Source organism: Streptomyces sp. 3N207, assembly GCF_052246355.1.
Taxonomy (GTDB): domain Bacteria; phylum Actinomycetota; class Actinomycetes; order Streptomycetales; family Streptomycetaceae; genus Streptomyces.
Genome location: NZ_JBQQBV010000001.1, coordinates 621,560 through 677,009 on the forward strand (window position 1 = coordinate 621,560; position 55,450 = coordinate 677,009).

At 70.3% G+C, this 55,450-nt stretch carries 53 protein-coding genes (2 of these 53 cut by a window edge); 19 read left to right on the forward strand and 34 right to left on the reverse strand.

Translation table 11 applies throughout. The annotated features are described in order from the left end of the window. Both mqnC and ACTWP9_RS02865 read right to left on the reverse strand, forming a co-directional pair. Window positions 1-456 carry the start of a cyclic dehypoxanthinyl futalosine synthase gene (gene mqnC / locus ACTWP9_RS02860; protein ID WP_443244299.1) on the reverse strand. 750 nt of this gene lie to the left of the window's left edge, so 456 of the gene's 1,206 nt are visible here — the first part of the coding sequence; it begins with the start codon at window positions 454-456; its stop codon lies beyond the left edge, outside the window. Window positions 457-621: 165 nt separating this feature from the next. Beyond that, complete coding sequence (locus tag ACTWP9_RS02865; protein WP_443244396.1) at window positions 622-1,473, reverse strand: menaquinone biosynthetic enzyme MqnA/MqnD family protein; 852 nt, start codon at window positions 1,471-1,473, stop codon at window positions 622-624. A 261-nt stretch (window positions 1,474-1,734) separates the two neighbouring features. Here ACTWP9_RS02865 and ACTWP9_RS02870 point away from each other — a divergent pair, with 261 nt between their 5' ends. Then, window positions 1,735-1,938 (forward strand): cold-shock protein, encoded by a 204-nt coding sequence (locus tag ACTWP9_RS02870; RefSeq protein ID WP_019354156.1) that lies wholly within the window; start codon window positions 1,735-1,737, stop codon window positions 1,936-1,938. A 156-nt stretch (window positions 1,939-2,094) separates the two neighbouring features. On the opposite strand, the gene ACTWP9_RS02875 is transcribed toward ACTWP9_RS02870, so the two are convergent. The 5 genes from ACTWP9_RS02875 to ACTWP9_RS02895 form a co-directional block, all read right to left on the reverse strand. Next, window positions 2,095-2,589 carry a ribose-5-phosphate isomerase gene (locus ACTWP9_RS02875; RefSeq protein WP_443244300.1) on the reverse strand — a complete coding sequence of 165 codons (495 nt, stop codon included), beginning with the start codon at window positions 2,587-2,589 and terminating at the stop codon, window positions 2,095-2,097. A 36-nt stretch (window positions 2,590-2,625) separates the two neighbouring features. After that, a complete protein-coding gene (locus ACTWP9_RS02880) occupies window positions 2,626-4,377 on the reverse strand; it encodes a dihydroxyacetone kinase family protein (protein ID WP_443244301.1) in 1,752 nt (583 codons plus the stop codon). 62 nt (window positions 4,378-4,439) lie between these two features. Further along, window positions 4,440-5,903 (reverse strand): FGGY family carbohydrate kinase, encoded by a 1,464-nt coding sequence (locus ACTWP9_RS02885; RefSeq protein ID WP_443244302.1) that lies wholly within the window; start codon window positions 5,901-5,903, stop codon window positions 4,440-4,442. Next, a complete protein-coding gene (locus tag ACTWP9_RS02890; RefSeq protein WP_443244303.1) occupies window positions 5,900-6,979 on the reverse strand; it encodes a 2-hydroxyacid dehydrogenase in 1,080 nt (359 codons plus the stop codon). Before ACTWP9_RS02890 ends, ACTWP9_RS02885 begins: the two co-directional genes overlap by 4 nt. Further along, window positions 6,976-7,683 carry an HAD family hydrolase gene (locus ACTWP9_RS02895; protein ID WP_443244304.1) on the reverse strand — a complete coding sequence of 236 codons (708 nt, stop codon included), beginning with the start codon at window positions 7,681-7,683 and terminating at the stop codon, window positions 6,976-6,978. Before ACTWP9_RS02895 ends, ACTWP9_RS02890 begins: the two co-directional genes overlap by 4 nt. Before the next feature lie 148 nt (window positions 7,684-7,831). Here ACTWP9_RS02895 and ACTWP9_RS02900 point away from each other — a divergent pair, with 148 nt between their 5' ends. Continuing rightward, window positions 7,832-8,626 carry a DeoR/GlpR family DNA-binding transcription regulator gene (locus ACTWP9_RS02900; RefSeq protein ID WP_443244305.1) on the forward strand — a complete coding sequence of 265 codons (795 nt, stop codon included), beginning with the start codon at window positions 7,832-7,834 and terminating at the stop codon, window positions 8,624-8,626. Between the two features lie 158 nt (window positions 8,627-8,784). Further along, window positions 8,785-10,107, forward strand: coding sequence for an MFS transporter (locus ACTWP9_RS02905; RefSeq protein WP_443244306.1), 1,323 nt, complete (start codon window positions 8,785-8,787; stop codon window positions 10,105-10,107). Window positions 10,108-10,214: 107 nt separating this feature from the next. Here the strand turns inward: ACTWP9_RS02905 and ACTWP9_RS02910 are convergent, their stop codons facing one another. Continuing rightward, window positions 10,215-10,628, reverse strand: coding sequence for a DUF3224 domain-containing protein (locus tag ACTWP9_RS02910; RefSeq protein ID WP_443244307.1), 414 nt, complete (start codon window positions 10,626-10,628; stop codon window positions 10,215-10,217). A 124-nt stretch (window positions 10,629-10,752) separates the two neighbouring features. Here ACTWP9_RS02910 and ACTWP9_RS02915 point away from each other — a divergent pair, with 124 nt between their 5' ends. The 7 genes from ACTWP9_RS02915 to ACTWP9_RS02945 all read left to right on the forward strand — a co-directional run bounded on the left by ACTWP9_RS02915 (window position 10,753) and on the right by ACTWP9_RS02945 (window position 18,020). Further along, window positions 10,753-11,838, forward strand: coding sequence for a helix-turn-helix transcriptional regulator (locus ACTWP9_RS02915; protein WP_443244308.1), 1,086 nt, complete (start codon window positions 10,753-10,755; stop codon window positions 11,836-11,838). Window positions 11,839-12,014: 176 nt separating this feature from the next. Further along, entirely contained in the window at window positions 12,015-13,316 is a 1,302-nt protein-coding gene (locus ACTWP9_RS02920; protein ID WP_443244309.1) for an MFS transporter, read from the forward strand. A 123-nt stretch (window positions 13,317-13,439) separates the two neighbouring features. Beyond that, the gene (locus ACTWP9_RS02925) at window positions 13,440-14,375 is read left to right on the forward strand and encodes a TetR family transcriptional regulator C-terminal domain-containing protein (RefSeq protein WP_443244310.1); all 936 of its coding nucleotides are present in this window, start codon (window positions 13,440-13,442) and stop codon (window positions 14,373-14,375) included. Window positions 14,376-14,460: 85 nt separating this feature from the next. After that, window positions 14,461-15,372: a 3-keto-5-aminohexanoate cleavage protein gene (locus tag ACTWP9_RS02930; RefSeq protein WP_443244311.1), complete on the forward strand. Its 912-nt coding sequence runs from the start codon at window positions 14,461-14,463 to the stop codon at window positions 15,370-15,372. A 52-nt stretch (window positions 15,373-15,424) separates the two neighbouring features. Beyond that, a complete protein-coding gene (locus tag ACTWP9_RS02935; protein WP_443244312.1) occupies window positions 15,425-16,411 on the forward strand; it encodes a 3-hydroxyacyl-CoA dehydrogenase NAD-binding domain-containing protein in 987 nt (328 codons plus the stop codon). After that, window positions 16,408-16,851, forward strand: a complete 444-nt coding sequence (locus ACTWP9_RS02940; protein WP_443244313.1) for a thioesterase family protein — start codon at window positions 16,408-16,410, stop codon at window positions 16,849-16,851. The genes ACTWP9_RS02935 and ACTWP9_RS02940 overlap by 4 nt, the downstream gene beginning before the upstream one ends. Window positions 16,852-17,072: 221 nt before the next feature. Further along, window positions 17,073-18,020, forward strand: coding sequence for a TauD/TfdA dioxygenase family protein (locus ACTWP9_RS02945; RefSeq protein WP_443244314.1), 948 nt, complete (start codon window positions 17,073-17,075; stop codon window positions 18,018-18,020). Window positions 18,021-18,129: 109 nt separating this feature from the next. On the opposite strand, the gene ACTWP9_RS02950 is transcribed toward ACTWP9_RS02945, so the two are convergent. The 10 genes from ACTWP9_RS02950 to ACTWP9_RS02995 all read right to left on the reverse strand — a co-directional run bounded on the left by ACTWP9_RS02950 (window position 18,130) and on the right by ACTWP9_RS02995 (window position 28,146). Further along, complete coding sequence (locus ACTWP9_RS02950) at window positions 18,130-19,119, reverse strand: zinc-binding dehydrogenase (RefSeq protein WP_443244315.1); 990 nt, start codon at window positions 19,117-19,119, stop codon at window positions 18,130-18,132. Between the two features lie 117 nt (window positions 19,120-19,236). After that, window positions 19,237-20,181, reverse strand: a complete 945-nt coding sequence (locus ACTWP9_RS02955; protein WP_443244316.1) for a hypothetical protein — start codon at window positions 20,179-20,181, stop codon at window positions 19,237-19,239. A 110-nt stretch (window positions 20,182-20,291) separates the two neighbouring features. Further along, window positions 20,292-22,271 (reverse strand): AMP-dependent synthetase/ligase, encoded by a 1,980-nt coding sequence (locus ACTWP9_RS02960; protein ID WP_443244317.1) that lies wholly within the window; start codon window positions 22,269-22,271, stop codon window positions 20,292-20,294. 28 nt (window positions 22,272-22,299) lie between these two features. Next, the gene (locus tag ACTWP9_RS02965; RefSeq protein ID WP_443244397.1) at window positions 22,300-22,947 is read right to left on the reverse strand and encodes a TetR/AcrR family transcriptional regulator; all 648 of its coding nucleotides are present in this window, start codon (window positions 22,945-22,947) and stop codon (window positions 22,300-22,302) included. Window positions 22,948-23,133: 186 nt separating this feature from the next. Continuing rightward, the gene (locus ACTWP9_RS02970) at window positions 23,134-24,501 is read right to left on the reverse strand and encodes a dicarboxylate/amino acid:cation symporter (RefSeq protein ID WP_443244318.1); all 1,368 of its coding nucleotides are present in this window, start codon (window positions 24,499-24,501) and stop codon (window positions 23,134-23,136) included. A 375-nt stretch (window positions 24,502-24,876) separates the two neighbouring features. Further along, window positions 24,877-25,188: a DUF4229 domain-containing protein gene (locus ACTWP9_RS02975; RefSeq protein WP_443244319.1), complete on the reverse strand. Its 312-nt coding sequence runs from the start codon at window positions 25,186-25,188 to the stop codon at window positions 24,877-24,879. An 87-nt stretch (window positions 25,189-25,275) separates the two neighbouring features. Beyond that, a complete protein-coding gene (locus tag ACTWP9_RS02980) occupies window positions 25,276-25,998 on the reverse strand; it encodes a UdgX family uracil-DNA binding protein (protein WP_443244320.1) in 723 nt (240 codons plus the stop codon). Between the two features lie 49 nt (window positions 25,999-26,047). After that, window positions 26,048-26,863: a hypothetical protein gene (locus tag ACTWP9_RS02985; protein ID WP_443244321.1), complete on the reverse strand. Its 816-nt coding sequence runs from the start codon at window positions 26,861-26,863 to the stop codon at window positions 26,048-26,050. Between the two features lie 92 nt (window positions 26,864-26,955). Next, complete coding sequence (locus ACTWP9_RS02990) at window positions 26,956-27,408, reverse strand: Lrp/AsnC family transcriptional regulator (protein ID WP_443244322.1); 453 nt, start codon at window positions 27,406-27,408, stop codon at window positions 26,956-26,958. 42 nt (window positions 27,409-27,450) lie between these two features. Next, window positions 27,451-28,146 (reverse strand): UbiX family flavin prenyltransferase, encoded by a 696-nt coding sequence (locus ACTWP9_RS02995; RefSeq protein WP_443244398.1) that lies wholly within the window; start codon window positions 28,144-28,146, stop codon window positions 27,451-27,453. Between the two features lie 240 nt (window positions 28,147-28,386). Between ACTWP9_RS02995 and ACTWP9_RS03000 the strand changes: the two genes are divergently transcribed. Together ACTWP9_RS03000 and ACTWP9_RS03005 are read left to right on the forward strand one after the other, a co-directional pair. Next, window positions 28,387-29,607, forward strand: a complete 1,221-nt coding sequence (locus tag ACTWP9_RS03000; protein WP_443244323.1) for a hypothetical protein — start codon at window positions 28,387-28,389, stop codon at window positions 29,605-29,607. Window positions 29,608-29,773: 166 nt separating this feature from the next. Next, window positions 29,774-30,379, forward strand: a complete 606-nt coding sequence (locus ACTWP9_RS03005) for a rhomboid family intramembrane serine protease (RefSeq protein ID WP_443244324.1) — start codon at window positions 29,774-29,776, stop codon at window positions 30,377-30,379. A gap of 36 nt (window positions 30,380-30,415) precedes the next feature. Here the strand turns inward: ACTWP9_RS03005 and mqnP are convergent, their stop codons facing one another. Both mqnP and ACTWP9_RS03015 read right to left on the reverse strand, forming a co-directional pair. Then, window positions 30,416-31,336 (reverse strand): menaquinone biosynthesis prenyltransferase MqnP, encoded by a 921-nt coding sequence (gene mqnP, locus ACTWP9_RS03010; RefSeq protein ID WP_443244325.1) that lies wholly within the window; start codon window positions 31,334-31,336, stop codon window positions 30,416-30,418. A gap of 85 nt (window positions 31,337-31,421) precedes the next feature. Continuing rightward, window positions 31,422-32,873: a menaquinone biosynthesis decarboxylase gene (locus tag ACTWP9_RS03015; protein ID WP_443244326.1), complete on the reverse strand. Its 1,452-nt coding sequence runs from the start codon at window positions 32,871-32,873 to the stop codon at window positions 31,422-31,424. 146 nt (window positions 32,874-33,019) lie between these two features. On the opposite strand from ACTWP9_RS03015, the gene ACTWP9_RS03020 reads away from it, so the two are divergent. Further along, a complete protein-coding gene (locus ACTWP9_RS03020; RefSeq protein WP_443244399.1) occupies window positions 33,020-33,418 on the forward strand; it encodes a PLD nuclease N-terminal domain-containing protein in 399 nt (132 codons plus the stop codon). Between the two features lie 41 nt (window positions 33,419-33,459). Here the strand turns inward: ACTWP9_RS03020 and ACTWP9_RS03025 are convergent, their stop codons facing one another. The 7 genes from ACTWP9_RS03025 to hemL form a co-directional block, all read right to left on the reverse strand. After that, complete coding sequence (locus ACTWP9_RS03025; protein ID WP_443244327.1) at window positions 33,460-34,050, reverse strand: hypothetical protein; 591 nt, start codon at window positions 34,048-34,050, stop codon at window positions 33,460-33,462. A 59-nt stretch (window positions 34,051-34,109) separates the two neighbouring features. Next, window positions 34,110-35,228 carry a c-type cytochrome biogenesis protein CcsB gene (gene ccsB / locus ACTWP9_RS03030; RefSeq protein ID WP_443244328.1) on the reverse strand — a complete coding sequence of 373 codons (1,119 nt, stop codon included), beginning with the start codon at window positions 35,226-35,228 and terminating at the stop codon, window positions 34,110-34,112. Next, window positions 35,225-36,961, reverse strand: a complete 1,737-nt coding sequence (resB, locus tag ACTWP9_RS03035; protein ID WP_443244329.1) for a cytochrome c biogenesis protein ResB — start codon at window positions 36,959-36,961, stop codon at window positions 35,225-35,227. The genes ccsB and resB overlap by 4 nt, the downstream gene beginning before the upstream one ends. A 3-nt stretch (window positions 36,962-36,964) precedes the next feature. Then, on the reverse strand, window positions 36,965-37,777 hold the full coding sequence (locus ACTWP9_RS03040; RefSeq protein ID WP_443244330.1) for a cytochrome c biogenesis CcdA family protein: 813 nt from the start codon (window positions 37,775-37,777) through the stop codon (window positions 36,965-36,967). Between the two features lie 7 nt (window positions 37,778-37,784). Then, window positions 37,785-38,387: a TlpA family protein disulfide reductase gene (locus ACTWP9_RS03045; RefSeq protein WP_443244331.1), complete on the reverse strand. Its 603-nt coding sequence runs from the start codon at window positions 38,385-38,387 to the stop codon at window positions 37,785-37,787. Between the two features lie 119 nt (window positions 38,388-38,506). Next, complete coding sequence (locus ACTWP9_RS03050; protein WP_443244400.1) at window positions 38,507-39,163, reverse strand: histidine phosphatase family protein; 657 nt, start codon at window positions 39,161-39,163, stop codon at window positions 38,507-38,509. An 86-nt stretch (window positions 39,164-39,249) separates the two neighbouring features. Beyond that, window positions 39,250-40,578, reverse strand: coding sequence for a glutamate-1-semialdehyde 2,1-aminomutase (gene hemL, locus ACTWP9_RS03055; RefSeq protein ID WP_443244332.1), 1,329 nt, complete (start codon window positions 40,576-40,578; stop codon window positions 39,250-39,252). 136 nt (window positions 40,579-40,714) lie between these two features. Here hemL and ACTWP9_RS03060 point away from each other — a divergent pair, with 136 nt between their 5' ends. Continuing rightward, entirely contained in the window at window positions 40,715-41,458 is a 744-nt protein-coding gene (locus ACTWP9_RS03060) for a hypothetical protein (RefSeq protein WP_443244333.1), read from the forward strand. A 36-nt stretch (window positions 41,459-41,494) separates the two neighbouring features. After that, window positions 41,495-42,430, forward strand: coding sequence for a DUF389 domain-containing protein (locus tag ACTWP9_RS03065; protein WP_443244334.1), 936 nt, complete (start codon window positions 41,495-41,497; stop codon window positions 42,428-42,430). A gap of 112 nt (window positions 42,431-42,542) precedes the next feature. Here ACTWP9_RS03065 and ACTWP9_RS03070 read toward each other — a convergent pair whose 3' ends face one another. Then, the gene (locus tag ACTWP9_RS03070; RefSeq protein WP_443244335.1) at window positions 42,543-44,321 is read right to left on the reverse strand and encodes a BCCT family transporter; all 1,779 of its coding nucleotides are present in this window, start codon (window positions 44,319-44,321) and stop codon (window positions 42,543-42,545) included. Window positions 44,322-44,823: 502 nt separating this feature from the next. Between ACTWP9_RS03070 and ACTWP9_RS03075 the strand changes: the two genes are divergently transcribed. From ACTWP9_RS03075 to ACTWP9_RS03085, 3 genes are all read left to right on the forward strand, one after another. Continuing rightward, window positions 44,824-45,738: a hypothetical protein gene (locus ACTWP9_RS03075; RefSeq protein WP_443244336.1), complete on the forward strand. Its 915-nt coding sequence runs from the start codon at window positions 44,824-44,826 to the stop codon at window positions 45,736-45,738. Between the two features lie 163 nt (window positions 45,739-45,901). Beyond that, complete coding sequence (locus ACTWP9_RS03080) at window positions 45,902-46,618, forward strand: DUF3558 domain-containing protein (RefSeq protein ID WP_443244337.1); 717 nt, start codon at window positions 45,902-45,904, stop codon at window positions 46,616-46,618. Window positions 46,619-46,769: 151 nt separating this feature from the next. Further along, complete coding sequence (locus ACTWP9_RS03085) at window positions 46,770-48,236, forward strand: DUF2637 domain-containing protein (RefSeq protein WP_443244338.1); 1,467 nt, start codon at window positions 46,770-46,772, stop codon at window positions 48,234-48,236. Window positions 48,237-48,248: 12 nt separating this feature from the next. Here ACTWP9_RS03085 and lysS read toward each other — a convergent pair whose 3' ends face one another. Further along, entirely contained in the window at window positions 48,249-49,985 is a 1,737-nt protein-coding gene (gene lysS / locus ACTWP9_RS03090) for a lysine--tRNA ligase (protein WP_443244339.1), read from the reverse strand. Between the two features lie 147 nt (window positions 49,986-50,132). Here lysS and argS point away from each other — a divergent pair, with 147 nt between their 5' ends. Then, entirely contained in the window at window positions 50,133-51,920 is a 1,788-nt protein-coding gene (gene argS, locus ACTWP9_RS03095) for an arginine--tRNA ligase (RefSeq protein ID WP_443244340.1), read from the forward strand. 18 nt (window positions 51,921-51,938) lie between these two features. Here the strand turns inward: argS and ACTWP9_RS03100 are convergent, their stop codons facing one another. The 5 genes in view from ACTWP9_RS03100 to ACTWP9_RS03120 are tightly spaced (at most 15 nt apart) and all read right to left on the reverse strand, a layout consistent with a single transcriptional unit that may run on beyond the window. Beyond that, a complete protein-coding gene (locus tag ACTWP9_RS03100; protein ID WP_443244341.1) occupies window positions 51,939-52,505 on the reverse strand; it encodes a GAF domain-containing protein in 567 nt (188 codons plus the stop codon). Next, window positions 52,486-53,112: a GTP-binding protein gene (locus ACTWP9_RS03105; RefSeq protein WP_443244342.1), complete on the reverse strand. Its 627-nt coding sequence runs from the start codon at window positions 53,110-53,112 to the stop codon at window positions 52,486-52,488. The genes ACTWP9_RS03100 and ACTWP9_RS03105 overlap by 20 nt, the downstream gene beginning before the upstream one ends. Beyond that, the gene (locus tag ACTWP9_RS03110; protein WP_443244343.1) at window positions 53,090-53,494 is read right to left on the reverse strand and encodes a DUF742 domain-containing protein; all 405 of its coding nucleotides are present in this window, start codon (window positions 53,492-53,494) and stop codon (window positions 53,090-53,092) included. Before ACTWP9_RS03110 ends, ACTWP9_RS03105 begins: the two co-directional genes overlap by 23 nt. Next, window positions 53,491-53,910, reverse strand: coding sequence for a roadblock/LC7 domain-containing protein (locus ACTWP9_RS03115; RefSeq protein ID WP_443244344.1), 420 nt, complete (start codon window positions 53,908-53,910; stop codon window positions 53,491-53,493). Before ACTWP9_RS03115 ends, ACTWP9_RS03110 begins: the two co-directional genes overlap by 4 nt. 15 nt (window positions 53,911-53,925) lie before the next feature. Further along, a protein-coding gene (locus ACTWP9_RS03120; RefSeq protein ID WP_443244345.1) for an ATP-binding protein crosses the window boundary here: on the reverse strand, window positions 53,926-55,450 show its 3' portion. It continues 539 nt past the right edge of the window; the window shows 1,525 of its 2,064 coding nt (coding positions 540-2,064); its start codon lies off the right edge, out of view — the gene reads right to left on this strand; the stop codon is at window positions 53,926-53,928.

Consider the following 55,450-nt stretch of genomic DNA (forward strand, 5'->3'; position numbering starts at 1 on the left):
CTCGCTGGCGCCCAGCGAGTGGATGACCAGCTGCGGGAACGCCTTCTTGATGGCGGCGAAGTGCTCCTCGTAGTACTCCACCCCGAAGTCCGGGTGGTGGCCGCCCTGGAACATGATCTGGGTGCCGCCCAGTTCCACCGTCTCCGCGCAGCGGCGCAGGATGTCGTCCAGGTCCCGGGTCCACACCTTGTCGCTCTTGGGCGAGGCGTAGAAGGCGCAGAACTTGCAGGCCGTCACGCACGAGTTGGTGTAGTTGATGTTGCGCTCGATGATGTACGTGGCGATGTGCTCGGTCCCGGCGTACCGGCGGCGGCGCGCCTTGTCCGCAGCGGCGCCCAGCGCGTGCAGGGGCGCGTACCGGTAGAGGTCGAGCGCCTCTTCGGGCGTGACGCGCCCTCCGGTGGCGGCGCGGTCGAGGGCGGAGAGCAGGTCGGCTTCCGACACGTGCGCTGTCACCGTGGCGTCCCTCCAAAGGTCGCACTTCGCACATTCACTGCATTTCAAAAATTCGCTGCATCTCGCCGCTTACCACAGCACAGCGGCGCCGGACCAGCCTACGCCAGGGGCTTTCGGCCGATCTTCGGAGTGTCCCCGAGGGTCGCCCGAGTGCCGCCGGGGGGCTCAGGTGCGGGGCTCGGGGCTGAGCATCTCCACCCGGACGTCGGGCGGGAAACCGGTCGTCGCGCCGGTACGGCGGGCGAACTCGGCGACGCCCTCCAGCTGCCGCTGACCGAACCGGAAGTCGAGGGTGGTGAAGTACCGCTCCAGCACCTTCGGCTCGAAGATCTCGTAGCGCGCGGCGTGCTCGGCGACCTGGTCGACCTGCTCCATGGCCAGGTCGCGGGAGGCCAGGAACGCCCGGTGCGTCTCGTGCACCGTCTCCGGAGCCTGCCGCAGGAAGTCGCGGCGTACGGCCCAGACGGCGAAGACGAACGGCAGTCCCGTCCACTCCTTCCACAACCGCCCCAAGTCGTGCACCTGGAGGTCCTCCTCGGGCAGCTGCCGCAGATAGGCGCGCAGCCCCACGTCACCGATGACGACGGCGGCGTCCGCCTCCTTCATCATCCGCTCCAGGTCGGGCGGGCAGCTGTAGAAGTCCGGCTGGACGCCATAGCGCTCCGTGAGCAGCAGTTCGGCGAGGCGTACGGAGGTTCGCGAGGTCGAGCCGAGGGCCACCCGGGCGCCGTCCAGCTGGTCGAGGGGGACGCGGGAGACGATCTCGCACGACATGACGTCGCCGTCGCAGCCCACCGCGATGTCCGGGAGGGCCACCAGGTCGTCCGCGTTGCGCAGGAACTCCACCAGGGTGACGGGCCCCATGTCGAGCCGCCCGTCGATGATCATCTCGCTGAGCTTCTCGGGGGTGTCCCTGGTCAGGTCCAGGTCCAGCAGGGTGTGGGTATGGACCAGACCCCAGTACAGCGGCAGACAGTTGAGGAACTGGATGTGCGCGACGCGGGGGCGGGTGCGCACATGCCTCGGTTTCGCAGTCACTCTCCGGAGAGTACGCCCCGGTCTGTACCCCGCCACGCGGGGTCCTCCGGGAGGGCTGTTGGACATGATCCGCAGCTCTTCCACCCCCGGCCCCACCGTGCTAGGCTCAGAGCCAAGTTGCAGTTTGGTTTCCCTTGCAGTACAGAGCCTGCGGAGCATGTGACCGCGGGCTCTCGTCGTTTTCAGGCTTCTTTGTGGGTTCTGGGAGCAGGGACACCCTTATAGGCCCAAGGAGGGCTTATGGCTACCGGAACCGTTAAGTGGTTCAACGCTGAAAAGGGCTTCGGTTTCATCGCCCAGGACGGCGGCGGTCCCGATGTCTTCGTCCACTACTCCGCGATCAACGCATCCGGTTTCCGCTCTCTTGAGGAGAACCAGATGGTGTCGTTCGATGTCACGCAGGGCCCCAAGGGTCCGCAGGCGGAGAATGTCACCGCGCAGTAGTCCCTGACTCTGCAGTATCCAAGGAGCCCCCGCTTCGGCGGGGGCTCCTGCCTTTTCCGGGGGCGCCGTTCGGTGCCTTTTCCTCGGTGCTGTTTCCCGTCCGTTTCCCGGTGCCGTTTGGTGCCGTTCCCAGGCGCTGTTTCCGGCCCGGCGGGGTCAGCAGTTGTGCTCGTAGCCCGTTATCGCGGCGACCTTGGCCGCCGAGGCGGAGCCCTCGTCGAAATGCTGGTCCAGCCACTCGTCCAGCAGGGTGCGGGCCAGCTCCAGACCGATGACGCGCTGGCCGAAGCAGAGGACCTGAGCGTTGTTGCTGAGTACGGAGCGCTGTACGGAGTAGCTGTCGTGTGCGGTGACGGCGCGGATGCCGGGGACCTTGTTCGCGCTGATGGCGACGCCCAGACCGGTGCCGCAGATCAGCAGCGCGCGGTCGGCCTCCCCGTCGGCGACGCAGCGGGCCGCCTCGACGGCTACGTGCGGATAGGCCCGGTCCTTGTCGGCCCCTCCGCTGTCGACGCCGACATCGGTGACCTCCGCGACCCGGGCGTCGCCGAGCAGGTCCTTCTTGAGGGCTTCCTTGTAGTCGAGACCCGCGTCGTCGCAGCCCACGACGATACGGAAGGGCTGCCGCGGCGCTGCGGGGGTGCTGCTCATGGTGCGTTCCTCCTGGTGGCGGGGGTGGAGAAGAGGTCAGTCCGCGGCACTCACGGTGTCCGCCACCGTGCTCAGGACCAGCGCCAGCGAGGTGGCGCCCGGGTCCGGGGTGCCGATGCTGCGTTCGGCGAGCGGCCGGGCGCGGCCCAGCTTGGGGCGCAGCTCCGCGGTGGCCTCGGCGGCGGTACGGGCCATATCGGCCGCGTCGGCCAGCGCTCGGGCTGGTGCACTGCCCGCCTCCAGCCGTTCTCCGAAAGCGGTCACGAACGGGGCGAGTGCGTCGACCAGGGTCTTGTCGCCGGGCTCCGCCTTGCCGAGCGCGGTGACGGCCTCCAGCGCGGCTTGGGCGCCGGCGGCCAGTTCCGCGGGCCCCGGGGCGCGGTCGGCGGGGAGCGCTGAGCCGAACGCGCGCAGTGCCGCACCCCACAGCGCTCCGGAGGTGCCTCCCGCCTCGGCGGCCCAGGCGTCCCCGGCAGCACCGAGCAGTGCGGCCGGCGCAGCGTCTGTGGCCTGCGCCTTCTCGGCGGCGGCCAGCGCCGCGTCCACGCCTTTGCACATGCCGCGGCCGTGATCCCCGTCCCCGGCGACGGCGTCGAGCCGGCCGAGGGCCTCTTCCTCCTGGTGGAGGAGGGTGCGGACGGTACGGAAGGCCCGTACGACGGTGGCCGTGGTGGCGATCGCCCCACCGGTGGCGGGACCGGCGGAAACGTCACCGGTCTGAGGGGTGATGACTGTGGCCGTACGGGGTGCGGCCACCGCCCCGCTCGCGGACGGATCTTGCGGGGCGACCTCGCCGCGGCGGTAGGCGGGGGTGTCGGCGGGGGCGAGCCAGAGCCGTTCCAGCTCGTCGTCCAGCCAGGTGACGGTCAGCGAGCAGCCCGCCATGTCCAGCGAGGTGACCAGCTCACCCACCTCGGGGCGCACCAGATCCAGTCCCGCCTCGTCGAGCAGTCGTGCCACGGACGCCCACAGGACGTACAGCTCCTCGTACTTGGTGGCGCCCAGGCCGTTGAGGAGGACCGCCACCCGGCGGCTGTCCGCGGCCTCCTCGGGCCGCTCGGCCAGCAGCTCCGCCACCAGGGTGCGGGCCAGGTCCTCGGCGGTCGTCAGCTCGCTCTCGCTCACGCCGGGCTCGCCGTGAATGCCCAGGCCGAGGCCCAGCTTGCCTTCCGGCACGGTGAACAGCGGCTCCCGCTGACCAGGCAGTGTGCACCCCGCGAAGGCCACGCCGAGCGAGCGGGTCCGGGCGTTGGTGTGCTCCGCGATCCTGACCACCTCGTCCAGGTCCGCGCCCTCCTCGGCGGCGGCGGAGGCCGTCTTGTAGACGGTGAAGCCGCCCGCGATGCCGCGCCGCCGGTCCGCCTCCGCTGTGGGGGCGCTGGCGATGTCGTCGGTGACGGCGAAGCAGCGGGCCGGTATGCCGTCGGCGGTCAGCCGCTGGGCTGCCTGGCCGAAGTTCATGACGTCGCCCGCGTAGTTGCCGAACATGAACAGCACGCCTGCCCCCGTCTCGGCTTCCGCCGCCACGGAGTACGCCTGCGCGGCGGACGGGGAGGTGAAGACGTTGCCGATGACCGAGCCGTCGGCGAACCCCTTGCCGACCACGCCGCAGAAGGCGGGATAGTGGCCGGAGCCGCCGCCCGTCAGCACGGCGACCTTCGCTGTGGTGGGGCGGTGGGCTCTGACCACGCCGCCGGGCACCGCGCGGACGTGTTCGGGGTGGGCCGCGGTGAAGCCTTGGACCATGTCCTCGGCAAAGCGGGCAGGGTCGTTGAATACGCGGGTCATAGGGGACTCCAGCAGTGTGTGTTGCCGGGACCGGACGGAGTCCGGAAAGGGACCGGGACGGGTCACCAGGACTGGCGGGCTCTTTCCAAGGTGTCGAGGTACCGGTGGTAGCCGTCCTCGTAGAAGGCGACCGCAACGTCGTCGGCGCGGGCGACACGGCCCCCTCCCAGGGAGCCGCCGACGGCGGAACCTTCAGCGTCCGCGCCCAGCGCGCGCCAGGCGATCCGCGCGGCGCCGCGGATGCCCACGGCGTCCTCCCGCACATGGACATCCCGTCCCAGGACGCCGGCGAAGATGCGCCCCCATTCTCCGGAACGCGCTCCCCCGCCGCAGGCGGTGACGGTCCCGGCGACGCCGAGGGTCTCCAGGCAGTGCCGGGCCGAGTAGGCGACGGCTTCGCACAGGGCACGCACCAGGTCGGCGCGGCCGGTCAGGGGCGAGAGCCCGTCGAGCCGGCCGCGGGCGCGGGCGTCCACGAAGGGGGCCCGCTCGCCGCTGGTGGACAGGAACGGCAGCGCAGTCACCCCGGCGGCGCCGTACGGGGACTGGGCCAGCAGCGCGTCGAGCTCCTCGATGCGTACGCCGAGCATGCCCAGCAGCCAGTCCAGCCCGGCCGTGCCGATCATGGCGGGCATGACCCGCAGATACCGGTCCTCGAACGGGGTGGCCAGGATCATGCCGGCCGCCTCGTCCCCGGCACCCGGCGCGGGGTCGTCGCTCAGCACCTGGCAGGCCAGCGTCGTACCGACGATGAGGTTGCCCTCGCCGACCTGTTCGAGGCCCGAGCCGAAGCCGCACGCCGGGATGTCGAAGGGACCGGCGCTGACGGGCAGTCCGACGGGCAGTCCCAGCTCGGCGGCGACCTTGGGCAGCAGTCCGAACAGCGCACCGGGCGGTGCGGGTTCGGCCAGCAGTCCGCGCCACCGGCCCAGCCCGCACAGCTGAAGTGCCTCGTCGTCGTACGTACGCCGGGCCACGTCCAAGAACGGCACCGATGCGTCCGAGGCGTCCACCGTGCGCTCACCGGTGAAGCGCTGGGCGATGGCGTCGACGCAGTACCCGGCCACATCGGCCGCGGCCAACCGCTCGGGCTCGTGTTCGGCCAGGTGGGCGAGGAGGGGTCCGGCGGCGCCCGGGAACATACCGGCTCCGGTGCGGCGGTAGACCTCCCGGGCCGTGCCGTCGGCGGCCCACCTGTCCAGGACGGGGGCCGCGCGGCCGTCCATCCAGGACAGCGCCCGGCCCACCGGACGGCCGCCGGCGTCCCGCAGCCACAGGCCGTCGCCCTGGCCGGTCAGTGCGAGGGCCTCGATGGGCTCGTTCGGGTCGAGTTGTGCGGCATCGGCGACGGCGGCCCGTACGACGGTGACGACGGTGCCGATGACCTCGTCCATGTCCTGCTCGACGCGGTTGCCCGGCAGCGTGTACAGCGTGCTGCGGGCCTCGTGCGCCGGGCTGGTGCGCCCGTCGCGCGCGATGAGCTGGGCCTTGGTGACCGAGGTGCCGACATCGACCCCGACGATCATGACTGCTGCCCTCCCCCGGCGGTCCCCGTGGTCTCGAACACCTCCGGGTTGACCACGAACTCGGGTCGCTCGCCGCGCAGATGGGCGGCTGCCTGGGCCGCCGTGATGGCCGCGGCGCGGTCGGCGGTCTGCCGGGTGGCGCCCGCCAGGTGCGGGGTGGTGATGACGTGCGGAGCGCGGTGCAGCGGCCAGTCGGCGGGCGGCGGCTCGACGTCGTACACATCCAGCGCCAGCGCGCCCAGATGGCCGGACTCCAGCATCGCGGGCAACGGACCGTAGTCCATCAGTTCGCCGCGCGCCGAGTTGACGAGCACCGCGCCCTTGGGGAGCAGCTTGAGGTTGTCGGCGTTCAGCATGTGCCGGGTCTCGGGCGTGACGCGGGCGTGCAGGCTGACGACCGAGCTGCGGCGCAGCAGCTCCTCCAGCGCCACCAACTCCACCCCGTCCGCGGCGGCCTTGGCCGGATCGGCGTAGGGGTCGGCGACCAGCACCCTGGAGCCGAAGGCACGCAGCACCCGCGCGACGATCGCGCCGATGGCGCCGTATCCGACGAGTCCGACGGTGGTGCCGTCCAGCTCGATGCCCGCGTTCTCGATGGCGTAGTAGTCGCCCCGCCAGGTGCCCTTCTTCAGTTCCGCGTCGGAGGCCGGGATACGGCGCAGCGCGGCGAGCATCAGTCCGAGGGCGAACTCGGCGGCGGCTGCCGCGTTGCGGCCGGGGGTGAAGGTGACGGGGATGCCGGCGCGGGTGGCGGCGGGCACATCGACGTTGACCGGGCCGCCGCGGGCCACGGCGATCAGCTTCAGGTTCGGGGCCTCGCGGATGACGCGGTCGGTGAACGGCGCCATCTGGATCAGCGCCACCTCCGCGTCGCCGAGCGCTGCGAGCAGCTCGTCCTCGGTGCCGCTGGCCTCCTTGACGTTGCCGACGGGGCCGAAGGGGGTGTGCGGCCAGGGGGTGGTCTGGGTACGGAAGTCCAGCGCGGTGCCGGGGGCCGCTTCCTTGAGCGCGTCGACGAAGAGCTGGGGGGCGATGAAGTGGTCGCCCGAGGCCAGCACCTTGATCGGGTCCGTCATGCCCGGTCACCTTCCTTGGACTGGGAGCTTTCGGTCAGCTGCGAGCTTTCCGCGAGCCGGGAGAGCAGGTAGCGGCGTACGTCGTCGTGGTCCGCCGCGCGGTGTGCGGCGCCCGCCAGCGCGTCGGCGGCCGGCGGGTAGCCGGGGTTGGGGATGGCGACGACCGTCATCCCGGCCGCCGCGGCGGCGCGCAGCCCATTGCTGGAATCCTCCACGGCAAGGCAGTCGGCCGCGGGGACGCCGAGCTTGTCGGCGGCCGCGAGGTAGACGTCCGGGCTGGGCTTGCCACGTGGGACCTCGGCGCTGGAGACGGTGGCCTTGAAGTGGTGGTCGACTCCATGGTGCGCGAGGACGGCGTCGATCACGCGGCGCGGCGCGGACGAGGCGAGCGCGATGGGCCCGCGTGCGGCGGCGTCGGTGATCATCTCCAGGGCGCCCGGCAGCAGTTCGATCTCACCGTCCTCCAGCGCCTTGATCATGCCGTCCACGACGGTGCGCTCGGTATCGGCGGCGCTGTCGCCGGCCCCGGCGAACTCGGTGAGGAAGGCGGCCCACTCCGGGGCACTCATGCCCTGGCAGCTCTTGGTCTGCTCGGGTCCCCACTGCTTGCCGCGCTCGGCGGCGAACGCGGTCCACAGCCGCTCCCAGAGATGCTCGCTCTCGACGAGCACTCCGTCCATGTCAAACACCACTGCATCGGCCACGGCCGGAACTCCTCACCTTCGGCTCCCTGCAAATTAACACCGGATCTGTTATCTGTCACTTGCGCATTGATACGCACACCAGGAGCGATGTGAGACTTCCCGTGATCCGGGGACCGGAAGAGACCGTCCGGGGTGCAGGATGGTCCGTATGACCGCCCATTCAGCAGCGCGCGCCTCGCGCCAGAAGCGTCAGCAGCAGATCGTCGACCATGTGCTGGCCAAGGGCGACGCCTCGGTGGCGGAGCTGACGGAGCTGACCGGCGTCAGCGTGATGACGGTGCACCGGGACATCGCCGAGCTCGCCGACCGCGGCATCCTGCGCAAGTACCACGGCGGCGTCTCGGCCCAGCCCTCCACCGTCTTCGAGTCCAGCTCCGACTTCCGGCTGCACGCGCACACCGGCGAGAAGGAAGCACTGGCCGGCGCCGCGCTGGAGTTCGTGACGCCGGGAATGTCGCTGATGCTGGACGACTCGACCACGGCGCTGGCCTTCGCCAAGCTGCTGCCGCAGGTGGGGCCGCTGACCGTGGTGACCAACTACCGGCTGATCACCGAGGAGCTGCGGCCCGTGGAGGACGTACGGCTCATCGGGATCGGTGGCGAGTACTCGCGCACCCACGACTCGTGGATCGGGCTCTCCGCGCTGGAGATGATCAAGAGTTTCTCGGTGGATCTGACCGTCGTCTCCACCTCCGCCATCACCGGCACCATGACCTACCACCAGGAACAGGAGATCGTCGCCCTCAAGCGCGCGATGCGGGAGGCAGGCTCGGTGAGCGTGCTGCTGATGGACCACAGCAAGGTCGGCCGCAGCGCGCTGCACCGGCTGGATCCAGTACGCGCCTTCGACCACGTGGTGCTCAGCGGGCCGGTGGACGAAGGGCTGGTGGCGGAGATGCGCAAGCTGACGGATGTGCGGGTGGTGTCGGCGGACTCGGCGTAGGTTCCGCCTGCCGGCCTCGGGGCGGCTACGCACGCGATCCGGCCTGTTACGCGCTAACGAACTTGACCGTTACTTTTAACATAGCCCTTGATATTTCTCGCAGGCGGGCTGAGTATCTGCGGTGCACCAACTGGTTACCTCAGAGCGGAGGCCCCCCGATGACGGATTCAGCGACCCGAGCTGCCGAGAGAGGGCTACTCGATCGCATAGGGCTGCCGAAACCCCTGGTCCTCGGGTATATCGGCGTACTGCTGTTCATGATCGGCGACGGTGTCGAGAGCGGATTCATCTCGCCGTACATGGCCGACCACGGAGCAGGCACCGATGTGAAGGCCGGCTACGTCATCACCGCGTACGGCGTCACCGTGATGCTGGCCTCCTGGTTCTCCGGCGCGCTCTCCGAGGTGTGGGGGCCGCGCAAGGTGATGTGGGTGGGCCTGGCGATCTGGGCGGTCTTCGACGCGCTCTATCTTGTCTTCGCACTCGGCACCGAGAACTACCCGATGATGCTGATCCTCTACGGCATCCGCGGCTTCGGCTATCCGCTCTTCGCCTTCGGCTTCCTCGTCTGGATCACCGGTACGGCGCCGAAAGCCCGACTGGGCACCGCCGTGGGCTGGTTCTACTTCGCCTTCACCGGCGGCCTGCCCACCCTCGGCTCCCTGTGGTCCAGCTTCACCATCCCCGCCATCGGCGAACTGGGCACCCTGTGGAGCGCACTCGCCCTCATCCTGGCCGGCGGCGCCATCGCACTGGTCGGCGCCAAGCGGCGGGAGGGCGGCGACCGGCTGGCTGAGCCCGGCGTCACCACGGGCGAGTCCCTCTTCAACAGCGTCTCGATCATCTGGACGCACCCGCGGGTGCTGGTCGGCTGCCTGGTGCGGATCATCAACACGGCGCCCGAGTTCGGCATGCTCGTCTACCTGCCGCGGATCTTCTCCGACGATGTCGGCTTCGGCACCGACAAGTGGCTCCAGCTGCTGGCGATCATCTACGGCACCAACATCTTCTTCAACCTGATCTTCGGGGCCGCCTCCGACAAGATCGGCTGGCGGACCACCATCGCCACCTTCGGCGCCCTCGGCTGTGCGATCAGCGTGACGGTGCTGTACTTCGTGCCGACCTGGCTCGGCCCCGACTACTACTGGGTCGCCGTGCTCGCCGGCATGCTGTACGGCGCCACGCTGGCCGGCTTCGTCCCCATCTCGGCGCTGATCCCGAGCATGGCCCCGGAGAACAAGGGCGGCGCGATGGCCCTCCTCAACCTCGGTGCGGGCGGCGCGGCCTTCGTGGGGCCCGCCATCGCGTCCATCTTCCTCCCGCTCGTGGGCGCGGGTGGCGTGACCATCGTCTTCCTGGCCCTGTACCTGGTCGCCATGGTGCTGACCTTCTTCCTCAAGATGCCGGAGGAGCAGGGCGGTTCCGGAGCCGCCGTCACCGCCTCGCCTCCCGGTAAGAACTCAGCCCCGACGCCCGCCTAGCTCGCTGACGGGCAGCGCCTCTTCTCGCGGAACACCCCCTTCTCGCCGTCGCAGCGGGAAGGGGGTGTTCCGTGTGAAGGGGGTGGGGCGGCGAGGAAAGCGGGGGCTCAGCCCTGGAGCTCGTAGGAGAAGCTCACCTTCACCTCCTGCTCCCCCTCGCGGACCTCGTACCCTCCCGTTCCGGTCAGACCGGTGAGCTCGCCCGTGCCCGAGCCCGGCACCACCTCGAACGAGCAACGGATGACGCCCTCCTCGTCGAAGGTGCCGGTCTGCTGGATGACGAACGTGCCCTCCCGGCCTGCGACGGAGCCGGTCAGCAGTTCCATCCCGCAGAAGGAGCCGCGGGTCTCGGCGGCGTACGCCAGCGCGTACTGGCATGCGGTGCCCTCCGCATCGATGCCCCCGCTGTAGTTGTTGACGACGGCAGCGTGCGCAAGGCGCGGGCTGCGCTCGGCGTCGGTGACGTTCTTCTCGTCCCAGGAGGAGAAGGTGAAGACGGCGGTGGTGGACTGCTGGGCCATGTCGGTGCCTTTCGCTGTGCTTGCTGCTCGACGCGACGCCTGCTGTTCGCCGCGTACGGGCATCCTTCCGGCCGTACCTGACACCTCCTGTCAGGTACGGCGGGCCAGGCGCGACAATGACGGCATGCGCGCCGACCGGCTCCTCTCGCTGCTCCTCCTGCTGCAGCACCGCGGCCGGATGACGGCGCCCGAACTCGCCGCCGAGCTGGGCATCTCCGTCCGCACCGTCTACCGCGACATCGAGGCGCTCAGCGGCTCCGGCGTCCCCGTCTACGCCGACCGCGGCCCGGCGGGCGGCTACCGCCTCATGGCCGGGTACCGCACCCGGCTGACCGGTCTGACCGATACCGAGGCAGGCTCCCTCTTCCTGTCCGGGCTCCCGGGCCCGGCCCAGGATCTGGGGCTCGGTGCCGTGCTGACCACCGCACAACTGAAGGTGCGCGCCGCGCTCCCGGCCCCGCTCGCCGAGCACAGCCGGCGCATCCAGGACCGGTTCCACCTGGACGCGCCGGGCTGGTTCCGCGACGCCGACCCGGTGCCGTACCTGCCGCAGGTCGCCCGCGCGGTGTGGGAACAGCGAGTGCTCCAGGTGCGTTACCAGCGCTGGCGCGGCGAGGTGCGGCGCGAACTGCGCCCGCTGGGCATCGTCCTCAAGGGCGGCATCTGGTACGCGGTGGCGGTGGCCGCCGACCCGGACGGCGACGGGGGCGCCGCAGGCCGGGAGGACGCCGTAGGTGGAGAGGCGTGCATACGCGGGGACGCAGGCATACGCGGCGATGCGGATGCCGCACGTCCGGGCGAGGGTGCCGTCCGTACCTTCCGGATCTCGCGGCTGGTGGGAGTCGACGCCGGTGAGGGGACCTTCGAGCGGCCTGCGGGTTTCGATCTGGCGGCGTACTGGGAGGCTTCGGCGCGGCGCCTGGAGGCGATGCTGCGCCAGGACGTGGCGCGGGTCCGGCTCTCGCCGAGCGGCCGGCGGCTGCTCCCGGCGAAGTTCGGCACATCGGGCGAGCGGGCGCTGGAGAGTGCAGGGCCGGCGGACGCGGCCGGGTGGGTCGAGGTGGAGCTGGCCGTCGAGTCGCAGCAGGTCGCCGTCTCCGACCTGCTCAGCCTGGGTGCGGAGGCAGAGGTCGTGGGGCCGCCCGCACTACGGGAGGCCGTGATCGACGCCGTCCATGCCCTTTCGGCCCGCTACCCGGCAGCGAACTGATCCCGTCCCTCCCGCTCGGATCTCTACCCGATGAAGAGCGTCCTGCCGGCTGGGCAGGGACACAACGAACGGTTGTGGCTTGTCGGCTGGTCGGTTGTTTGATCTCGCCATCCGCTACTCGCTTTGATGCCGGTGGTCATCGGTGGTTGTTCAGTTCGGCGAGAGATGCGTTGGGGATGCCAGGTAGACGGGCGCTGGGCAGGCGGTTCGGGTGGTTGTGGGCGTCGTATGCGGTCAGCGCGTACGGCACATCGCTCGGGTTCGGCACGTTTTCCTTGATCGCGGTCCTCGTGCTGCACTCCGGGCCGGCCCAGGTGGCGGCGCTGGCTGCCGCGGGGCGGGCAGTGGGGGCCTTGGTGGCGGTGCCGCTCGGTCCGTGGGTGGAGTTCCGCCGCAAGCGGCCGGTCATGGTGGCGATGGACCTGATCCGGTTCGCGGCGCTGATGAGCGTTCCCGCCGCGTTCGCGCTCGGCCGGCTCAGCTTCGCCCAACTCCTCGTTGTCTCCGTCGTCGTCGCCGCGGCCAACATCGCCTTCAACGCGGCCGGCGGTGCGTATCTGAAGGCGCTCGTGCCGGCGCAGGACCTGCTCGTCGCGAACGGCCGGTTCGAGTCCACGACCTGGAGCGCGACGATGGTCGGACCACCGCTCGGGGGAGCCGCGATCGGGATGTTCGGCCCGGTGACGGCCGTGATGGCCGATGCGGTCAGCTACCTGCTCTCAGCCCTGGGCATCCGTGCCATCGGCGGGAGTGAACCGCGCCCAGCGCGGACCGGTGCATCGCGGCTTCGCGCAGGCGATCTGCTCGAAGGATGGCGCTACATCCTCAGCAGGCCCGCACTGCGCGCGCTGCTCTTCAACTCGATCGTGGTGAACGGCCTGATCATGGCCTCCGAGCCGCTGCTCGCCGTACTCCTGCTGGGCCGCCTCGGGTTCACACCCTGGCAGTACGGTCTGATGTTCGCGGCCCCCTGCATCGGCGGCCTCGTCGGCGCACGCCTCGCGCGCCGGCTCGTGACACGGTTCGGGCAGCGCAAGGTGCTGCTCACCGCCGGGGCACTGCGGGCATACTGGCCGGTCGGTTTGGCGTTCGTGCAACCCGGCGTCTCCGGGATCGTGCTCGTCATCGCCGTCCAACTCGGTCTGGTGACCTGCTGCGGCGTGTTCAACCCGGTGCTGGCCACCTACCGGCTCGAGCACACCGATCCCGACCGGGTCGCCCGCACCCTGACCGCCTGGTCGGTCAGCAGCAGCATTGCCATCGCAACCCTGACCGCAGCGTGGGGCTTGCTCGCCACCGTCACCGGCCCCCGCACCGCGATCGCGATCGCCGGAGTCCTCCTGCTGGCCACCCCGCTGCTGCTCCCGCGCCGCGGGAACACGCCCCGGAGCGAGCCCACTGATGCCGCACCGCGCCTGGCTGCGAACGCGTCGGCTGAGCTGCACCGAGATACGGCGAGGCGTTGTGCTCCTGACTGATGCATCAGTCAGGAGCACAACGATGCTCCAGGCACCGGCTCTTACCTGGGAAAATATAGAACAATCGACTGTCGCCCTCACCCGCCCATTGCGGTTATCTCAACGTCGCCGTACGGTGGCCGCATGCCAAACACAGCGGGCGACAGGATTCAGGACGGCGCGGGCGAGATCGCCGAGCGCGTTCGTAAGGTCGTCGAGGCCGCCGGATGCAGCCAGCGGGAGTTCGCCCGGCGCATCGTGATGGACCCCTCGAAGCTCTCCCGCTCGCTCAGTGGCACCCGCCGCTTCACGGTCGCCGAACTGGCCCGGATCGCCGATGCGGGCCAGGTCGACGCGGGGTGGCTGCTCGGTTCCGGCAGCACAGTGCCGACAGGGTCGGGCCCCGAGGACGCCGAGCACCCGGATGCCGCGCCGTCGTCGGTGGCGGAGTCCCGGGCATCCGTACTCCCCGCCGCGGGGCGCCCGTTGCAGATCGTGCAGGAGACGGTGCGGCTGATCGCCGAGCACGGGTTCCACTCCGTACGGGTGGCCGACATCGCCGCCGCGTGCGACACCAGTACCGCCGCCATCCACTACCACTTCCCCGGCCGCGCCGAGCTGCTGGAGGCTGCCGTGCGCTGGTGCATGGACGAGGACACCGCCACCCGCGCGGCGCGGATCGCCGCGGCCGGTGCCGCCGAGGACGCCGTGGCCGAGTTGGGTGAGCTCCTCGCACTGCAGACACCGCGGACCGAGCAGCAGCGACGACAGTGGCTGGTGTGGCTCGATCTGTGGGCCGAGGCCGCGCGCTCGACCGCCATCGGGCAACTGCACGTCGAGTACTACCGGCAATGGCGCACCACCGTCGCCGACGTCATCCGGCGCGGTATCGCCCAGGGCGTCTTCCGCGAGGTCGACCCCGAGTTCAGCGCCCTGCGACTGACCGCACTCGTCGACGGACTGGCCTCCCAGGTGCTGGCCAGCGCCGCCGGAGCGGAGGACGGGACCAGTCCCGACGACATGTACGCGGCGCTGCTCGCATGTGTGCGGACCGAATTGCTCTCGACGGCCGCGGACTGAGCCTCGGCCGCCCTTTCTTCTCCCCGTTTTTGTCCCCGTTTTTCTTCCGGCCGGCACCTCGCCGTTCCTACTTGGAGGGATCGCCATGCCCATGAACGAGAACGTCATCATCACCTGCGCCCTCACCGGCGCCGGCGACACCGTCGGGCGCAGTCCGCATGTGCCCGTGACTCCCGAGCAGATAGCCGCCTCGGCTGTCGAGGCCGCGGAGGCGGGCGCGGCCGTCGTCCATATCCATGTGCGCGACCCGGAGACCGGCGCGCCCTCGCGGGACCCGAAGCTGTACCGCGAGGTCGTCGAGCGGGTCAAGGAGACGGGCACGGACGTCGTCATCAACCTGACCGCCGGCATGGGCGGTGACCTGGTGCTCGACGCCGATCAGCCGCTGGAGAAGGGCGCGCTGGAGGGTACGGATCTGGTCGGCGGCCTCGACCGGCTGCCGCACGTGGAGGATCTGCTGCCCGACATCTGCACCCTGGACTGCGGTTCGCTCAATTTCGGCGACCAGCTGTATGTCTCCACCACGGAAATGCTGCGGAAGGGGGCTCGGCGGATTCAGGAACTCGGCGTCAAGCCGGAATTGGAGATCTTCGACACCGGCCAGCTGTGGTTCGCCAAGCAGTTGCTGGATGAAGGGCTGCTGGATCAGCCGACGCTTTTCCAGCTGTGCATGGGTATTCCGTGGGGTGCTCCGGCCGATCCCGGTGTGCTTCAGTCGATGGTCAACTTTCTGCCGCCGGGTGCGCAGTGGGCGTCGTTCGCGTTGGGGCGGATGCAGATGCCGTGGGTGGCGCAGTCGATTCTGCTCGGTGGGAATGTGCGGGTCGGGCTGGAGGACAACCTGTATCTGAGCCGGGGGGTGAAGGCGACGAACCGGCAGCTCGTCGAGAGGGCTGTCCACATCGTTGAGGCCCTCGGAGTGTCGGTGGCTTCGCCCGACGAGGCCCGTGCGCGGCTCGGGCTCCGCGCGGTGGGTGGTGCCGCCGCCAATGCTTGAGGGCTCCGCCCCCGACGCCCCTACCAGCAGATCACGAAGGAGACCCCTCACAATGACTGTTCCTCCCAGCGAGGTAACCCGCATAACGTGCATCGGCGCGGGGGTAATAGGGGGCGGCTGGGTCGCCCACTTTCTGGCCCGCGGCTATGACGTCACCGCGTGGGACCCGGCACCGGACGCCCCGCAAAAGGTGCGGCGGCTGGTGGCCGCGGCGTGGCCCGCTCTCACTCAACTCGGCTTGGCGGAAGGCGCCTCGCCGGAGAGGCTCCGATTCGCCGCCTCCCTCGAAGATGCCTGCGCGGAAGCGCAGTTCGTCCAGGAGAGTGCCCCGGAAAAGCTGGAGCTCAAAAGGGACCTGCTGGCACAGCTGGACGCGGCGACGCCGGAGGGCGTCGTCATCGCGTCGTCCACATCGGGATATCCGATGACCGACATGCAGACGGAAGCGGCAAACCCGGGCCGGCTGCTGGTGGGGCACCCGTTCAACCCGCCCTATCTGATCCCTCTCGTGGAGGTGGCCGGAGGCCGACGCACCGAGCGCGCGGCCGTCGAATGGGCGTCGCGGTTCTACGAGGCGGCGGGCAAGTCGGTGATCACCATGAACCGGGAACTGCCCGGGTTCATCGCCAACCGCCTTCAAGAGGCACTGTGGCGCGAGGCCCTGCACATGGTCGCCAACGGCGAGGCCACCGTGAAGGAGATCGACGACTCGATCACCGAGGGGCCGGGGCTGCGGTGGGCTTTCATGGGGCCCTGCCTGACGTTCGCACTGGCGGGCGGCGAAGGCGGAATGGGCCACATGCTCGACCACTTCGGCCCGTCCCTCAAATCGCCGTGGACCCGGCTGGAGGCACCCGAGCTGGACTCGGCGTTGCGCCACGCGATGGTGGCGGGCTGCGAGGAGGCCGCCGCCGGACGCAGCATCGCGGACCTGGTCGCCGAGCGGGACCAGGGCGTCATCGACGTACTGCGGGCCACCGGCCGACTGCCTGGCGGAAAGGCGACCGCGGACGCAGAGGTGAAGGAGACCGGCGAATGACACCGCTGCCCCTGTTCGAGCAGACGGTCCGCGCCGAATGGATCGACTACAACGGCCATATGAGCGAGGCGTTCTACGTCCTCGTCTTCGGCCACGCGACCGACGCGATGATGGACGCGGTGGGCCTGGGCCCGAAGTACCGGGAGAGCACGGGCTGCTCGTTGTACACCGTCGAGGCGCATGTGCGGTACGTGAGCGAGGTGGCGGAGGGGGCACCGCTCACGGTGCGTACACGCATCCTCGGTGTGGCCGGGAAGAAGCTGCGCTTCGCGCACGAGATGTACGTCGAGGACCGTACGGTCGCCACGAGTGAGCTGTTCGCGCTGCATGTGGGCGCCGAGGGCAGCGCGGCGTTCCCGGAGCCGGTGCGGGAACAACTGGCCGGGCTCGTCGAGGAGCCTCCCGCATGGGCCGGTCGCGCCATCGCTCCCCTGGGCTGACCTGCGCGATGTTGACGTTTCGGGGCGCGAATCCCACAATGAGCGGCATGGTCGCGCACTCCACTTCCCCGCTCGGACGCCACGGCGTCCCGTGGCGGCGTGGGTGCGAGCGATCCGGTCTCTAGGTGTGACTCGGCTCCCTGGGAGGAGCCATGGAGCCGCCGTGCGTCGGCACGGTCGGCAGACATCCACCGCCCACCGGATCCGCTGGAGGACCCTTCATGAGCATCACTGCCCCTGACACCACTGCCGCTCCTGCTTCCCTTCGTGACGCCCGCGTCCCGGAGGGCGGCCTGTACGAAGGGGTGCGCATTCTGCGGCCGTTCCCCGAGAACTGGGAGGAGCGGCCCTACGAACTGATCGAGGTCGTGCCGCAGACCCGCGTCATCGGCGCGGAGATCCGGGGTGCCGATCTGTCCCGGCCACTGAGCCCCGCGCTGCGGGAGGAGCTGAACCGGGCACTGCTGGAGTGGAAGGTGCTCTTCTTCCGGGGCGCGAACCTCACTCCCGAGCAGCAGGCCGCGTTCGCGCGGCACTGGGGCGAGCTGGAGACCAATCCGCTGCTGGCCCGCGGATCCAGCGACGAGATCGTCCGCTTCGAGAAGGGCGCCGCGACCCGGCCCACGTACGAGAACGTATGGCACACCGATGTCACCTTCCGTGAGCGGCCCGCCCTGGGCGCCGTGTTGCAGCTGCGCGAGGTGCCGCCGCTGGGAGGGCACACCATGTGGGCGGACATGGCGGCGGCGTACGACAATCTGCCGTCGCAGGTGCGGGAGCGGATCGACGGGGCGACGGCGGTGCACGACTTCATCCCCGGGTTTGCGCGCTTCACCTCGGCGGAGCGGCTGGCCGAACTGCAGGAGGAGTTCTCGCCGGTCGAGCACCCGGTGGTGCGTACCCACCCGGAGACGGGCCGCAGGATGCTGTTCGTGAACACCTCGTTCACCACCCACATCGTGGGCATGGAGCGCGAGGAGAGCGACCGGCTGCTGGCCGAGCTGGTCCGGCAGGCGCATGTGCCCGAGTACCAGGTGCGGTTCGCCTGGCAGCCCGGTGACATTGCGTTCTGGGACAACCGGGCCACCCAGCACTACGCCCTGTTCGACTACGCGCCGCACCGGCGGGTGGCCGAGCGGGTGGCCATCGTGGGTGACCGCCCCTTCTGATCCCCTCGGCCGCCTCGTCCGCCCCTTCCCCCGTGGGGGCGGGCGAGGCTTTCTTCCGGGCCCTCAGGCCAGTCCTTCCGGGCCCTCAGGCCACCGTCCTCCCGGGCCCTCAGGCCACCGTGAGCAGCGTTTTGCCCAGCACTTCGCGGGCCTCGATCGCGGAGTGGGCCTTGGCGGCGTCCTCCAGCGGGAAGGTCTGGCCGATCACCGGGCGCAGCCGTCCTGCCGCGGCCTCGAACAGGGCGCGGTCCAGCAGCGGCTTGGCCTCGGCCGCGGAGAACTGGACCTGTTCGATGCCGGCCAGGGTCACCTCACGCGCCGTTGCTGCCCCGGCATCGAGCTCCGTGAAGCCACCGGAGGGAGTGCCGTGCGCGGAGAACCGTGCCCCGCGTGCGGTGAGTTCGAACGCGGCACGGCCGGTGGCGCCGCCCACACCGTCGAACACCACGTGGATGCCGGGCTCGCCGACCGTCCTGCGTACCTGGTCGGTCCAGTCGGGCCAGGTGTAGTCGACGGCGGCGTCGGCGCCCAGCTCCTCGCGGGCGAGCGCCAGCTTCCGCTCGCCGCGAGCTGCCGCGACCACATGTGCGCCGGCGGCCTTCGCCAACTGCACCAGCAGCGCACCGAGTCCGCCGGCCGCCGCGAGGACGAGCACCCAGGCGCCGGGCCGCAGCGTGCCCGTGCTGACGGCGTTGTCGAAGAGCCGTACGGCGGTGGGGCCGTCGTGCACCAGCGCCGTCGCCTCGCGAAGGTCGAGCCCTTCGGGTACGACGCTGACCGTCTCGATCTCGGCGAGCGCACGCTGTGCGTATCCGCCCGCCGCGGGCGAGGCGGTCTTGGCGACGACCCCTCTGCCCTGCCAGGCGGGGCCCACGTCCGCGCCCAGCCGGTCGATCCGGCCGCCTGCCGCGCCGCCGGGGACATACGGCAGGGACGGCGCGAAGAAGGCACCGTCGCGGCGGATCTGGGTCTCCAGGAAGATGACGTCGGCGTACGCCACCTCGATGACGGCCTGTCCCGGCCCGGGGACGGGATCGGGCAGTTCGACGAGTTCGAGAACGTCCGGCTCGCCGAACCGCCGCACCTGAATTCCGCGCATCCCGACCACTCTCCTTGTACTGACGAGGGATAGGAGAGCAGTCTTCAACTTCAACAGAGGTTCAAGTCAACCGAGGTTCAATCGAGGTTCAATTCAACTGAGCGGGGGCCGCACCGGTCAGTCGGCGGGCGTACGCACCTCGTCGCGGATTTCGCTGACGCGGTCCGCCCACGCCTCCAGGTCCACGTCCTTCGGGGGGACCGAGTAGGTGTCGGCACTGTCCTTGGCGATGTAGGCGGCGGTGCCCGGGTCGCTCCAGGCACAGACGGGGATCGTCAGCTTCCGGCCGGCCTGCGACTTGACCAGCACTTCGCAGGTCAGCGGGTCGCCACCGGCGGGGGTGATGTCGCGGCGCTTGACGGCCACCTCCATGGCCGGGCCCGACTCCATCCCGTTCATCATCTGGTTCTTGGAGAGCTCTGGGTTGCCGTGGTCCTCGCCGGAGGCCGCGCCGTAGAGGAGCCGGGAGGTGTCGGAGGAGTTGGCGTAGGAGCCCAGATGGGCCTCCTCGCCCGGGTTGGCCGAGTCGACCGAGTCGCTGAGGTCCTTACGGAGCCGGTACTTGCCGCCGTCCAGCGTCTTGGGGAACTTCAGCTCGTAGGTGGTCTTCGACTCGCTCGGGCTCGGCGTCGGCTCGTCCTCGCTCGCCGAGGGCTCGTCGGAGGGCGACTCGGACTGCTCCGTCTTGGTCTTGCCGTCGGCGGAGTCGTTCTTGTCGTCGTCACCGCCCGAGACGGCCAGCAGCGTGCCCGCAACCGCAAGCGCGACCACCAGGACGGCCGCCACGACGATGCCGACGACCTTGTTGTTGCTGCTCCGGTTCGGCGGCGGAGGCGGCGGGCTGCCGTACGGGCCGGGAAATCCCGGCTGGCCGAACCCACCGTCCTGCGGCTGGCCGAACCCACCATCCTGCGGCTGGCCGAAACCGCCGCCCTGCGGCTGGCCGAACCCGCCGCCCTGCCCCTGCGGCTCGCCGAAACCGCCCGCGGACGGCGGGCCGAAGCCACCGCCGCCCGGAGGCTGACCTGGGGGTTGGTTCGGCGGCTGCGGGGGTGTCGTCATCGGGTGTCCCTCCCGGCGAGGGGGGCGTACCCCGTCCCCCGGCCGTGCTGTACCTGGCGCTTCTGTCACGGTACCGCCGTTTGGCCAAGGGATTACTCTCGGGATACCTCTCAGCGCGCGTAGATCTGGTCGATCTCCGCGGCGAAGTCCCGCACGATCGCTCCCCGGCGCAGCTTCATCGACGGCGTCAGATGCCCGTTCTCCTCCGTGAAGTCACCCGGCAGCACGGCGAACTTGCGGATCGACTCGGCCCGCGACACCAGCGAGTTGGCCTCGTCCACGGCCTGCTGGAGGTTGTACAGCAGGTCCCCGTCGACGAGCAGCTCGTCCATGCTCAGATCCTCCTTCTTGTGCATCCGCTGCCAGTGCGCGAGCCCGTCCGGCTCCAGCGTCACCAGCGCCGAGACGAACGGCCGGTTGTCGCCGATCACCAGGCACTGGCTGACCAGCGGATGCGCGCGCAGCCAGTCCTCCAGCGGCGCGGGCGCCAGATTCTTGCCCGCGGAGGTGATGATGATGTCCTTCTTGCGCCCGGTGATGCTCAGATACCCCTCCGAGTCGAGCGCCCCCAGGTCCCCGGTGGGCATCCAGCCCTCGGCGTCGCGGTGCGGGATCACGCTCTCCGTACGGCCGTCCCAGTAGCCGCCGAAGACGTGGTCGCCCTTGATGAGCACCTCGCCGTCGTCCGCGATCCGCAGCGCCGTGCCCGGCACCGGCCAGCCGACCGTGCCCAGCCGGGGCTTGAGCGGCGGCGTGGTGGTCGTCGCGGCCGTCGTCTCGGTGAGGCCGTACCCCTCGTAGACCGTGACGCCCGCACCCTCGAAGAACGCCGCGAGCCGGTGCCCCAGCGGGGAGCCACCGCAGATCACATACCGGCAGCGACCGCCCAGCGCGGCCCGGATCCGCCGGTAGATGAGCGCGTCGTACAGGCCGCGCGCTGCGCGCAGCCCGAACCCGGGCCCGCTGCCGAAGCCGTGCTCCAGGGCCTCGACGGCCTCCCCGTAGCGCTGGGCGATCCGCGCCCCCCGGTCGAAGGACGAGGCCCGCCCCATCTTCTCGGCCGTCGCCCGGCCGGTGTTGTAGATCTTCTCCAGTACGTACGGGATGCCCAGCAGGAACGTCGGCGCGAAGCCCGCCAGATCGGGGAGCAGGTCCTCGGTCTTGATGCTCGGCGCGTGCCCGAGCCGCACCCGCGCCCGCAGACAGCCGACGGACACCATCCTGCCGAACACATGGGACAGCGGCAGGAACAACAGGGTCGACGGCGGATCGTCGTACCGCGCTCTGAAGACCGGGTGCAGCAGCTCGATCGCGTTGTCGACCTCCGCGAAGAAGTTGCCGTGTGTGAGGACACAGCCCTTGGGCGGACCCGTGGTGCCCGAGGTGTAGATGAGCGTCGCGATGGTCTGCGGGCCCAGCTGTGCGCGGCGCTCGGCGACCAGCGCGTCCGGTACCCCGCGGCCCGCGTCCACCACATGGCCCACGGCGCCCGAACTGAACTGCCACAGATGTTCCAGCGCGGGCAGGTTGCCCCGCTCGGCGCTGAGCATCCGGGTCTGCTCGACGTCCTCCACGAAACAGGCCCGCGCCCGGGAGTCCCGCAGGATGTGCCGGGCCTGCGACGCCGACGACGTCGGGTAGACCGGCACCGTGATCAGGCCCGCCGCCCAGGCGGCGAAGTCCGTGAGGGTCCACTCGTAGGTCGTACGGGCCATGATGGCCAGCCGGTCCCCCGGCCGCAGGCCCAGCGCGATCAGGCCCTTGGCCATCGCCTGCACCTCGGCGGCGAAGTCGCGGGCCGCCATGTCCCACCAGGTGCCGTCCCTGCCCTTGCGGCTGATGGCCGGCTCGTCCGGGGCCTCGGCGGCGTTGGTGAAGGGGATGTCGGCGAGGGAGCCGCTGGTCACCGTCGGCGCCAGCGGCGGGACGGAGACCTCGCGGACACTGCCGCCTTCCCTCTTCTTGTGCGGCTCGACCAGTTGCACCGGTAGCTCCGTCCTCGGCCAATCTCCTGACGTGACAGTAACCTTACCGACAGGTAAATTTACGGGACCAGGAGAGGCCCGGGAATACCCGGTTACCACCTTCATAGAACGCACACACCCGGCACACGGAGTGTCAGCCGCGTTGTTCGGCACCCCGCAGAGCCCAGCGCCGGCCCTTCATCAGGTTCTCCAGGCCCGCCCAGCAGAAGTTCATCAGCGTCGCCGCCGTCTCCCTGGCGGAGGGGGCGTCAGCGTGCGCCGGCGTACGGGAGTTGGCCCACTCGGCCAACGACTCCGCGGCACCGACCAGCGCATGGGCGAGCCCGGAGACCTCGCGTTCCGCCAGTTCGCTGTCGCAGCCTGCGTCCCGCGCCGCCTGCCCCAGCAGCGCCCTCACGATAGTGACGACCTCGACCCGCATGGCAGCGACCTCGCGAGCGAAGGGCTCACCCTGGGTACGGGCGCGGTAGAGCACCGCGACACCGTCCGGGCGGGCCGCGGTGTGTGCGAAGAACGCCGTCAGGCCGTTCCACAACTGCTGGTCGGCGGTCAGCCCCCGCTCCCGCGTACCCTCCCGCACCGCTGCGACCAGCGCTCCGACCTCGCGCCGCACGCAGGCCATGAACAGGTCTTCCTTGGACTTGAGGTACAGATAGACCAGCGGTTTGGAGACCCCCGCCGCCTCGGCTATGTCGTCCATGGAGGCGGCCTGGTACCCCTGTCGCGCGAACGCGGCGACCGCGGCGTCCAGCATCTGCCGCTCCCTCACCTCGCGCGGCATGCGCTTCTGCCCCACGCCTTCAATCCCTTCAGCCCCGTATGCCCCGTGAACCCCCTCACCGGCCGGCCACGCCGCCCCGTGCAGCGCGCCGTCCCCCACCAACTCCGGCTGCTCGCAAGGGTACGCGCCCCCGGCAGTGCAGCCGGGGGCGCGAGACAGAAGGTCGAGGCGAGGGAAAACTTCAGGTCAGCTGGTTGCGACCGATTCCCGGGTGGTGGCCGCGCGGGGTCCGACGGTGATGTCGTCGGCCTCCTCCACGGAGAAGCTGCGGGCGGTGGCGAACGCCTCGCGGTCCAGGATCTTCTCCTTGGCCGAAACGAGCACCGGGATCACTGCCTGGCCTGCGACATTGGTGGCCGTCCGCATCATGTCCAGGATCGGGTCGATGGCCAGCAGCAGCCCGACGCCCTCCAGCGGGAGCCCCAGCGTGGAGAGGGTGAGCGTCAGCATCACGGTGGCGCCGGTGAGGCCCGCGGTGGCGGCCGAACCGATGACCGAGACGAAGACGATCAGCAGGTACTCCTTGATGCCCATGTCGACGTGGAAGAACTCACCCACGAAGATCGCTGCGATCGCCGGGTAGATGGAGGCGCAGCCGTCCATCTTCGTCGTCGAGCCGAACGGCACCGCAAACGCCGCGTACTCCTTGGGCACGCCGAGCCGCTCGGTGACCTTCTGGGTCAGCGGCATGGTGCCCACCGAGGAGCGCGAGACGAAGGCCAGCTGGATGGCGGGCCAGGCGCCCCGGAAGAACTGGATCGGGTTGACCTTGGCGACGGTGCCGAGCAGCAGCGGGTAGACGCCGAAGAGGATCAGCGCGCAGCCGATGTAGATGTCCGCGGTGAAGGTCGCGTAGCTGCCGATCAGGTCCCAGCCGTAGTCCTTGATGGCGGTGCCGATCAGACCGATGGTGCCGATCGGGGCCAGCCGGATGATCCACCACAGCGCCTTCTGGAGCAGCGCCAGCACGGACTCGCCCAGTTTCAGGATGGGTTCGGCCTTCTCGCCCAGCTTGAGCGCGGCGATACCGACGACGACCGCCATGAAGACGATCTGCAGCACCTGGAGTTCGGTGAACGGCGTGATGATGTCGGTCGGGATGATCCCGGTGAGGAAGTCCAGCCAGGAGCCCTGGGTGTCCGGCTTGGCGGCGTCCTTGGCGGACAGCCCCGTGCCGGAGCCCGGGTTGGTGAGCAGGCCGATGACCAGCCCGATCGCCACCGCAATCAGCGAGGTCGCCATGAACCACAGCAGGGTGCGGGTGGCGAGCCGCGCCGCGTTGTGGACGTTGCGCAGGTTGGTGATGGAGATGGTGATCGCGAAGAACACCAGCGGCGCGACGGCCAGCTTCAGCAGCTGGACGAAGATCTCGCCGACCTTGGTGAGGGTGGTGCCGAGCCAGGCCACGTCCCAGTTGCGCGCGGCCCAGCCGAGAACCACGCCGAGTACGAGACCGAGCAGGATCTGCGCCCAGAACGGCACCTTGGGTATACGGGACCGCTTTTCGGGCGCGGCGGTTTCGGCAGCGGTGGCCGACGAGGACGACGAAGACACGGACAGACTCCGGGGGGCGTCAGGAAGCGGACTGTTGGGGAAGGGCGTCGCGAGCAGGAGATCGCGGAGCGGTGCGTCGCAAGGGTTTGCGTCGCGGGCGATGCGGTCGCGCCGGAGAGTAGTCCGGCCGCGCTGTCAGCGACAGGTCGCCGACATGCAGCGGCAGAGATCGACATGCAGCCGCGCCACGAGCGCCAGGCCGCGTCGGCACTGGAGCGCGTCGGAAGTGGTGGCTGCGTTCGTCATGGCCGTCACGCTAACACTCCGTCTTTGGCTTACCCAAAGCTTGCCTTTGGGGGACAGTTACGGAAAAGCTCAACGCCCCGCCCGGGAAAGCTCATTCCCGACGGGGCGCCGACGACGGTGTGACGAGGGTTACGTCGCCCTGGGCTGCGCGTCCTGGGTCTCGTCCTCCTGGCCCTGGTTCGCAGCCAGCCGCTTCTTGGCCTTGCCCACGCCCTCCGCGACCTGCTCCGCCATGGCCTCCCGCTGCTTGCGCAGCAGTACGTAGCTGAGCGGCGCCGAGATGATCAGCGCGACGAGCACCACCCAGACCGGGTTCGACTTGCCGACCCCGGCGGGGAACAGGCCGAAGTGGGTCAGCAGTCCGACGACGACGAGGCAGCCGACGAAGATGCCGATCCGCATGGTGGTGTAGCGGAGCGTCGCGTGCGAGGTGCTGCTCACGTGGGTTCTCCATGCATTTGGGCGTTTCGCGGTTCCTCACCAGTCAAGCACAGCCCCGGAAGCGATCTTCGTCGGCCCTCGGCGCCCTCACTCCAGCACGCGTGCCGCCACCCTCCCCCAGCCTTCGGCCGGGAGGTGCCCCCAGTCGGCGAGGAAGTCGCCGTAGATCTCGGCGCGATCGTCGTCGCCCGCGCGCAGGATCGCCGAGGGGTGGATGGTGGGTAGGACCCGCTCGGTACGCCCGTGCACCTCACGTTCCGTGCAGGTGCCGCGCTCCTTGGTGACCCGGAACGACGAGCCGAAGAGCGCCTTGCCCGCCGTCGCGCCGAGCACGACCAGCACCTCGGGCTCCGTCAGCGCCAGCTCGGCCGCGAGCCACGGTCCGCAGGCCGTCATCTCCCGCAGCGTCGGCGGCTTGTGGATACGCCGCTTCCCGCGCCCTTCCTCGTACGCCCACTTGAAGTGCTTGACGGCATTGGTGACGTAGGTCTGCGCCGGGTCGATGCCGGCCTCGTCCAGCGCCCGGTCGAGCATCCGGCCCGCCGGACCGACGAACGGTTCGCCGCGCCGGTCCTCCTGGTCGCCCGGCTGCTCCCCGACGAGGAAGACCCTGGCGTGCGCGTCGCCGGTGCCGAAGACCGTCTGCGTCGCGTTCTCGTGCAACGGACAGCCCCGGCAGCCGGCCGCCGCCTGCCGCAGCGCCTTCAGCCCCGGGTTGCCGCTGACCCGCCGCTCGGGTCCGGGGAGGAAGGGCGTCGCGTCGTACGCGTCCTCGGGCCGGTCGCCGTCTGCGGCGTTCTTCGCTGCCATACGGCTCGCGGTACCCCGGAGAAGGGGGTTCTCACCGCCGGAACGCGGCTTACACTCGCATGGGCTGGGGCGTCTCGCGGCGCTGCGGGTCGGGGCCCTCGTAGGTGTGCAGCACACCGTGGCGGGCGTCGCGCTCGACCGGACGGAAGCCGGTGTCCCGGATCAGGTCCAGCAGGTCCTCGCGGGTGAGCGCATCGGCGTCCTGCGCCGCCTCGCTCTCCTCGTCCACCACCCGGCCGGCCATCTCGTCCGCGCCGTGCTGGAGCACCAGCTGTGCCGTCTGCACACTGTGCAGCGCCCAGTCGACCGCCACATGCGGCACGTTGTCGAACAGCAGCCGCGCCACGGCGAAGGTCTTCAGGACCTCGGCGCCGGTCGCGCCCCGCGGCCCGTCCTGGAGCTGCGGCACGAAGACGTGGAACCCGCCGGTCTCGTCCTGGAGTTCGCGCAGCCGCAGCACCTGCTCGACACAGGCCGCCTGGTCGACGGGTTCCCCGGCACCGCCGTAGCGCATCGTGCACGCCGTCAGCGCGCAGCCTTCCGGCAGCGCGGCCCGCAGCTCACGCACCGTACGCGGCAGCCGACTCCACTCCGTACCGGCGTCGGTGCTCAGCCGCAGCTCGGTGACGCCTTCGACGGCCGGTCCGGTGGCGAGCGCGACCGCTTCCTCGACGTCCGCCCCGGCGCTCACGTCCAGCGACCGGTGGACGGCGAAGTACGCGGCGTCGCCGTTGTGCCGCGACCGCACCTGGTGGGCGAGGCCGCCGAGCCAGGCCAGGTCGTCGCAGCCGCACAGGGCGATGCCGTCCTCGCGGGTCAGCCGCTCACCGGAGCGGACCTTCCGCTCGATGTCCGCCGCGTCCATTCCTCGCGCCACCTGCCTGCCTCGGTCCGTCTCTCCGTGCTGATTCGCGCGCCCCCGACACTACGCCAGGCCCCGGGGGCTGCTGCCCGCCCCTACTCCTCGGGCAGCTCCCCGACCCTGTTCTCCCACTTGGTCGACAGCACGATCGTCGTGCGCGTCCGCGAGACGCCCTTGGTGCCCGACAGCCGGCGGATGGTGCGCTCCAGCCCGTCCACGTCACCGGCGCGGACCTTGAGCATGTACGAGTCGTCACCGGCGATGAACCAGCAGTCCTCGACCTCCTGGAGGTCACGCAGCCGGGTGGCCACCTCCTCGTGGTCGGTGGCGTCGGAGAGCTGGATGCCGATCAGCGCCGTCACCCCCAGGCCGAGGGAGGAGGCGTCGACGGTCGCGCGGTAGCCGGTGATCACCCCGGCGACCTCCAGCCGGTTGATCCGGTCGGTGACACTGGGGCCCGACAGCCCCACCAGCCGCCCGAGTTCGGCGTAGGACGCTCTGCCGTTCTCGCGCAGCGCCTGGATGAGCTGCCTGTCCACCGCGTCCATGGATGCCGCTGCCTCCTGTACGTAGAAGTCCGGGGAACGAATCTAAGGCATCGGCCCGGTGCCGCCCCGCCCAGTTCCCCCCGCCCACCGGCTGCTGTCCCCGAGTTCGCCTTCCCACCGCCGGTACAGCTTGTGCGGCACCCCGGCCGCGTCCAGCACCCGTCCCGCCACGAAGTCCACCAGGTCCTGAATGTGCCGGGCGCCCGCGTAGAACGCCGGGGACGCGGGCAGCACCACGGCGCCCGCCTCGTCCAGCGTCACCAGATGGCGCAGCGTCTGGCCGTTCAGCGGGGTCTCCCGTACGGCGACGACGAGGGGGCGGCGCTCCTTCAGCGTCACGCTCGCCGTCCGCTGCAGCAGATCCTTGGAGAGACCCAGTGCCACCCCGGCGACACACGCCGTGCTCGCCGGGACCACCAGCATCCCCCGGACCGGATACGAGCCGGAGGACGGCCCCGCGGCCAGATCGCCCGGGGACCAGTGCCGCACCCGGGCCGGGTCGGTGTCGAACGCGTCCGGGCTGCCGTCGGCGCCGCGGGCCAGCCAGCGGCGCAGGTCCGCTTGCGCGTGGGCGTCGCGGAAGGGGTGGCCGGTCTCGTCCAGGATCGTCAGCCGGGAGGCGCGGCTGACGATGAGGTCGACGTCCTCGCCCGCTGCCAGCAGCGCCCGGATGACCGCCGCCGCGTATGGGGTCCCCGAGGCGCCGGAGACCCCCACCACCCAGGGGGTGCGTGCCATGTCACTCACGCCCCCGACCCTACGTCCTGGGTACGCCCTCCCCCGGCTGGGAAGGGAGTGCCCCTGCCAGGCCCCCTCGTCGCCTCCGCATGGGACAGGCCATGACCGAGCCGGTGCAGACGCTGCGTTGAGGAGCGCCGGTGACCCGCTCCCGGCGGGCCGCTCGGCGTACGGCTGTACCGCGAGACGACCGTCGACCGCCCCCTCCCGGGCGGAGGGGGACCGCGTAACCTCAAGGGCATGCGTGTCTCCCGCCCTCATCACGTCAGCAACCGACGGCACGTCAGTCACGTACGGCACACGGGACAGGCCGCCGCGGCAGCGGCGTGCGCGACCGTACTGGCTGTCACCGTCACCGGCTGCTCCATTGCTGAGAGGGTGACCACAGGGCTCAAGGTGAAGCACGCCTTCGAAAAGCTGGGCGAGCAGCCTTCCGCCTCCGTGCTGGTGTCGGTGGACGGCAGCAGGGCGGACGCCGAGAAGTTTCTGCGCGCCGCCGGTGGCGACGACGACGGTTCGGTCCGGCACGCGGCCCGGCTCCTCACCCGCGGCGAACTCACCTTCGCCGTCGGCTCCGACCGCGAGGAGACCCCCCTCAAGGAGCTGAGCCGCTCCGAACGCCTCCGGTTCGCGGCGGCCGTCAACTTCGGCGGAAAGGACGTGCTGGCCGCCAAGTCGGTCGAGGAGAAGCTGTACGTCCGGATGAATCTGCGCTCCCTCGTCGCGCAGACCGGCGGCTCCAAGGCGGACCGGCAGCGCGCCCGCACCATCGTCTCCCTGGCCAAAGACCTGCCGACGACGCTCGGTTCGGCCAAGGACGCCCTCAAGGGCAGGTGGGTCGAGATCGACCCGGAGTCGTTCGACGACTTCGCGCGCGCCGCGCAGGAGATCACCGCGGAGGAGAAGAAGGACGAAAAGCAGGGGCACAAGTCCGGGCAGCGCGCCACGGGCAGCTCCGAGCAGAGCGACGAGAAGCAGAGCGACGAGACGAGCAAGCGGCTGAGCCGCGCGACAGCCGCGGGCCGCGCCCTCAACGGGGAGTCCGAGCGGGAGTTCCTGGAGGGGCTGGAGAAGACCCTGGGCAAGCACGCCCGGTTCCACAAGGCGGGCGAGTACGGCGGCGCCGAGCACGTGACGGTCTCCATGCCCGCGCGCCGGGCGGCCCCCGATCTGTCGCGGGCGCTGGAGGCGCTGGGCGCCCGGCTGGACCCGACGACGGTGCCCGACAGAACCGTCAGCGCCGACCTCCAGATCCGGCGCGGCCAGCTGACCGGGCTCACCGTCGACCTGGAGCAGTTCCTCAGCGGCAAGCAGGCCGAGAAGGTGCACCTCCCTCTGCGGCTGGACTTCGGCGGCGGTGACGCCGTCTCCGTGCAGGCCCCCGACGGAGCCCGCGAGGTGAAGCCGCAGGACCTGCTGGCCGCGGTGATGTACGGCGCCCTGGGCACCGGCGACATCTGAGCCGTACTGGGGGTGGTCCCGGGGCCTTCCCGGGGTCGCCCCGGAGCCGTCCTAGGCGCGGACGGCTGCTGGATGCCGGACACGGGAACCGTCGGCATACCGTTCACCGTTGTAGAACGTGACGGGGTATGTCCTGCGGGGGACGCTCCTCGCGAGGGAGGCGAGCATGGCGAAGGGCTCAGGCGGCTCGGGCGGCGCCAAGGCGATGGCGGCCGGGAAGCTGATCGTCGGCTGGGTGGCGCTGCTGTGGGTGCTGGAGGCGGTGGACCAGGCGTCGGGCAACGCCCTGGACACCTTCGGCATACAGCCCCGCCGCACCGGTGAACTGGTCGATCTGATCCCCAGTTCCTTCATGCATTTCGGCTTCGAGCATCTGATCGCCAACACGTTGCCGCTGCTGATCCTCGGCTTCCTGGCGGCGCTGCGCGGGGTGGGGCGCTTCCTCGCCGTCGCCGCGATCATCGTCGTGGTCAGCGGTCTTGGTGTCTGGCTGATCGCCCCGATGAACAGCAACACCGCCGGCGCCTCCGGCCTGATCTTCGGCCTCTTCGGCTATCTGCTGGCCCGCGGCTTCGTGGACCGCCGGATCACCGATGTCGCTCTGGGCACGGTCGTCGCCGTCTTCTACGGCTCCATCCTGTGGGGCGTCCTGCCCACCGAGTCCGGCGTCTCCTGGCAGGGCCACCTCTTCGGCCTGATAGGCGGTGTCCTCGCCGCCCGCCTCACCGCCGAGCCCCGCGCCCTGAACGAGGGCAAGCCGGCCTGGCACTGACGGCCGCCGTCGGCCCGGTGCGCGGCGGCAGGCTGCTCAGACGCCGAACCCCCGCACCACCAGGTCGAGCAGGGCGCACCCGAACAGGGCGATGCCGATGAAGCTGTTGACCTGGAAGAAGGCGCGGTTGAGGCGGGACAGGTCGTGGGGGCGGACGATGGTGTGCTCGTAGACGAAGGCAGCCGCGACGATCAGCAGACCCAGCCAGAAGAAGGCGCCCGCGTGGGTGAGCAGAGCGAAGGCGACCAGCAGAGCCACCGTGATCAGATGCGCCACGCGGGTGGCGTACAGGGCCGCGGCGGTGCCGAAGCGGGCGGGTACCGACCTGACGCCGTTGGCGCGGTCGGCCGTCACGTCCTGGCAGGCGTAGATCAGGTCGAAGCCGCCGATCCAGATGCCCACGGCCAGACCGAGGACGACGGCGTGCCACGACCAGGCGCCGGTGACGGCGATCCACGCACCGGTGGGCCCGATGGCCTGGGCGAGCCCCAGGATGGCGTGCGGATAGGTGGTGAAGCGCTTCCCGTACGGATAGACCACCATCGGGAGGACGGCGAGCGGCGCCAGAGCCAGGCACAGCGGGTTGAGCAGCGCTGCAGCGCCCAGGAAGACCACGAGGGCGACCACGGCCCCTGTCCAGGCCGTACGGACGGACACCGCGCCGGTGACCAGCTCCCGCTCCGCGGTGCGCGGGTTACGGGCGTCGATCTCGCGGTCGATGATCCGGTTGGCGGCCATGGCGAACGTCCGCATCCCCACCATGGCGACGGTCACCAGGAACAGCTGCCACCAGTGGACGCTGCGGCTGTCCCGGAACATCGCCGTGAGCGCCGCGATGTAGGCGAACGGCAGCGCGAAAACCGAGTGCTCGATGACGACGAGGCGGAGGAAGGCCCGCACCCGGCCGATATCCGCACCCGGGCCCGGCCCGAGCACCCCCTCAGCTGTGCTGGTCACAGCATCTCTCCGTTCGCTTCTCCGCTCCCGCGGCCACCTGCGGGCATCGTCGTCGTCAGCGGCTCGGCAGCCGCAGGAACGTCGCTCACAGGCCGTACTCCTTCCAGCGGCGGCTCACCAGGTCGGCCACCCGCTGATCCGACTCGATCATCTCCGGCCAGCCGCCGTCGCGCGTGTAGCCCTCCTCGGGCAGCTTCCGGGTGGCGTCGATGCCTGCCTTGCCGCCCCAGAACTGCTGGTAGGAGGCGTGGTCGAGGTGGTCGACGGGACCCTCGACCACCGTGAGGTCGCGCGCGTAGTCGACGTTGCCCAGCGCCCGCCAGGAGACCTCGTGCAGGTTCCGCACGTCACAGTCCTTGTCCACGACGACGATGAGCTTGGTCAGCGACATCATGTGCGCGCCCCAGACGGCGTGCATGACCTTCTGCGCGTGCTTGGGGTACCGCTTGTCGATGGCGATGATCGCGCAGTTGTGGAAGCCGCCCGACTCGGGCAGGTGGTAGTCGACGATGTCCGGCACGATGATCTTCAGCAGCGGCAGGAAGAACCGCTCGGTGGCCCGGCCCAGCGGCCCGTCCTCGGTCGGCGGGCGGCCCACCACGATGGACTGGAGCAGCGGTCGCTTCCGCGTCGTGACGCAGTCGATGGTCAGCGCGGGGAAGGGCTCCTGCGGCGTGTAGAAGCCGGTGTGGTCGCCGAACGGGCCCTCCGGCCGCATCTCGCCCGGCTCCAGCCAGCCTTCCAGTACGACCTCGGCGGCGGCGGGCACCTGGAGCGGGACCGTCTTGCAGTCCACCATCTCCACCCGCTTGCCCTGCAGGAAGCCGGCCAGCAGATATTCGTCGATGTCCGCGGGGAGCGGCGCGGTGGAGGCGTAGGTGACAGCGGGCGGGCAGCCGAAGGCGATGGCGATGGGCAGCTTCTCGCCACGCCGCGCCGCGACCTGGTAGTGGTTGCGGCTGTCCTTGTGGATCTGCCAGTGCATCCCGATGGTGCGGCGGTCGTGCCGCTGGAGCCGGTAGAGGCCCAGGTTCCGTACGCCGGTGTCGGGGTCCTTGGTGTGGGTGAGGCCCAGATTGAAGAACGAGCCGCCGTCCTCGGGCCAGGTGAACAGCGCGGGCAGCCGGTCCAGATCCACCTCGTCACCCTGCTGGACGACTTCGTGGACGGGCGCGTCCTTGACCTTCTTCGGCGGTACGTGCGTCATCGCACCGAGCTTCCCGAACGCCTCCCGGAAGCCCACGAAGCCCTGCGGCAGCTCCGGCTTGAGCAGGCCGCCGATCTTCTCGCTGATCTCGTCGTACGAGGACAGGCCGAGCGCCTTGAGGAGGCGGCGGTCGGTGCCGTAGACGTTCATGGCCAGCGGCATGTCCGAGCCTTTGACGTTCTCGAACAGCAACGCGGGGCCGCCCGCCTTGTTCACCCGGTCGACGAGCTCCCCGACCTCAAGGTGCGGGTCGACCTCGGCCTTGACCCGGACGAGGTCGCGGTCACGCTCCAGGGCTCGCAGGAGCGAGCGGAGATCGTCGTATGCCATACGCCTCAGTATCCTCCCTGATGTCCGCGCCCTGAGCGCCGGGGGTTTGGCTCGGGCCATTACGCTGGCTCCGTGGGGCTCCGCGCGCCGGGCCCCCGTCCCGCAACCGTCCGGCGGCATCTCGCACCCAGGGGGCGTTCCGCGTGATCATCAGGCTCCTGCCCTTTCTCCTGATCCTCGCCATGTGGATCTACGCCTTCATCGACTGCCTGAACACCCCGGAGAACGAGGTACGCAAGCTGCCGAAGGTGGTGTGGGTCATCATCATCCTGCTGTTCGGGCAGGTTCTGCTGGGGCCCATCGCCTGGTTCGTGGTGGGCCGCCCCCGCCGGAACGCCCCCTATGGCGCGGTACGCGCCAACGAGCGCCGCTGGGTTGCCCCGGACGACAACCCGGACTTCCTCAAGTCGCTGGACCAGTCCCCTGCGGAGCCTCCTGCGGAGAGCGAGCCGCCGAAGAACGCGGAGCCCCCGAAGGATGCGGAGCCGCCTCACGCGGACCGCCCGGACGAGGAGCTCCGCAATCGCCAGGACCGCGACGAGTAGTCGCGCTGAGAACTTTTCTCGCCGCAGCGGCGAGAAGGGTGTCAGCGGCGAGAGGAGACGTACTCCGCGCGCAGCGCGGTGAAGCGGTCCGGGGTCCAGGTGGACCAGTCCGTCGGGTGGCCCCGCAATTCCTCGGCGAGCAGTTCGAAGTGCTGGTGCCAGCCCGCGAGGACGTCGAGGACCCGCTCCGTGTCGCCCGTGAAGTCGTTGCGGAAGCGGACGCGGGTGCAGTCGTCGTCGAGTGAGCCCCGCAAGGTGAAGCCGAAGGAGCCGCGCCCGTCGACCGTGTACTCGGCGAGCCGCCGGCGCGACCAGGCGGTGATCCGCCCGGGCGCGGCGAAGCCCTCAGCCGAGGCGGGGCCGCCCTCGTCGGGGGAGCCCGCAGAACCGCGGTTCAGCCAGCGCAGCGTCACCGCTCCGCCGGGGCCCGGCTCGAACGGGTCGGCGGCGGCCAGCCAGCCCCGCAGCCCCGCGGGGGTGGCGACCGCCGCCCAGACGCTCTCCAGCGGGTGCGGGTACGACAGCTCGAAGCCGACCGTGTGCGCCGCACTGTCCGCGCTGCTGCGCGCGGTCCCGTACGGGATGTCGTAGGGCAGGGAGGCCACGGTCCCAGGCCGGCTTTCGGTGCTCATAGCTCCGCCTTGCCTTCGTCCGGCACGCCGGAGAGAGCCGGCCCCTGGGGAAGGGCCCCTCAGACTCCCGCGTACGAGTGCTTGCCGTTGAAGAAGATGTTGACGCCGTAGTAGTTGAACAGGAAGCAGGCGAAGGCGAGCAGTGCGAGGTATGCCGCCTTACGGCCCTTCCAGCCCGCTGTGGCACGCGCGTGGAGGTAGCAAGCGTAGGCGACCCATGTGATGAACGACCAGACCTCCTTCGGGTCCCAGCCCCAGTAGCGGCCCCAGGCGTCGCCGGCCCAGATGGCGCCCGCGACGATGGTGAAGGTCCAGAAGGGGAAGACGGTCGCGTTGATCCGGTAGGCGAACTTGTCCAGCGAGGTCGCCGAGGGCAGCCGCTCCATGATCGAGGAGAGCACGTTCCCTGGCTTGTCACCGCGCAGCAGCTTCGTCTCGTACGCGTCCCGGAACAGGTAGAGCAGGGAGCCGACGAAGCCGAGGTAGAGCAGTGCGCCGCAGATGATGGCGAGCGAGACGTGGATCCACAGCCAGTACGAGTGGAGCGCCGGAACGAGTTGGTCGCTGTCGGTGTACAGCACGGTGACAGCCAGGCCCAGGTCCAGCAGGACGGTGGTGACCAGGGGCAGCCCGATCCAGCGGACGTTCTTCTTGGCCACCAGGAAGCCCAGGTAGGCGCCGACGGCGACCATCGAGAAGGCCGTCGAGAACTCGTACATGTTGCCCCAGGGGGCGCGCTGCACGGACAGCGAACGGGTCAGCACCCCGCCGAAGTGCAGCAGGAAGGACAGTACGGTGAGCGAGACCGCGATCCGCCCGTACATGTCGCCCTGTTCATCGCCGGCCGCGGCCCCGGGGCCGTCGGGCAGATCGCCGCGGCGGCCGCTGCTGGAGCGGGTGACGATCTTCGGGGGTGCCGGCTTCTCCAGCACCGCCGTGCCGCCGCCCTCCTCCTTGGTCCGCACGGAGACGCCGGACTCCTGGGCCGGGACGGACCCTTCCGCCGCGGGCTTCTTCGTCAGCGCGGCAGCTGTACGGGCCACCTTGCTGCGGGAGCCGAACGTCCACTCGGCGATGTACGCGAAGAAGGCCAGCACATAGACGGCCATCGCCGAATAGATCAGATAGTTGCTGATCTGGGCGAGCTGCTCGTTGGGGTCGGCTGCGAGGAGGTTCACTTGCCTGCTCCTTCGGGGGCTTCAGCAGGATCGGCGGTGCCCGGGGATGCGACGGGGGCCGCGTCTTGCATGTCGGTGGCCAAAGAGGCGAGTTCGTCGGGCAGGCGGGCCGACTCGCTGCGGCCGAGCCCGGCCAGCTCGACGACCGTACGCCCGTCGTCCGCCGCGTAGGCCCGCACCCACACCCTGCGGCGCTGGATGAACAGCGAGCCCGCGAGCCCCGCGATGGCGGTGAGGGCACCGCCCAGCGCCCAGTCGTTGCCGACCTGGTGGGAGACCTGGAAGTTCGCCCACTGCTTGACGCCGTCGAACTTGAGGCTGCCGGCCCCGTTCGGGAGGGTCATGGTGTCGCCGGGGGTGAGCTTCTTGGCGAAGGGGCTGCCGTCCTTGTCCTTGAACTTGGTCATGTTCTCGGTGTCCAGCTGGTACACGTTCTGGGCCGGCCCGCCGTCGACGCCCAGGTTGCCGTGGTAAGCGGTCAGGAACATCGCCGGGTTCTTCAGGTTGGGCGACTGGGAGAACATGGTGCCGCTGTGCGGCTCGAAGTCGGGGACGAAGAAGCCCTGGAAGCCGAGCTGGTCCTTGCGGCCCTTGGCGTCCAGATAGTCGGTGACCTTCACCACGCCGCTGGAGGTCTGGTTGTTGTCCTGCTGGAGGAAGGGCACCGGGCCGCGGTAGGCGATGTTGCCCTTGCCGTCCTTGACGGTGACCGCGGGGGCGTATCCGTTGGCGATCAGGTACACCTTGGAGGAGCCGATCTGCAGCGGGTGGTTCACCTTGATCGCAGTGTTCTTCTCCTTGCCGCTCGCGCCTTCGGTGTAGGCGACGTCGGCGCGGTAGTCGCGTGCGGTGCCCTTGTTGGGGCCGCTCTCCTCGTAGGTGGCGTGGAACTTCTTCAGCCGGAAGCCGAAGGGGTCGAGCATGTCGGCGCTGAAGAGCGAGCCGGACCGGAAGTCGTCGTACTGCGTCAGGACGTTGGAGAATCCGTCGCCCTGCACGATCAGTTTGCGGCCCTCCGACTTGAACAGCTGCCCGGAGGCGAAGGCCAGCAGCAGCACGATCAGCGCGATGTGGAAGAGCAGGTTGCCCACCTCGCGCAGATAGCCCTTCTCGGAGGCGACGGCATCCGAACGGCTTGTGCCGTCGCCGTCCTGGTGCGTACGGAACCGCCTGCGCTTCAGCAGCGAGCGAGCGGCGTCGAGCACCTGCTCCGGCTCGGCGTCGGTGCGCCAGGTCGCATAGACCGGCATCCGGTCCAGACGGCGCGGGGCGCGCGGCGGCCGGGAGCGCAGCTGGCCGATGAACTGCCAGGTACGCGGCACGATGCAGCCGACCAGCGAGATGAACAGCAGGATGTAGATCGCCGAGAACCAGACCGACGTATAGACGTCGAAGAGCTGGAGCTTGTCGTAGAGCGGCGCGAGGGTGGTGTGCTCCTCGCGGAACCGCTCGACCTTGAGGGCGTCGACGGGTGTCTGCGGGATGACCGAGCCGGGGATGGCACCCAGCGACAGCAGGAAGAGCAGGATCAGCGCCACCCGCATCGAGGTGAGCTGCCGCCAGAACCAGCGCAGCCAGCCCAGCGGACCGAGCGAGGGAACGTTCAGCTTCTCCTCGCTGGGGGCTGTCGAGAGCTGGGCCGTGGCCTCGCGCTCGCCGGCAGCGTCGGTCGCGTTACCGGCCTCGTCCGCTGCCGCCTCGGCGGTGGCCTTGCCGGTACCGGTCGTGCTCATGGATCAGATCCCCACCGTGAAGTCGGACGACCAGACCGTGATCTCGTAGACGATCCGGTCCCAGATGCCTGTGACGAGCAGCACGCCGACCGCGACGAGCATCCCGCCGCCGATCCGCATGACCCACGCGTAGTGCTGCTTCACCCAGCCGAAGGCGCCCAGCGCCCGCCGGAAGGCGATCGCGGCAACGACGAACGGCAACCCCAGGCCCAGGCAGTAGGCCACCGTCAGCAGTGCGCCCCGCCCGGCGCTCGCCTGGTTCGAGGAGAGCGTGAGAACGGCGGCGAGCGTGGGCCCGATGCACGGCGTCCAGCCGATACCGAACAGCACGCCGAGCATGGGCGCACCGGCCAGCCCTATCGAGGGCCGTTTGTGGATACGCAGCTCGCGCTGGGTGAACCGGGTCAGCGGTCCGAGCGCCCCCATGAAGGCGAGCCCGAGCAGTATCGTCAGGCTGCCCATCACCCGGGAGATGAGAGTGCGGTTCTCCTGGAGGGTGGCGCCGAAACCGCCGAAGAGGGCGCCGCCGGAGACGAACACGGCGGTGAAGCCCAGCACGAACAGTCCCGCGCCCAGGAACATCCGCCCCCGCCGCGCCTCGGCCAGATCGGTGCCGCTGACGCCGGTGACGTAGGAGAGGTAGCCGGGTACCAGCGGCAGCACGCACGGCGAGAAGAACGAGACCAGTCCGCCGAGCAGCGCGATGGGCAGCGCGAGCAGCAGGGCGCCGTTGAGGACGGTGCCGTTCATCCCCGTTGCCGCCAGGGAGGACGTCGCCTGGGACGTCGCCAGGGAGGTTGCCGCGAGGGAGGTCATGGGGCGGTCACTTCGGGTCGGTCAGAGGGTCGAGCGCCGAGCGCAGCTCCTTCTCGCTCAGTTCCTTCAGGGCCCGCACCGCGACCTTGCCGTCCTTGTCCAGGATCAGGGTGGAGGGGATGGCCTGCGGGGAGAGGGTGTTCTTGGGGAACTTGAGGATGAGCTTGCCGCTGGGGTCGTAGAAGCTCGGATAGTCGATCTCGTAGTTCCGCTCGAACGCCTTGGCGTTGGCCTTGTCCAGGTCGCGGGTGTTGATGCCGAGGAACTGGACGTCCTTGCCCTTGGTGTCCCGGGCGACCTTGGCGAGGTTGGGGGCTTCGGCGCGGCAGGGGCTGCACCACGAGCCCCAGACGTTCAGCACGACGACCTTGCCCTTGTAGTCGGAGAGCTTCAGCTTCTTCCCGTCGACCGAGGGGCCTGACAGGGCGGGCACCGAGGTGCGGTTGCCCTTGGTGACCTTGGTGATCTCGCCCGTACCCTTCACGAACTTGGTGTCGCCGGAGGAGGAACCGGTCTGCGCGGTGCCGCACGCGGACAGCAGGAGGGCGCCGGCGGCGACCCCGGCGGCCAACAGGGTGGTGCGGCGGCGGGAGGCGCGGGTCTGGCTCATGTGAAAAGTTTCGCATGCCCCTTTGAGGGATCTTCCGCGCCCCCTCCCCCACACCCGCGCGAGGGCTGCGCCCCTGCGCTTGCCCACGCTGCGGTGCGGGACCCCGCAAGGGGGTGGCGTCAGGCGCCGGCCCCGCGGTTTCGGGCGCCGCCGCCCTTGGGGCGCTTCGCGCCCGCACGCAGATGCGCGGGCACCAGATCGCGGGCCGGTTCGGAGTAGCCGACGGAGACGATGCGGTCGCCGAGAAAGGTGAAGCTCGTCAGCGAGGCGAGCGTGCACTGGCGGCGCCGCGGATCGTGCCACAGCCTGCGGCGCTCGACGAAGCTGCGCAGGATCCAGATGGGCAGCTGGTGGCTGACGCAGACGGCCTCGTGCCCGAACGCCGCGTCCTTGGCACTCTCGATCGCGCCCCGCATCCGTACGACCTGCTCGATGTACGGCTCGCCCCAGGACGGCCGGAAGGGGTTGCGCAGATGACGCCAGTTCTCCGGCCTGCGCAGCGCGCCGTCGCCGACGCCGAAGGTCTTGCCCTGGAAGACGTTCCCGGCCTCGATCAGCCGCTCGTCGGTATCGACGTCCAGGCCGTGCAGCTTGGCGATCGGCGCCGCGGTCTCCTGCGCGCGCTCCAGCGGGGAGGCGACGACGTGGGTGATGTCGCGCCGCTCCAGGTGCTCGGCGACCCGGTCGGCCATCCGGCGGCCGAGCTCGGAGAGGTGATATCCGGCCAGCCGTCCGTAGAGGATGCCCTCGGGGTTCTCGACCTCGCCGTGCCGCATCACATGGACGACGGTGACGGTCTTGTCGTCCGCGCGGGCCCCGGCCCCGGCCTCGGGCGCCACTCCGTCGATGTCGATGTTCCCGCTCACGCCGGCACCGCCTCGGCGGCGGCGCGGGCCGCGGCGGGCAGTGCCTCGGCGATGCGCGCCAGGGCCCGCTCGTCGTGCGCTGCGGAGACGAACCACGCCTCGAAGCCGGAGGGCGGCAGATAGACGCCCTGGGAGAGCATCGAGTGGAAGAAGGCGGTGAAGCGGAAGGACTCCTGCCGCTTGGCCGCCGCGTAGTCGGTGACCCCGGCGGCACCGAAATCCCCGAAGAAGACGGAGAACATGCTGCCCGCTGTCTGCACCGTGTGCGCCACGCCCTCCTTGGCCAACGCCTCGGTGGCCAGCTGCCGCACTTGGCGGGCCGCGGCGTCCACCACGGCGTGCGCGGCGAAGTCGTCGGCGGCCAGCAGCCGCAGCTGGGCCAGCCCCGCGGCGGTGGCGACCGGGTTCCCGGACAGTGTGCCCGCCTGGTAGACGGGGCCGGCCGGTGCCAGGTGGTCCATGACGTCCTTGCGGCCACCGAACGCCGCTGTCGGGAAGCCGCCGCCCATCACCTTGCCGAAGGTCATCAGATCCGGGGTCACCCCGTCGATGCCGTACCAGCCGCGCGCGCTCGCCCGGAAGCCGGTCATCACCTCGTCGGAGACGAAAAGCGCACCGTCCGCCCGGCACAGGTCCTTCAGCCCCTGGTTGAAGCCGTCGAGCGGCGGGACGATGCCCATGTTGCCCGGCGACGCCTCGGTGATCACACAGGCGATCTCGCGGGGGTGCGCCGCGAACGCCGCACGGACCGCGTCCAGATTGTTATACGGCAGCACGATGGTGTCGCCCGCCTGCGCCCCGGTGACCCCCGGGGTGTCCGGCAGACCCAGCGTGGCGACCCCGGAGCCGGCCGCGGCGAGCAGCGCGTCCACGTGCCCGTGGTAGCAGCCGGCGAACTTGACGACCTTGGAGCGGCCGGTGAAACCGCGCGCCAGGCGAATCGCCGACATGGTCGCCTCGGTGCCGGAGGAGACGAGTCGTACCTGCTCAACGGGGTCGATACGGCGCACGATCTCCTCGGCGAGCGCCACCTCGTCCTCGACGGGCGTACCGAAGGAGGTGCCCCGCTCGACCGCCTTGCGTACGGCATCCGTCACCTCGGGGTGCGCATGGCCGAGGATCATCGGCCCCCAGGAGCAGACCAGGTCGACGTACTCCCTGCCGTCCGCGTCCGTGAGGTAGGGCCCGGAACCGGACACCATGAACCGGGGCGTACCGCCCACGCCGCGGAAGGCGCGGACCGGAGAGTTCACGCCTCCTGGCGTCACGGCGGCGGCACGGTCGAAGAGCGACTGCGATACTGGGGCGCTGTACGAGTAAGTCACGAAAGCCATGGTGTCAGAGCCCCGTGCGCGGGGGCCTGGGGGCGTTTCACAGTCCGCGGGACGGGGAGGTCTCTGACACGATGATCGGGCCGCACGGGGACGGCTGTGCGGCCCGGATGAGCAGTCGGGTGGTGACATGCATCGCGGTGGCGGACTGGGAGAGGGGCCCGGCCCCTCGGAGACTGGCCCGAAGCGAGCCCAGGGGCGCCACAGGCGCACTGCGGCCGAGAGCGGAACCACGGCGGGGAGCGGCGCGAACAGCGGCACGGCCGACGGGGGAACGGCGGGCGGCGGTGCCGCGTCCGAGAGCGGAACGGCCGGCAGCACCACGAGCGGCGGCGCGACGAGCGGCAGCACCACGCGCGGCAGCGGCCTCGTGCGGGGCGGCGGCCTCACGGGCATCGGTAGCACGGCGAAGACCAGGAGCAGCAGGGGTGGCGGCCGAGTGGGGGTGACCTACAAGTACTTCGGGGCACCGGACGGTGCCACGGCCGCGCGCGTACCCATCTCGATGCGCCCCGAGGAGCTGGGCGGGGACGAGCTGGGCCAGGGCATGTTCACCAAGATCAAGCCCGAGACGATGGCGGCGATGGTGCTGACGGGGATCGAGGGGATACCTCTGCACCGCGTTCCGCCGCTCGAACTTGTCGTCCTGCACCCGGACTACGCGGTGGTGAAGCTTCCGATGACGGTCGTGGACCCGCTGCGCGGCATCGGTGAGGAGACGGTGGGTGCCGCGGCCTTCATCTGGTCCACGGTTCCCGACCGCTCCGGCCCGCAGGACGCCTTCAACGTCTACCAACTCCTGCACCGCTGGCAGGATTTCTCCGACCGCCTCCACGAAGCGGGCCATCAGGCGTACTGCCTGGTCTGGCCGTAGCACTGCACAGCGCGTCACAGCGCTACGCTGCGCGCCATGCTGCACCTGCGGATCATCGCTCCCCACGGCCGTACCACCGAGGTCACCTCCCTCCTGGAGAAGACCGTGGGCACCACCCATCTCGTGGTACTGGAGGGCGCGGCCCGCGACCCGGTCGGCGACGTCGTCATGTGCGACGTCGCACGCGAGGCGGGGGACGGACTCCTGCGTGAGCTGCGCGAGATGGGGCTGCCCGAGCACGGCGCCATCTCCGTGGAGGACATCGATCTGTCCCTCTCGGCGCGTGCCGATCTCGCCGAGGAGCTGGCGCCGGGCGAGGGCGTGGACGCGGTGCTGTGGGAGTCGCTGAGCGAGGCCACGCACGAGGAGTCGCGGCTGACGCTCACCTACCTCACGTTCCTGACCGTCGCGACGATGCTCGCGGCCTGCGGCGTGCTGACGGACAGCGCCATCCTGATCGTCGGCGCGATGGTCGTCGGGCCCGAGTTCGGCCCGCTGGCGGGCGTGTGCACGGGCCTCGTACGGCGGGCACCACGACTGCTGTGGCGGTCTCTGACGGCCCTGCTGGTGGGCTTCCCGGTGGCGATGCTGCTGACGGGGGGCTTCAGCGTGGTGATGGACGGGCTCGGCATCTTCTCGTACGAGCAATTCACCAACCCGCACCCGATGACGGCCTTCATCTGGAAGCCGGACCCGATGTCGTTCGTCGTGGCGCTCCTCGCGGGGGTCGCCGGGATCGTCTCGCTGACCTCTTCCAAGTCCGGCGCGCTGGTCGGGGTCGCCATCTCGGTCACGACCGTGCCGGCCGCGGCCAATGCGGCGGTGGCGCTCAGCTACGGCAACCTGGAGGAGACGGGCGGCTCGTTCCTCCAGCTGCTGGTGAATCTCGCCGGGATCGTGCTGGCGGGGACGCTCACCCTGCTGGGCCAGAAGCTGTTCTGGGCACACAAGCGCCGCGCTCGCGCGAGCTGAGCCGGCGGATTTCCGCACCACGTACGACGGCCCCGCGACATGCGACGGGCGTCCCGCCACCTGCTGCGCGGTGGCGGGACGCCCGTCGTACATGGTCCGGGCGGACGGAGGGTCAGGGCTTGCTGCTGCCCGACTCTCCGCCGTCCGAGCCGCCGGAGTCGTCCGCCGGCACCACGGCGTCGGCGCAGGCTTGGGCGACCTCCGCGTCCAGCGCTTCGGCGTCCAGCTTCGGCGCGTCGGGATCGACCGGGCCGATCTGGAACTCGAACTCGCCGCCGTACTGCTCGTGGGCCGCGACGACCGCGCTGCCCACGGCCTCCTCGCCCCGCTCGGTACGGATGATCAGCGGGTCCCGGCGCAGGTCTCTGGTGAGCGCGATGCACAGTCCTATCATCACGACCGTGAACGGCACCGCCACCAGGATGGTGAGGTTCTTCAGCCCCTCCAGGGCTTTGTCACCGCCACCGCCGATCATCAGCATGACCGCGCCGACGCCACCTGTGAGGACACCCCAGACGACGACCACGCCCCGGCTGGGCTCCAGCGTGCCCTTCTGCGAGAGCGTGCCCATCACGATCGAGGCGGCGTCAGCTCCGGAGACGAAGAAGATGCCGACCAGGAGCATCACGATGAGGCCGGTGACGCTGGCGATCGGGTAGTGGTCGAGCACGTTGAACAGCTGGGCCTCCGCGGTGTCACCCAGCTTCGCGCCGTCGGACGCCAGCTTCATGGAGGTACCGCCGAAGATCGAGAACCAGATGAGGCTCACGACACTGGGGACCAGGATCACACCGCCGACGAACTGACGGATGGTGCGGCCCCGGCTGATGCGGGCGATGAACATGCCGACGAACGGCGTCCAGGAGATCCACCACGCCCAGTAGAAGACCGTCCAGCCCGAGAGCCACTCAGCGACGCCCTTGCCGCTGCTGGAGTCGGTGCGGCCGATCATCTGGGGCAGGTCCCCCAGGAAGCTGCCGACCGAGGTCGGCACCATGTTGAGCATCAGGATCGTCGGGCCGGCCACGAACAGGAACAGCACCAGGAGCCCGGCCAGCACCATGTTGATGTTGGACAGCCACTGGACGCCCTTCTCCACGCCGGAGACGGCCGAGAACACGAAGGCCGCCGTCAGCACGACGATGATGCTGACCAGCACACCGGTGCTGACCTTGCTCGCCCAGCCGGCCTGCTCCATGCCGCTGCCGATCTGGAGCGCGCCCAGACCCAGCGAGGCGGCGGAGCCGAAGAGCGTCGCGAAGATCGCCAGGATGTCGATGACCTTGCCGATACCGCCGTTGGCCGCCTTCTCACCGATGAGCGGGGTGAAGACCGCGCTGATCGTCTGCCGCCGCCCCCGGCGGAAGCAGCTGTAGGCGATGGCCAGGCCCACGACCGCGTAGATCGCCCACGGGTGCAGCGTCCAGTGGAAGAGCGTGGTCGCCAGCGAGGTCTCCATGCGGGCCGCGTCGTTGCCCGGGTTGGTTCCGGGCGGCGGGGTGCCGAAGTGGCTCAGCGGCTCGCTCACTCCGTAGAACATCAGCCCGATGCCCATGCCCGCGCTGAACATCATCGCGATCCAGGAGACCGTCTTGAACTCCGGCTCCTCCCCCTCCTTGCCGAGGGTGATCCTGCCGTAACGGCTGAAGGCCAGCCACAGCGAGAAGATCACGAAGCCGCTGGCGGCGAGCACGAAGGCCCAGCCTCCGTTGTGCATCGTCCAGCTCAGCATCTCGGACGAGACATCCCCCAGGGAGTCCGTCGCGACCGCGCCCCATATGACGAAGGCGAGCGTGAGGAGCGCCGTGACGCCGAACACGAGCCGGTCGGTCTGCGGACCCCGGGTCAGTCCCCCGCTGGAGGCTGGTGCCTCCTCTGTCTCAGGTTTCACGTTTGTCTATTGCCCTTCCTCCGGTGGACGTGCGGCCCACTCACTCACGCAGCATTTCCGACATGGATTCGGGGGGCCGCTACCCGGCTTGCAGCAAAGTAATCCGGCCGAAAAACACTCCTCGGAGCTCGATTCCTTCGCTCAACTACTCCCTGCTTCAGGCAGGTTGACCGCCCCACAGGCGTGGTTGCCACAGCGAGTGACCAGCAGAACGCGGTAAGCCTAGGGCCACCTCCGACCCCTGGCGCCCCCAAGGACGGGAACAGCAACGGTCGTTGTAGATCCGGTACATGACACAGTCGGCCGGGGCAGGGGAGAGTCGGAAAAGCGGCGAAAGGGAAAAGCCTGACTTTGTGCACCATAGAGGCCGGGTAACCGGACGTTCCGGCGGCGGGTGCGATAGACATGTGCCGTCGCCCCGTCGGCGGAACGCTTTCCGGGCGTACTCCGACCCGGACGACCCGGGCGACCCGGACGACGACCCCGAACGAGGAGGCCAGCCGTGCCGCGGAGGGCAAAGAGGTATGCGCAGCGCGGGGCACTCGCCTCGTACGCGACCAACGCAGCGCTGGCCCTCGCGCTGACCGGAGCACTCACCGGAGCTCTCACCGCCTGCACCGGCTCCACGGGCGCCGGCGACGACGAGGACGGCAAACCGGGCAGCTCCTCCGCCTCCGCCTCGGCCCCAGCGCCCGGCAAGTACGACAGCCTCCCCGAACCGTGCGGCACGGTCGGCGTCGGCCAGCTCCGCGAGATGCTCCCCGGCGCCGCTGCGGCCGAGGACGACGACACCCCGGCGCCCAGCGACAGCGCCGGCCCGTACGAGGGCGAGTCGAGCGTCACCTACGACACCGACCGGCGCGTGGGGTGCCGCTGGAAGAGCGCCACCACGCTCAGCACCCGCCATCTGTCCGTCGACTTCGAGCGGGTGGTCTCCTACGACCCGGCCGTCAGCGACGACGAGCAGGCCGAGCGGCTGTACAAGAAGAAGGCCCGCAAGGCGGGCATCACCCCCGCCCCCGGCGGATCCGGCTCCGCCTCCGGCCAGTCGACGGGGAAGACGCCCGACGGCGACGCCTCCCCCACCGGCAAAAAGGGCAGTTCGGATGATCGGGACAGTTCCGAGGACTCGGAAGACGACACCGAGGACAGCCCCTCCCCCACCCCGGACGAGGAGCTGGCCCCCCGCTCCCTGGACGACGTCGGTGACGCCGCCTACATCGACGACGAACTGCACACCGCGGACTCCGGTCTGCACCGGGACATCACCCTGGTCTTCCGGACGGCCAACGTGATCGCCACCGTCGAGTACGACCAGTGGGTGACCGACAAACACCGGATCCCGGACAGCAACGAACTCCAGGAGAAGGCGCGCGAGCTCGCGGAGCAGCTCACCGGGCGCTTCGAGGAGGACTGACCCGAGTCCTCGCACTGTGGCAAGTCCCACCTGTGGGCAGTCCCACGCTGTGGAAGGTGCCACGAAACGCCCACACCACCCCAGGCGCCGCGTACCGTTCCGTCAGCACCGCGGCCACTCCCGGCTCGGCACAACTGGTGAAGACCCCGGAAGCGAAGGAACCATGCACCGAAACGCCCCGCGCAACGCCCCTCGACGGAGCAAGACCGTCAGGAACACGCTCGCCTGTGCGGCAGTGGCGCTCCCCGTCCTGCTGGTCGCCGGCTGCTCCTCGGACTCGGACCAGGACAAGGGGTCCGACTCCCCCTCGGCCTCCGCGAGCAAGTCCCCCACCGTGGCGCCCGCGAAGTTCAAGCAGCTGCCCGACTCGTGCAAGAGTCTCGGCAAGAAGACCGTGAAGGACCTGGTTGCCGGCACGAAGAACGCCTCGGGCAAGCGCGTCGGCTCCGGTGACACCAACGACTCCAACAGCTGCCTGTGGAGCGGTCTGGACAAGTACGACTACCGGCAGCTCACGCTCTCCCTGAAGCGCTTCGACTCCGACCCGGCGATCGGCTCCGGCGACAAGCGCGCCGCGGACTACGTCAAGCTCCAGGCCGACGAGAAGACCAGCAACAAGGACAACAGGAACATCAAGGAGTCCGAGGTCTCCGGCATCGGCGACCAGGCGAGCTCTCTCGGGTACGAGACCAAGAAGACGGACACCAAGGGCAAATCGGAGGAGTACCGCGCCGAGCGCCTGATCGCCCGTACCGCCAACGTCGTGATCACCGTCGACTACGAGGGTGCCGGCTTCGAGGACGCCAAGAAGCCCAGCGCCGACGCGGTGAAGAAGAAGGCCGAGAAGGCTGCCAAGGAAGCGGTCACCCAGATCAAGTAACCGCCGCACCCGCTGCCACCAGCGGCGCCGTACGCACCGGAGCCCGGCCCTCGCCCGAGGGCCGGGCTCCGCGCATGCCCGCACGGCAAAAAGTGCCGCACATTTGTGCCAGGCTGGGCCCGCCAGTTTCCGAGGGTGGGGGACAACTCCTGTGCAGGGCGTACAACTGACCCGAATACACCGCATACTTATCGCCGTTGTGGTCACCGGCGCGATGGTGATCGCGGCGATCGGCTTTGCGGGTTCCTACGCGGCGGTCCGCGAGCTGGCCGAACGGAAGGGCTTCGGCGACTTCGCCCCGTTCTTCCCCATCGGCGTGGACGCGGGCATCGTCGTACTGCTCGCCCTCGACCTGCTGCTGACCTGGATCCGCATCCCCTTCCCGCTGCTGCGCCAGACCGCCTGGCTCCTGACGGCCGCCACCATCGCCTTCAACGGCGCCGCCGCCTGGCCCGACCCACTCGGAGTCGGCATGCACGCGGTCATCCCCGTCCTCTTCGTCGTCACCGTCGAAGCCGCCCGGCACGCCGCCGGACGGGTCGCGGACATCACCGCCGACAAGCACATGGAAGGCGTACGCCTCTCCCGCTGGCTGCTCGCCTTCCCCTCCACCTTCCGCCTCTGGCGACGCATGAAGCTGTGGGAACTGCGCAACTACGACGAAGTCATCCGCATGGAACAGGACCGCCTCGTCTACGAGACCAGACTGCGCGCCCAGTACGGCCGCTCCTGGCGCCGCAAAGCCCCCGTCGAAGCGCTCATGCCCCTCAAGCTGACCCGCTACGGAGTACCGCTGCACCGGACGGCGCCACAGGCCACAACGCTGCCCGAGCCCGCGCCGCTGCCCTTCCCCGAGCCGGCCGCGGTTCCGGGCCGTGAAGTGTCCGGTCGTGAAGTCTCCGGCCACGAACTGGCCCCCCGCGAGAACCCACCCGGCCCCGGCGCCGAACCGGCCCACGAACACGTGCCGGCCCCCGAGCACGTGACCGCGCCCGAACCGGTGACCGCGCCCGCACCGGAGACCGGACAGGCGCCAGAACGCACGCAGGCCCCGGAGACCGCACAGGCCCCGGAACCCGGGCTGGTGGCCGAGCCCGGGCCGGGACCGGAGCCCGCCCCGGCGGCGGAACGCGCGCCCGAACCGGAGGCCGTACAGCCGCCGGAACCCCCTCCCGCGCCCGCTCCCGCTGCCGCGCCCGCACCGCAGCCCGCCACCGAGTTCCCCGTGCCCGTGGCCCCCGGCCGCTACCGCACTCTGGCCAACCCGGCGCCGGTCCGCCAGCAGCAGGAGCTCTTCGTCGAACCCGGCGCCTTCCCGCCGGGGCCGGAGGCCGAACCGGAGGCGGCCGGGCCGGAGTACGCGGAGGCGCCGGATCTCGGCGACGAGCCGATCGGCATCCCCGACGGAGTGCCGCGCGAGGAGTTCTACTTCTCGGCGTACCGCCAGTACGTCGCCTCCCACGGCGAGTTCCCGACGGCACGCCTCCTCTCCCGCACCCTGTACGAGGGCTTCGGGGTGACCTCGGCGGACGGCAACCTGCTGAGCGAGACGTATCTGCGCGGCTATATGCGGGAGTTCAAGGACCGCTACAACACCGAGATGGGCCTCGCGGGCTGAAGCCGTCCGGCGTCAGGCGCCCAGCAGCTTGCGGACGCGGTCGGCGCCCACCGCCAGCAGCAGCGTGGGCAGCCGGGGGCCCGTCTCGCGGCCGACCAGCAGGCGGTACAGCAGGGCGAAGAACCCGCGCTGTGCCGCCTTCAGCTCCGCGGTGGGCTTGGCGTCCGGCGCCAGACCGGCCCGCACCTTGGGCACCCCGTACACCAGCGAGGTCAGGCCCTCCAGCGACCAGTGCTCGTCCAGCCCGTCGAGCAGCAGCCGCAGCGACTCGCGCTGCTCCTCGTCCAGCGAGGCCAGCAGCTCGGTGTCGGGGTCCTCACGGACGCGGGTGCGCTGGTCGGCCGGGACCTGGGTGTTGATCCAGCGCTGTGCGCGGTCCAGCCGCGGGCGGACCTCGTCCAGCGAGTGCACCGGGTGCTCCGGGTCCAGCTCGCTGAGGATGCGCAGGGTCTGCTCCTCGTGGCCGCCGGTGATGTCGGTGACCGAGGCGAGCGTGCGGTACGGCAGCGGGCGCGGTGTGATCGGCAGCGGGCCCAGCGCGGTGGACGAGGCACGGGTGTGCGCGGCGATGTCGGCGGGCTGCGCCGAGCCGTCGGCGATCTTGCGGCCGAGCGCGTCCCACTCGTCGTAAGTGCGCTGGATCTCCTGGTCGAAGGCGACCTTGAACGCCTGGTTCGGCTTGCGCCGGGCGTACATCCAGCGCAGCAGCGGCGCCTCCATGATCTGGAGGGCTTCGGCGGGAGTGGGCACGCCGCCCTTGGAGGAGGACATCTTCGCCATGCCGCTGATGCCCACGAAGGCGTACATCGGGCCGATGGGCTGCTCGCCGCCGAAGATCTCCTTCACCAGCTGCCCGCCGACGACGAACGACGAGCCGGGCGACTGGTGGTCGACGCCGGACGGCTCGAAGACGACGCCCTCGTACGCCCAGCGCATCGGCCAGTCGACCTTCCACACCAGCTTGCCGTGGTGGAAGTCGCGCAGCTCCACCGTCTCGCCGTGCCCGCAGCGGCAGGTGTAGGACAGCTCGGTGGTCTCGTCGTCGTACGCCGTGACGGTGGTCAGGTCACGCCCGCAGGCGGTGCAGTAGGGCTTGTACGGGTAGTACGCGGAGCCCGCGCCGGCGCCCGAGCCGTCGTCCTCGGCGGCGGCGCCCGAGCCTTCGGCGGCCTGCACCTCCGCTGCGTCGGCCGGCTTCTGCTGCTGCTTCTTGCCGCCCTTCGCGCCCTTCTCCAGCGTCCGGTAGCGGTCGAGGACGGCGTCGATACGGGCGCGCTCGCGCATCGCGAAGAGGATCTGGTCGCGGTAGACGCCCGAGGTGTACTGCTCGGTCTGGCTGATGCCCCGGTACTGCACGCCCAGCTCCAGCAGGGACGCCTCCATGGCGGCCCTGAAGTGCTCGGCCCAGCTGGCGTACGGGCTGCCGGCCGGCGCGGGCACGGCGGTCAGCGGGCGGCCGATGTGCTCGTTCCAGGACTCGTCGACGCCCTCGACACCGGCCGGGACCTTGCGGAACCTGTCGTAGTCGTCCCAGGACAGGATGTGTTCGCACGCGGTGCCCCGGCGCTTGATCTCGTCGGCGACCAGGTGCGGCACCATCACCTCACGCAGGTTGCCCAGGTGGATCGGCCCTGAGGGGCTCAGCCCGGACGCACAGACCACTGTTTTCAGACCGCGACGTTCCGCCTCTGCGATGACCTCATCGGCGATACGGGAGACCCAGTCGGCCTCGTGGGTGGTCTGAGCCACGTCCGGCACTTCCTTCTCGTTCTTCTCGGGGCACTCTTCAAGCCTGCGGGCCCATTGTCCCACTCCGAAACACGGCGGCGGTCCCCTATATGCACGTGGGATACTGGGCCTCGAATCCAGACACCCCGACGGAACGGTCAGCACTCCATGGCTACGGTCCCCTCCCTCGCCGCTACGGTCCACCAGCGCGTCTCGGACGCCCTCTCGGCTGCACTGCCGGAGGCCGCCTCCGCCGACCCGCTGCTGCGACGCAGCGACCGGGCGGACTTCCAGGCCAACGGAATGCTCGCGCTGGCCAAGCAGCTCAAGGGCAACCCGCGGGAGCTGGCCGCCAAGGTCACCGAGGCGCTGCCGACGCAGATCGAGAACGCGGTGATCGCGAACATCGAGGTCTCGGGCCCCGGCTTCCTCAACATCACCGTCGCCGACAAGGCGATCATGGAGAACCTGACGGCGCGGCGGCAGGACGAGCGCCTGGGCGTCCCGTACAAGGACAACCCGGGCACGACGGTGATCGACTACTCGCAGCCGAACGTCGCCAAGGAGATGCACGTCGGGCATCTGCGCTCGACGGTGATCGGTGACGCGATCGTGCACCTGCTGGAGCACCGCGGCGAGACGGTCGTCCGGCGCCACCACATCGGCGACTGGGGCACCAACTTCGGCATGCTCATCCAGTATCTGATCGAGCATCCGCACGAGCTGGACCACGAGTCGGACGCGGCGGGCGCCAAGGACGCGGGCGAGGCCGCGATGGCCCGGCTCAACCGGCTCTACAAGTCCTCGCGTGCCCTCTTCGACTCCGACGAGGGCTTCAAGTCCCGGGCCCGGGACCGGGTGCCGGCGCTGCAGAGCGGCGACCCGGAGACGCTGACCCTCTGGCACAAGATCGTCGACGAGTCGAAGACGTACTTCCAGGGCGTCTACGACGAGCTGGACGTGGAGATCCGGGACGCGGACATCGTCGGCGAGAGCGCCTACAACGACGACCTTCAGCAGGTCGTCAAGGATCTGGAGGAGTCCGGCGTCGCCGTCCGCTCCGAGGGCGCGCTGTGCGTGTTCTTCGAGGACGTCAAGGGCCCGGACGGCACCCCCACGCCGCTGATCGTGCAGAAGTCCAACGGCGGTTTCGGCTACGCCGCCACCGACCTGGCCGCCATCCGCAACCGCGTCGGCGAGCTGAAGGCCGACACCCTGCTGTATGTGGTGGACGCCCGGCAGTCGCTGCACTTCCGGATGGTTTTCGAGACGGCGCAGCGCGCGGGCTGGCTGCCCGAGGGCGCCGCCCGACAGCTGCCGTTCGGCACCGTGCTGGGCAAGGACGGCAAGCCGTTCAAGACCCGTGAGGGCGAGACGGTGCGGCTGGTGGACCTGCTGGACGAGGCGGTCGAGCGCGCGGCGGCCGTCGTACGCGAGAAGGCCGCCACCGGCGAGGGGACCGTCAGCGAGGAGGAGATCCAGCGGCGCGCGAAGCAGGTGGGCATCGGCGCGGTCAAGTACGCGGACCTGTCCAACTCGATGACCCGGGACTACGTCTTCGACCTGGACCGGATGGTCTCCCTCCAGGGCGACACCAGCGTCTATCTGCAGTACGCCTACGCGCGGGTCCGCTCGATCTTCCGCAAGGCGGGCGAGCTGAAGCCGGTGCCGCACCCCGAGCTGGAACTGGCCCCGGCCGAGCGGGCGCTGGCCCTGCACCTGGACGCGTTCGCGGACACGCTGGTGGCCGCGGCTGACGAGTACGAGCCGCACAAGGTCACGGCGTATCTGTACGAACTGGCCACGCTCTACAGCCGGTTCTTCGAGAACTGCCCGGTGCTCAAGGCGGACACGAAGGAGCAGACCGAGAACCGGCTGTTCCTGTGCGATCTGACGGCCGAGGTCCTGCACCAGGGCTTGGCCCTGCTGGGCATCCGCACGCCCGAGCGGCTCTGAGCCCGGGTACGGCCGAGGTCAGCCGGACTGGCCCTGGCCCAGGATCTCCCGCTGGAGCTCCGCTGCCATCTTCTTGATGGTGCGCAGCCCCTGCTGCCCCCACGGGCGTGGCCGCTGGTCGATGACGCAGATCGTGCCCAGCGCCATGCCCGACGGGTCCAGCAGCGGCGCTCCCAGATAGGAGGTGATCCCGAACTCGTCCGCTACGGGGTTGACCGCGAACCGGGCGAAGTCACGGACGTCCTCCAGCACCAGCGCGGTGCGCCGCGCCACGACGTGCACACAGAAGCCGTGGTCGCGGGCCATCACCCGGCCCACGCCGCCGTTCGGGTCGACGGGGCCCTTTTCGGGGTCGATGGTCGAGTCGTAGAGCCCGGAGAAGTACTGCCGCTCCTCGTCGATGAAGTTGACCATCGCGAAGGGCGCGTCGGTGACCCGGGCCAGCTCGTGGGCGAACGCGTCGAACTCCGGTATCGGCCGGTCGCTGACCCCCAGTTCCTTGAGCCGGGCCACCCTCGCCGGCGCCTCGGGATCCTGCGGGGTCAACAGCAGCCGGGCCGTCAGGTCAAACGGTGCGGACGACATGCGCACTCCTCGGGTCGATCAGGTACTGGATGAGAGAAATGAGAACCCCGGTCGACGAGTCGAACTTCCGCGCGTCGCACAGCACCACGGGGATGCCCTCGTCGAGGTCGATCGCGGCCCGTACCTCGTCGGGGGTGTAGCGGTAGGAGTCGTCGAACTCGTTGACGGCCAGCACGAAACGGATACCGCGCCGCTCGAAGTAGTCCACGGCGGCGAAGCAGTGCTCCAGCCGCCGGGTGTCGGCGAGCACCACCGCACCCAGCGCCCCGGCCGACAGCTCGTCCCACATGAACCAGAACCGCTCCTGGCCCGGGGTGCCGAAGAGGTAGAGCACATAGCCGCTGTCGAAGGTGATCCGGCCGAAGTCCATCGCCACCGTCGTGGTGGACTTCTGCTCGACCCCCTCCAGACTGTCCGTGGCCGCACTCACCTGAGTCAGCAGTTCCTCGGTACTCAGCGGCTCGATCTCGCTGACCGCTCCCACGAAGGTCGTCTTGCCGACCCCGAAGCCCCCCGCCACGATGATCTTCAGCGCGGTCGGAAAGCCGTCGGACGCGGTCTCAGCGGGACCGGAGGATGAGGGGTCAGAGTCGTCTACGGAGCCCATCCAGCACCGCCTCCAGCAGTTCTCGGTCGTTCGGATCGGGCCCGTCCTGCAAATGCACGGGCCCTCGGGTGGCGACGGCGCCGCAGTCCACCAGGTCGGACAGCACCACCTTGGTGACGGTGGCGGGCTGCCGGATGTGCGCGGCGATCTCGGCAACGGACATCGGTCCGCGGCACAGCCGGAGCACATGGTCGTGCTCCGGCCCCAGATAGCCGTCCGGTGGCACCCCGGTGGCCCGCACCATGGTCAGCAGGTCCAGCGGAGCCGAGGGCTTGGTACGCCCCTCACTGACGGTGTACGGGCGGACCAGCCGTCCCGCGTCGTCGTCCAGCCATGGATCTTCACCGGAGCCTGGGCCGATGGGCCCTGGGAGTGCCGTCATTCGCCGCTGGGCTGCCGCGCGGGGGTGGCCAGATACGGACGGACGCTCTTGACCAGCATGGCCATCTCGTACCCCAGCACTCCCGCGTCCGCCTCACTCCCGGCGAACACGGCCAGGCAGGCGCCCTGCCCCGCGGTCGTGACGAACAGCAGCGAACTGTCCAGCTCGACCACGACCTGGCGGACGCTGTCCCCGTCGGCGAAGCGCACCCCCGCACTGCGCCCCAGCGAGTACAGCCCCGAGGCGAGCGCGGCCATATGGTCCGCGGAGTCGGGCTCCAGCCCGTGCGCGGCCTTGACCAGTCCGTCCGCCGACAGCAGGAGGGCGCTGCGGGCGTGGGGTACGCGCTCCACGAGTCCGGTCAACAGCCAGGAAAGGTCCGCCGCCGTCCGCCGCGTGGGTGCTTCGCTCATCATGTTCGCGTTTTCCTCCTAGTGGGTCGAGCTGTCGCCGTCGTGCGGGGGCGGGGGCACGGGCGGCGTCCCGCCGCGCTCTTCGGCGTCGGCGCGGCCGACCCCGCGCTGAAAGGCGGCCATGAGCCCGGGATTGTGGACGGGTTGCTCCTCGGGTGCGCCCACCGCCCCGGCCGGCGGGGCTGTCGGCGCGTCCCGCAGCTCGGGAACGATGTGCTGCTGCTTCTGCCGCCGAGGCAGCCGGGGCCGCCCCTCGGCGCCCGGTTGCGGCTGCCCGCCGGGTTGCGGCTGTCCACCGGGTTGCGGCTGTCCGGCAGGCTGCGAGTGCGCAACGGGCTGCGGCTGCCCGCCCGGTTGCGGCTGTCCGGCAGGCTGCGAGTGCGCAACGGGCTGCGGCTGCCCGCCCGGTTGCGGCTGTCCGGCAGGCTGCGAGTGCGCAACGGGCTGCGGCTGTCCGCCGGGGTGCGGCTGTCCGGACGGTCCGCCGCCGGGCATCTCCGGGCGCCGGCCGGCGCGGTCACGGGAGGGTGCCTCTGGTCCGGCGGGTGGGTGGGGGTGGCCGGCCGGTCCGGCGGCGGACGCCTGGAGAGGGCCGTCGGACCGGTCCGCCGCCGTACGGCGGCGAGCCTCCGCGTCCGGAGGGGTGGCCGGAATCGAGGGCGCGGCATGGCGGCCCCGCTGCAGACGCACCGTGGGCTCGGGGGCACCGAGCGCACCGGCGGCGGGATCCGGTGCGACGGCCGGCGGCGAAGCACCCGGCGCGGCATCGGCCAACTTCTCCTTGCCGCCCTCCTGATCGCCCCCTTGGCTGCCCAGCATCGTGTGGGGCAGTACGAGGACGGCCTGGATGCCGCCGTAGATGTTGCTGCGCAGCTGTACGGCGATGCCGTGCCGCCGGGCCAGCGTGCCGACCACGTACAGGCCGATCCGGCCGTCCGTCAGCAGCTCGGCGACATCGACGCCCTCGGGGTCGGCCAACAGGGCGTTCATCCGGCGCTGTTCGTCGTCCGTCATGCCCAGGCCCCGGTCCTCGACCTCGATGGCGAGCCCGGCGGTGACATGGCTGGTGCGCAGCAGCACCTGGGTCTGCGGCGCGGAGTAGACGGTGGCGTTCTCCACCAGCTCGGAGAGCAGATGGATGACGTCGGCCACCGCCTGTCCGCGTACGGTGCCCTCGATCGGCGGGACCAGCTTGATGCGCTGGTAGTGCTCCACCTCGGCGGCGGAGGAGCGCAGGATCTCGGTGAGCGGTACGGGCTTGGTCCACTGGCGCCGGGAGACGGCGCCGCCCAGCACCGCCAGGTTCTCCGCGTAGCGGCGGATGCGGGTGGCCAGATGGTCGACCTGGAAGAGGCCCTTGAGGATGTCCGGGTCCTCGACCTGGTTCTCCAGCTCGTCCAGCACCTTGATCTCGCGGTGCAGCAGCGACTGGAGGCGCCGGGCGAGGTTGACGAAGACGGCGACCCGGTCGGCGGCCTGAAGCCCCTGCGCGCCGCCCTCGCCTGCGGCCACGGCCCGTTCGCGGGCCGGCCGGTTCAGCGTC

Coding starts and splice junctions, on each gene's coding strand:
- ACTWP9_RS02870 (WP_019354156.1), top strand. CDS start 1,735: ATGGCTACCGGAACCGTTAAGTGGTTCAACGCTGAAAAGGGCTTCGGT.
- ACTWP9_RS02875 (WP_443244300.1), bottom strand. CDS start 2,589: ATGAGCAGCACCCCCGCAGCGCCGCGGCAGCCCTTCCGTATCGTCGTG.
- ACTWP9_RS02880 (WP_443244301.1), bottom strand. CDS start 4,377: ATGACCCGCGTATTCAACGACCCTGCCCGCTTTGCCGAGGACATGGTC.
- ACTWP9_RS02885 (WP_443244302.1), bottom strand. CDS start 5,903: ATGATCGTCGGGGTCGATGTCGGCACCTCGGTCACCAAGGCCCAGCTC.
- ACTWP9_RS02890 (WP_443244303.1), bottom strand. CDS start 6,979: ATGACGGACCCGATCAAGGTGCTGGCCTCGGGCGACCACTTCATCGCC.
- ACTWP9_RS02900 (WP_443244305.1), top strand. CDS start 7,832: ATGACCGCCCATTCAGCAGCGCGCGCCTCGCGCCAGAAGCGTCAGCAG.
- ACTWP9_RS02905 (WP_443244306.1), top strand. CDS start 8,785: ATGACGGATTCAGCGACCCGAGCTGCCGAGAGAGGGCTACTCGATCGC.
- ACTWP9_RS02910 (WP_443244307.1), bottom strand. CDS start 10,628: ATGGCCCAGCAGTCCACCACCGCCGTCTTCACCTTCTCCTCCTGGGAC.
- ACTWP9_RS02915 (WP_443244308.1), top strand. CDS start 10,753: ATGCGCGCCGACCGGCTCCTCTCGCTGCTCCTCCTGCTGCAGCACCGC.
- ACTWP9_RS02920 (WP_443244309.1), top strand. CDS start 12,015: ATGCCAGGTAGACGGGCGCTGGGCAGGCGGTTCGGGTGGTTGTGGGCG.
- ACTWP9_RS02925 (WP_443244310.1), top strand. CDS start 13,440: ATGCCAAACACAGCGGGCGACAGGATTCAGGACGGCGCGGGCGAGATC.
- ACTWP9_RS02930 (WP_443244311.1), top strand. CDS start 14,461: ATGCCCATGAACGAGAACGTCATCATCACCTGCGCCCTCACCGGCGCC.
- ACTWP9_RS02935 (WP_443244312.1), top strand. CDS start 15,425: ATGACTGTTCCTCCCAGCGAGGTAACCCGCATAACGTGCATCGGCGCG.
- ACTWP9_RS02940 (WP_443244313.1), top strand. CDS start 16,408: ATGACACCGCTGCCCCTGTTCGAGCAGACGGTCCGCGCCGAATGGATC.
- ACTWP9_RS02945 (WP_443244314.1), top strand. CDS start 17,073: ATGAGCATCACTGCCCCTGACACCACTGCCGCTCCTGCTTCCCTTCGT.
- ACTWP9_RS02950 (WP_443244315.1), bottom strand. CDS start 19,119: ATGCGCGGAATTCAGGTGCGGCGGTTCGGCGAGCCGGACGTTCTCGAA.
- ACTWP9_RS02955 (WP_443244316.1), bottom strand. CDS start 20,181: ATGACGACACCCCCGCAGCCGCCGAACCAACCCCCAGGTCAGCCTCCG.
- ACTWP9_RS02960 (WP_443244317.1), bottom strand. CDS start 22,271: ATGAAGGTGGTAACCGGGTATTCCCGGGCCTCTCCTGGTCCCGTAAAT.
- ACTWP9_RS02965 (WP_443244397.1), bottom strand. CDS start 22,947: ATGCCGCGCGAGGTGAGGGAGCGGCAGATGCTGGACGCCGCGGTCGCC.
- ACTWP9_RS02980 (WP_443244320.1), bottom strand. CDS start 25,998: ATGGCAGCGAAGAACGCCGCAGACGGCGACCGGCCCGAGGACGCGTAC.
- ACTWP9_RS02985 (WP_443244321.1), bottom strand. CDS start 26,863: ATGGACGCGGCGGACATCGAGCGGAAGGTCCGCTCCGGTGAGCGGCTG.
- ACTWP9_RS02990 (WP_443244322.1), bottom strand. CDS start 27,408: ATGGACGCGGTGGACAGGCAGCTCATCCAGGCGCTGCGCGAGAACGGC.
- ACTWP9_RS02995 (WP_443244398.1), bottom strand. CDS start 28,146: ATGGCACGCACCCCCTGGGTGGTGGGGGTCTCCGGCGCCTCGGGGACC.
- ACTWP9_RS03000 (WP_443244323.1), top strand. CDS start 28,387: ATGCGTGTCTCCCGCCCTCATCACGTCAGCAACCGACGGCACGTCAGT.
- ACTWP9_RS03005 (WP_443244324.1), top strand. CDS start 29,774: ATGGCGAAGGGCTCAGGCGGCTCGGGCGGCGCCAAGGCGATGGCGGCC.
- ACTWP9_RS03015 (WP_443244326.1), bottom strand. CDS start 32,873: ATGGCATACGACGATCTCCGCTCGCTCCTGCGAGCCCTGGAGCGTGAC.
- ACTWP9_RS03025 (WP_443244327.1), bottom strand. CDS start 34,050: ATGAGCACCGAAAGCCGGCCTGGGACCGTGGCCTCCCTGCCCTACGAC.
- resB (WP_443244329.1), bottom strand. CDS start 36,961: ATGAGCACGACCGGTACCGGCAAGGCCACCGCCGAGGCGGCAGCGGAC.
- ACTWP9_RS03040 (WP_443244330.1), bottom strand. CDS start 37,777: ATGACCTCCCTCGCGGCAACCTCCCTGGCGACGTCCCAGGCGACGTCC.
- ACTWP9_RS03045 (WP_443244331.1), bottom strand. CDS start 38,387: ATGAGCCAGACCCGCGCCTCCCGCCGCCGCACCACCCTGTTGGCCGCC.
- ACTWP9_RS03050 (WP_443244400.1), bottom strand. CDS start 39,163: ATGCGGCACGGCGAGGTCGAGAACCCCGAGGGCATCCTCTACGGACGG.
- ACTWP9_RS03060 (WP_443244333.1), top strand. CDS start 40,715: ATGCATCGCGGTGGCGGACTGGGAGAGGGGCCCGGCCCCTCGGAGACT.
- ACTWP9_RS03065 (WP_443244334.1), top strand. CDS start 41,495: ATGCTGCACCTGCGGATCATCGCTCCCCACGGCCGTACCACCGAGGTC.
- ACTWP9_RS03080 (WP_443244337.1), top strand. CDS start 45,902: ATGCACCGAAACGCCCCGCGCAACGCCCCTCGACGGAGCAAGACCGTC.
- argS (WP_443244340.1), top strand. CDS start 50,133: ATGGCTACGGTCCCCTCCCTCGCCGCTACGGTCCACCAGCGCGTCTCG.
- ACTWP9_RS03100 (WP_443244341.1), bottom strand. CDS start 52,505: ATGTCGTCCGCACCGTTTGACCTGACGGCCCGGCTGCTGTTGACCCCG.
- ACTWP9_RS03105 (WP_443244342.1), bottom strand. CDS start 53,112: ATGGGCTCCGTAGACGACTCTGACCCCTCATCCTCCGGTCCCGCTGAG.
- ACTWP9_RS03110 (WP_443244343.1), bottom strand. CDS start 53,494: ATGACGGCACTCCCAGGGCCCATCGGCCCAGGCTCCGGTGAAGATCCA.
- ACTWP9_RS03115 (WP_443244344.1), bottom strand. CDS start 53,910: ATGATGAGCGAAGCACCCACGCGGCGGACGGCGGCGGACCTTTCCTGG.